This is a genomic window from Dactylosporangium sp. NPDC005572 (assembly GCF_040605515.1).
In the GTDB taxonomy this organism is placed as follows: Bacteria; Actinomycetota; Actinomycetes; order Mycobacteriales; family Micromonosporaceae; genus Dactylosporangium.
In genome coordinates, this window is record NZ_JBEXCY010000080.1 from 1 (window position 1) to 47,627 (window position 47,627).

Annotated in this window: 50 protein-coding genes and 2 tRNA genes; 25 read left to right on the forward strand and 27 right to left on the reverse strand. The window is 72.3% G+C overall.

From position 1 onward, the window contains the following. Positions 1-642, reverse strand: a 642-nt coding sequence (locus tag ABZS66_RS31590; protein ID WP_354764048.1) for a hypothetical protein, incomplete at its 3' end; no start/stop codon positions are given. A gap of 53 nt (positions 643-695) precedes the next feature. Further along, complete coding sequence (locus tag ABZS66_RS31595; protein ID WP_354764050.1) at positions 696-986, reverse strand: hypothetical protein; 291 nt, start codon at positions 984-986, stop codon at positions 696-698. Between the two features lie 68 nt (positions 987-1,054). Between ABZS66_RS31595 and ABZS66_RS31600 the strand changes: the two genes are divergently transcribed. Next, entirely contained in the window at positions 1,055-2,080 is a 1,026-nt protein-coding gene (locus tag ABZS66_RS31600; protein ID WP_354764052.1) for a helix-turn-helix transcriptional regulator, read from the forward strand. A gap of 3 nt (positions 2,081-2,083) precedes the next feature. On the opposite strand, the gene ABZS66_RS31605 is transcribed toward ABZS66_RS31600, so the two are convergent. Continuing rightward, entirely contained in the window at positions 2,084-2,722 is a 639-nt protein-coding gene (locus ABZS66_RS31605; RefSeq protein ID WP_354764142.1) for an HAD family phosphatase, read from the reverse strand. A 131-nt stretch (positions 2,723-2,853) separates the two neighbouring features. After that, positions 2,854-3,807: a 2-dehydropantoate 2-reductase N-terminal domain-containing protein gene (locus tag ABZS66_RS31610; protein WP_354764054.1), complete on the reverse strand. Its 954-nt coding sequence runs from the start codon at positions 3,805-3,807 to the stop codon at positions 2,854-2,856. 96 nt (positions 3,808-3,903) lie between these two features. On the opposite strand from ABZS66_RS31610, the gene ABZS66_RS31615 reads away from it, so the two are divergent. Next, a complete protein-coding gene (locus ABZS66_RS31615) occupies positions 3,904-4,314 on the forward strand; it encodes a universal stress protein (protein WP_354764056.1) in 411 nt (136 codons plus the stop codon). 48 nt (positions 4,315-4,362) lie between these two features. Here the strand turns inward: ABZS66_RS31615 and ABZS66_RS31620 are convergent, their stop codons facing one another. From ABZS66_RS31620 to ABZS66_RS31630, 3 genes are all read right to left on the reverse strand, one after another. Then, a complete protein-coding gene (locus tag ABZS66_RS31620; RefSeq protein ID WP_354764058.1) occupies positions 4,363-4,902 on the reverse strand; it encodes a hypothetical protein in 540 nt (179 codons plus the stop codon). Positions 4,903-5,002: 100 nt separating this feature from the next. Then, the gene (locus tag ABZS66_RS31625; RefSeq protein ID WP_354764060.1) at positions 5,003-6,205 is read right to left on the reverse strand and encodes a DUF4241 domain-containing protein; all 1,203 of its coding nucleotides are present in this window, start codon (positions 6,203-6,205) and stop codon (positions 5,003-5,005) included. Between the two features lie 92 nt (positions 6,206-6,297). Then, on the reverse strand, positions 6,298-6,990 hold the full coding sequence (locus ABZS66_RS31630; RefSeq protein WP_354764062.1) for an LCCL domain-containing protein: 693 nt from the start codon (positions 6,988-6,990) through the stop codon (positions 6,298-6,300). A 297-nt stretch (positions 6,991-7,287) separates the two neighbouring features. Between ABZS66_RS31630 and ABZS66_RS31635 the strand changes: the two genes are divergently transcribed. From ABZS66_RS31635 to ABZS66_RS31670, 8 genes are all read left to right on the forward strand, one after another. Further along, entirely contained in the window at positions 7,288-7,434 is a 147-nt protein-coding gene (locus ABZS66_RS31635) for a hypothetical protein (RefSeq protein ID WP_354764064.1), read from the forward strand. A gap of 48 nt (positions 7,435-7,482) precedes the next feature. After that, entirely contained in the window at positions 7,483-7,953 is a 471-nt protein-coding gene (locus ABZS66_RS31640; RefSeq protein WP_354764066.1) for a hypothetical protein, read from the forward strand. Positions 7,954-8,104: 151 nt separating this feature from the next. Next, positions 8,105-8,803, forward strand: coding sequence for a class I SAM-dependent methyltransferase (locus ABZS66_RS31645; protein WP_354764068.1), 699 nt, complete (start codon positions 8,105-8,107; stop codon positions 8,801-8,803). 111 nt (positions 8,804-8,914) lie between these two features. Next, positions 8,915-9,469: an RNA polymerase sigma factor gene (locus ABZS66_RS31650; protein WP_354764070.1), complete on the forward strand. Its 555-nt coding sequence runs from the start codon at positions 8,915-8,917 to the stop codon at positions 9,467-9,469. Further along, positions 9,466-10,296, forward strand: coding sequence for a zf-HC2 domain-containing protein (locus ABZS66_RS31655; protein WP_354764072.1), 831 nt, complete (start codon positions 9,466-9,468; stop codon positions 10,294-10,296). Before ABZS66_RS31650 ends, ABZS66_RS31655 begins: the two co-directional genes overlap by 4 nt. Then, complete coding sequence (locus ABZS66_RS31660) at positions 10,293-11,147, forward strand: ATP-binding cassette domain-containing protein (protein ID WP_354764074.1); 855 nt, start codon at positions 10,293-10,295, stop codon at positions 11,145-11,147. The genes ABZS66_RS31655 and ABZS66_RS31660 overlap by 4 nt, the downstream gene beginning before the upstream one ends. Beyond that, the gene (locus ABZS66_RS31665) at positions 11,144-12,043 is read left to right on the forward strand and encodes a hypothetical protein (protein ID WP_354764076.1); all 900 of its coding nucleotides are present in this window, start codon (positions 11,144-11,146) and stop codon (positions 12,041-12,043) included. Before ABZS66_RS31660 ends, ABZS66_RS31665 begins: the two co-directional genes overlap by 4 nt. Then, positions 12,043-12,750, forward strand: a complete 708-nt coding sequence (locus ABZS66_RS31670; protein WP_354764078.1) for a hypothetical protein — start codon at positions 12,043-12,045, stop codon at positions 12,748-12,750. The genes ABZS66_RS31665 and ABZS66_RS31670 overlap by 1 nt, the downstream gene beginning before the upstream one ends. 176 nt (positions 12,751-12,926) lie before the next feature. Here the strand turns inward: ABZS66_RS31670 and ABZS66_RS31675 are convergent, their stop codons facing one another. From ABZS66_RS31675 to ABZS66_RS31715, 9 genes are all read right to left on the reverse strand, one after another. Then, on the reverse strand, positions 12,927-13,559 hold the full coding sequence (locus tag ABZS66_RS31675) for a hypothetical protein (RefSeq protein WP_354764080.1): 633 nt from the start codon (positions 13,557-13,559) through the stop codon (positions 12,927-12,929). 96 nt (positions 13,560-13,655) lie between these two features. Then, positions 13,656-14,894 (reverse strand): MFS transporter, encoded by a 1,239-nt coding sequence (locus ABZS66_RS31680; protein WP_354764082.1) that lies wholly within the window; start codon positions 14,892-14,894, stop codon positions 13,656-13,658. A gap of 51 nt (positions 14,895-14,945) precedes the next feature. Continuing rightward, on the reverse strand, positions 14,946-15,683 hold the full coding sequence (locus tag ABZS66_RS31685) for a hypothetical protein (RefSeq protein ID WP_354764084.1): 738 nt from the start codon (positions 15,681-15,683) through the stop codon (positions 14,946-14,948). A gap of 86 nt (positions 15,684-15,769) precedes the next feature. Continuing rightward, positions 15,770-16,783: a helix-turn-helix domain-containing protein gene (locus tag ABZS66_RS31690; protein ID WP_354764086.1), complete on the reverse strand. Its 1,014-nt coding sequence runs from the start codon at positions 16,781-16,783 to the stop codon at positions 15,770-15,772. A gap of 68 nt (positions 16,784-16,851) precedes the next feature. Continuing rightward, positions 16,852-17,856: an alpha/beta hydrolase gene (locus tag ABZS66_RS31695; protein WP_354764088.1), complete on the reverse strand. Its 1,005-nt coding sequence runs from the start codon at positions 17,854-17,856 to the stop codon at positions 16,852-16,854. Between the two features lie 113 nt (positions 17,857-17,969). Further along, positions 17,970-18,257: a hypothetical protein gene (locus ABZS66_RS31700; RefSeq protein WP_354764090.1), complete on the reverse strand. Its 288-nt coding sequence runs from the start codon at positions 18,255-18,257 to the stop codon at positions 17,970-17,972. Then, positions 18,250-18,537, reverse strand: coding sequence for a hypothetical protein (locus ABZS66_RS31705; protein ID WP_354764091.1), 288 nt, complete (start codon positions 18,535-18,537; stop codon positions 18,250-18,252). Before ABZS66_RS31705 ends, ABZS66_RS31700 begins: the two co-directional genes overlap by 8 nt. A gap of 759 nt (positions 18,538-19,296) precedes the next feature. Continuing rightward, positions 19,297-22,812 (reverse strand): methionine synthase, encoded by a 3,516-nt coding sequence (metH, locus tag ABZS66_RS31710; RefSeq protein WP_354764093.1) that lies wholly within the window; start codon positions 22,810-22,812, stop codon positions 19,297-19,299. 9 nt (positions 22,813-22,821) lie between these two features. Further along, a complete protein-coding gene (locus tag ABZS66_RS31715) occupies positions 22,822-24,498 on the reverse strand; it encodes a DUF2142 domain-containing protein (protein ID WP_354764095.1) in 1,677 nt (558 codons plus the stop codon). Positions 24,499-24,597: 99 nt separating this feature from the next. Here ABZS66_RS31715 and ABZS66_RS31720 point away from each other — a divergent pair, with 99 nt between their 5' ends. Next, complete coding sequence (locus ABZS66_RS31720) at positions 24,598-25,479, forward strand: PAC2 family protein (RefSeq protein WP_354764097.1); 882 nt, start codon at positions 24,598-24,600, stop codon at positions 25,477-25,479. A gap of 28 nt (positions 25,480-25,507) precedes the next feature. Here ABZS66_RS31720 and ABZS66_RS31725 read toward each other — a convergent pair whose 3' ends face one another. After that, positions 25,508-26,722 carry a pyridoxal phosphate-dependent aminotransferase gene (locus ABZS66_RS31725; protein ID WP_354764099.1) on the reverse strand — a complete coding sequence of 405 codons (1,215 nt, stop codon included), beginning with the start codon at positions 26,720-26,722 and terminating at the stop codon, positions 25,508-25,510. A gap of 99 nt (positions 26,723-26,821) precedes the next feature. On the opposite strand from ABZS66_RS31725, the gene ABZS66_RS31730 reads away from it, so the two are divergent. The 5 genes from ABZS66_RS31730 (at position 26,822) to ABZS66_RS31750 (ending at position 31,082) form a co-directional block, all read left to right on the forward strand. Further along, positions 26,822-26,897 (forward strand) — tRNA-Glu (locus ABZS66_RS31730). 68 nt (positions 26,898-26,965) lie between these two features. Further along, positions 26,966-28,585, forward strand: coding sequence for an ankyrin repeat domain-containing protein (locus ABZS66_RS31735; RefSeq protein ID WP_354764144.1), 1,620 nt, complete (start codon positions 26,966-26,968; stop codon positions 28,583-28,585). Positions 28,586-28,766: 181 nt separating this feature from the next. After that, entirely contained in the window at positions 28,767-29,561 is a 795-nt protein-coding gene (locus ABZS66_RS31740; RefSeq protein WP_354764101.1) for a GntR family transcriptional regulator, read from the forward strand. 83 nt (positions 29,562-29,644) lie between these two features. Further along, a complete protein-coding gene (locus ABZS66_RS31745) occupies positions 29,645-30,208 on the forward strand; it encodes a helix-turn-helix domain-containing protein (RefSeq protein WP_354764103.1) in 564 nt (187 codons plus the stop codon). Next, positions 30,195-31,082 (forward strand): SRPBCC domain-containing protein, encoded by an 888-nt coding sequence (locus ABZS66_RS31750; protein ID WP_354764105.1) that lies wholly within the window; start codon positions 30,195-30,197, stop codon positions 31,080-31,082. Before ABZS66_RS31745 ends, ABZS66_RS31750 begins: the two co-directional genes overlap by 14 nt. 51 nt (positions 31,083-31,133) lie before the next feature. Here ABZS66_RS31750 and mctP read toward each other — a convergent pair whose 3' ends face one another. The 3 genes from mctP to ABZS66_RS31765 form a co-directional block, all read right to left on the reverse strand. Then, positions 31,134-32,783 carry a monocarboxylate uptake permease MctP gene (mctP, locus tag ABZS66_RS31755; protein WP_354764107.1) on the reverse strand — a complete coding sequence of 550 codons (1,650 nt, stop codon included), beginning with the start codon at positions 32,781-32,783 and terminating at the stop codon, positions 31,134-31,136. Between the two features lie 6 nt (positions 32,784-32,789). Further along, positions 32,790-33,011 (reverse strand): DUF3311 domain-containing protein, encoded by a 222-nt coding sequence (locus ABZS66_RS31760; protein ID WP_354764109.1) that lies wholly within the window; start codon positions 33,009-33,011, stop codon positions 32,790-32,792. A 154-nt stretch (positions 33,012-33,165) separates the two neighbouring features. Continuing rightward, positions 33,166-34,092, reverse strand: coding sequence for a pyridoxal-phosphate dependent enzyme (locus ABZS66_RS31765; protein WP_354764111.1), 927 nt, complete (start codon positions 34,090-34,092; stop codon positions 33,166-33,168). Positions 34,093-34,167: 75 nt separating this feature from the next. Here ABZS66_RS31765 and ABZS66_RS31770 point away from each other — a divergent pair, with 75 nt between their 5' ends. Next, entirely contained in the window at positions 34,168-35,196 is a 1,029-nt protein-coding gene (locus tag ABZS66_RS31770) for a LysR family transcriptional regulator (RefSeq protein WP_354764113.1), read from the forward strand. A gap of 98 nt (positions 35,197-35,294) precedes the next feature. Here the strand turns inward: ABZS66_RS31770 and mshC are convergent, their stop codons facing one another. Genes mshC through ABZS66_RS31795 form a run of 5 tightly spaced genes read right to left on the reverse strand, consistent with a single transcriptional unit; the run spans position 35,295 to position 39,777 of the window. Beyond that, positions 35,295-36,545 carry a cysteine--1-D-myo-inosityl 2-amino-2-deoxy-alpha-D-glucopyranoside ligase gene (gene mshC, locus ABZS66_RS31775; RefSeq protein ID WP_354764115.1) on the reverse strand — a complete coding sequence of 417 codons (1,251 nt, stop codon included), beginning with the start codon at positions 36,543-36,545 and terminating at the stop codon, positions 35,295-35,297. A 54-nt stretch (positions 36,546-36,599) separates the two neighbouring features. Further along, on the reverse strand, positions 36,600-37,403 hold the full coding sequence (locus tag ABZS66_RS31780; RefSeq protein WP_354764117.1) for an SCO1664 family protein: 804 nt from the start codon (positions 37,401-37,403) through the stop codon (positions 36,600-36,602). Between the two features lie 7 nt (positions 37,404-37,410). After that, on the reverse strand, positions 37,411-37,974 hold the full coding sequence (locus ABZS66_RS31785) for a DUF3090 domain-containing protein (RefSeq protein ID WP_354764119.1): 564 nt from the start codon (positions 37,972-37,974) through the stop codon (positions 37,411-37,413). A 52-nt stretch (positions 37,975-38,026) separates the two neighbouring features. Further along, the gene (locus ABZS66_RS31790) at positions 38,027-38,731 is read right to left on the reverse strand and encodes a histidine phosphatase family protein (RefSeq protein WP_354764121.1); all 705 of its coding nucleotides are present in this window, start codon (positions 38,729-38,731) and stop codon (positions 38,027-38,029) included. Positions 38,732-38,733: 2 nt separating this feature from the next. Further along, positions 38,734-39,777 carry an LLM class F420-dependent oxidoreductase gene (locus ABZS66_RS31795; RefSeq protein ID WP_354764123.1) on the reverse strand — a complete coding sequence of 348 codons (1,044 nt, stop codon included), beginning with the start codon at positions 39,775-39,777 and terminating at the stop codon, positions 38,734-38,736. Positions 39,778-39,882: 105 nt separating this feature from the next. Between ABZS66_RS31795 and ABZS66_RS31800 the strand changes: the two genes are divergently transcribed. The 3 genes from ABZS66_RS31800 to ABZS66_RS31810 all read left to right on the forward strand — a co-directional run bounded on the left by ABZS66_RS31800 (position 39,883) and on the right by ABZS66_RS31810 (position 42,058). Continuing rightward, positions 39,883-40,854 (forward strand): aldo/keto reductase, encoded by a 972-nt coding sequence (locus tag ABZS66_RS31800; RefSeq protein WP_354764125.1) that lies wholly within the window; start codon positions 39,883-39,885, stop codon positions 40,852-40,854. Positions 40,855-40,972: 118 nt separating this feature from the next. Next, positions 40,973-41,854 carry a hypothetical protein gene (locus ABZS66_RS31805; RefSeq protein WP_354764127.1) on the forward strand — a complete coding sequence of 294 codons (882 nt, stop codon included), beginning with the start codon at positions 40,973-40,975 and terminating at the stop codon, positions 41,852-41,854. Between the two features lie 12 nt (positions 41,855-41,866). After that, the gene (locus ABZS66_RS31810) at positions 41,867-42,058 is read left to right on the forward strand and encodes a DUF5703 family protein (RefSeq protein WP_354764129.1); all 192 of its coding nucleotides are present in this window, start codon (positions 41,867-41,869) and stop codon (positions 42,056-42,058) included. 657 nt (positions 42,059-42,715) lie between these two features. Here ABZS66_RS31810 and ABZS66_RS31815 read toward each other — a convergent pair. After that, positions 42,716-43,444, reverse strand: a complete 729-nt coding sequence (locus tag ABZS66_RS31815; RefSeq protein WP_354764130.1) for a hypothetical protein — start codon at positions 43,442-43,444, stop codon at positions 42,716-42,718. 73 nt (positions 43,445-43,517) lie between these two features. Next, a complete protein-coding gene (locus tag ABZS66_RS31820; RefSeq protein ID WP_354764132.1) occupies positions 43,518-44,831 on the reverse strand; it encodes a M20/M25/M40 family metallo-hydrolase in 1,314 nt (437 codons plus the stop codon). Between the two features lie 101 nt (positions 44,832-44,932). Between ABZS66_RS31820 and ABZS66_RS31825 the strand changes: the two genes are divergently transcribed. The 5 genes from ABZS66_RS31825 to ABZS66_RS31845 all read left to right on the forward strand — a co-directional run bounded on the left by ABZS66_RS31825 (position 44,933) and on the right by ABZS66_RS31845 (position 47,562). Continuing rightward, positions 44,933-45,529: a hemerythrin domain-containing protein gene (locus ABZS66_RS31825; RefSeq protein WP_354764134.1), complete on the forward strand. Its 597-nt coding sequence runs from the start codon at positions 44,933-44,935 to the stop codon at positions 45,527-45,529. A 42-nt stretch (positions 45,530-45,571) separates the two neighbouring features. Then, a complete protein-coding gene (locus ABZS66_RS31830) occupies positions 45,572-45,718 on the forward strand; it encodes a GPGG-motif small membrane protein (protein ID WP_354764136.1) in 147 nt (48 codons plus the stop codon). 145 nt (positions 45,719-45,863) lie between these two features. After that, positions 45,864-45,949 (forward strand) — tRNA-Leu (locus ABZS66_RS31835). A 249-nt stretch (positions 45,950-46,198) separates the two neighbouring features. Then, positions 46,199-46,537, forward strand: coding sequence for an AbrB/MazE/SpoVT family DNA-binding domain-containing protein (locus tag ABZS66_RS31840; RefSeq protein WP_354764138.1), 339 nt, complete (start codon positions 46,199-46,201; stop codon positions 46,535-46,537). Beyond that, a complete protein-coding gene (locus tag ABZS66_RS31845; protein WP_354764140.1) occupies positions 46,534-47,562 on the forward strand; it encodes a site-specific integrase in 1,029 nt (342 codons plus the stop codon). The genes ABZS66_RS31840 and ABZS66_RS31845 overlap by 4 nt, the downstream gene beginning before the upstream one ends. Positions 47,563-47,627: the final 65 nt, after the last annotated feature.

Genomic DNA, 47,627 nt, shown 5'->3' on the forward strand with positions numbered 1-47,627 from the left:
GCGGCGGGCGTCGGCCGCGGCGAGCGCGGCGCGGATCGCCTCCTGCTGCCCGGGCTGCCACGGTCCGGACGCGGCGAGCGGGATCTCGGTCATGAACCGCCGCTCGTCCGGCGGGATCAGCGCGGCAACCCGGTCGGGATCGGTGGCCGCGGCCGCGTACAGGTCCGGGCCGTCGGCGTAGAACAGGTCGGCGACGACGAGCCGGCCGTCCGCGGCGCGCATGACGTTGGCCGGGTTGTGGTCGAGCGGCCCGCACCACGGCAGCTCGCGCCGGGCCTGCTCGTGGACCCGGCGCACGACGTCGACCAGGTCGGCGACCTCCGGCGCCCGCTCGGCGATCGCCCGGTGCATCGCCTCGGCCTCGGCCTCGGGGACCGGCCGCAGCCACTCCAGCACCTGCAGGTCGCCACCGCCGGCCAGGCGCCGGTGCGCGAACAGCGCCGGCACCTGGCGGGTGTGTGCGGCCTGCAGGTACAGCGCCGCGGTGTACGGCCCGGTGGGGTCGAACGGACTGATCCGCGCGGCCGCCGCGCCGTCCGGTGAGCGCAGGGCGATCGCCCAGTCCCCGGCGCCGCACGGGGTCCACCCCGCCGCGCGCAGCTCCTGCTCCACGTCCCGATGGTCCGCCGTCGCCTTCGTCACGCCGTCGAGCGTGGCAGGCCGGGACGCGCCGGGCACGCCCATTACGGCCGCGGTCAGCCGGCGTCGCCGGCCGGGGCAAGGATCCGGGCCGTCGGCGTGCCGGCCAGGGCCGGGGCCCGGCCGGGGTCGGACCACACCGTCGTGCGCAGGAACGTGCGGAAGGCCTCGGCGGCCTCGGCGGTCGCGAAGTCGAGGTCGACGCAGATGTACCGGTCGTCGTCCACGGGACGCAGGACGCGGTACCGCTGGACGCCGGCGCGGGTGCGGGCCTCCGCGAACGAGTCGAACGCGGTGCGCCAGGTCGCGTAGTCGGTGATCGCGTGCTCGATGCGTAGCGTTGTCATGCGGCCGACGCTACGCAGCCGCGGGGCGCCTGCCGTATCCCAGAGATCTGGGGTTCTACGGTGAGGCTGTGGTCTTCGCGGCGGCACTGCAGCGGGTCCGGCGGATCGGCGAGGCCGCGACGGACTCGCGGGCGCTGCGGGCCGCCGTGCTCGGCGAGATCGGGCGCGTCGTGCCGTTCGCGGCCCACGTCTGGGCGCTCACCGACCCCGAGACGTCGGTCGGGACGGCGCCGCTGGCCGCGGTACCGCCGCAGCTCATGCCCGACCTGCCGCGCCTCATCCGGCTCAAGTACCTCACCCGGGTCAACCGCTGGACGGGCCTGACGGCCGCCGCACGCCTGACGGTGCCGGCCGACAGCCTGGTGTGGCGGGAGCTGCTGCACGCCCACGGCGTCACCGACGTGGCGTCGGTGGTCTTCCGCGACCGGTACGGGTGCTGGGCGTTCCTCGACCTGTGGCGCTGCGGCGGCACGTTCGACCGGGACGAGCTGGCGTTCCTCGACGACGTGGCGGCGGCGCTGACCGGGCACCTGCGGCGCTGCGAGGCCGCCTCCTTCACCACCGCCGGCGCGCCCCGCGACCCCGCGCCCGTCGTGCTGCTGCTCGACGCCGGCCTGCGCGTGCTCGGCCAGACGTCGCCGACGCGCGAGTACCTGACCCGGCTGCTGCCGCCGCCCGCGGACCTGGAACCCGTCCCGGCCGTGGCCTACAACGTGGCCGCGCAGCTCGTCGCGGTCGAGGAGGGCGTCGACGACCAGCCGCCGCTGGCCCGCCTGCACCTCGCCGCCGGCCGCTGGCTCACGCTGCGGGCGGCCCGGATCGGCCCCGGTGAACGCCCGGACGCCCAGATCGCCGTCACGGTCGAGGACTGCTCCCCCGCCGAGCGCACCGCGGTGTTCGCCCGCGCCTGCGGCCTCGCGGCGCGCGAGGCCGAACTGCTGCAGCACCTGACGACGGGCGCGGACACCCGCACGGTCGCGGCCCGCATGTTCCTGAGCGAGAACACGGTCCAGGACCACCTGAAGTCCATCTTCACCAAGACCGGCACCCGCAACCGCCGGGTGCTGCTGTCCCGCGCGACCGGCACCGCCTGAGCGCTACGGGACGAGCTTGCGCAGGTAGTCGACGTCGACGTCGAGGAGGGAGTCGACGAGCGTCACGCCCTGCGGGTCGAGCTCCACCTCGCACGGGACGGCCAGGACGGCGCAGCCCGCCGCCCGCGCGCTCTTCAGGCCGTTCGGGGAGTCCTCCACCGCCACGCACGACGCCGGGTCGGCGCCGACCAGCGACGCGGCCGTCAGGTACGGCATCGGGTGGGGCTTCGTCAGGTCGACCTCGTCGCCGGCGACCACCGCGTCGAAGTTGGCCGCGCCGATCGTCAGCAGCGCCACGTCCACCAGGTGGCGGTGGGTGGCCGTGACCAGCGCCAGGGGTACACCTGCCGCCCGAAGGTCAGCCAGCAGCTCCTGGGCCCCGGGCCGCCACACCAGGCCGTCGCGGAAGAGGAACTTCACCCGGTCCTCGAGCCACACCACCGAGGCGTCCGTCTCGGCGCGGCCCGTCGGGAGGCCCAGGTCGGTGTGCAGGATGCGCATCGAGTCGGTCATGTTGGTGCCGACCATCGCCTTGCGGGCCGGCTCGGACAGCTCGCCGCCGTAGTGGGCGGCCAGCTCGGTCAGGCCGACCGACCAGACCTTCTCGCTGTCGACCAGGGTTCCGTCCATGTCGAAGAGCACCGCCTGCAGACCCACACCACGGATCCTGCCAAGGGGCGCGCCGGATCCCGGCACCTTCGTGCGCAAGGTCACGACTTCCCGGCCGACGACCTGGCCCACGACCTGGCCGTCGACCACCTGGAGGGCGGCGATCAGCCGGCGGCTTCGCGCACGGCCTCCAGGAACCGCGCGGGTGTGAGGCTTCCCGGAGGTGTACCGCGGCGCGCCGCGTCGACCACCAGGCGGCGCGCCGTCTCGTTCGCCGGGGTCGGCACGCCGTGCAGCCGGCCCAGGAGCACGATCTCGCCGTTGAGGTAGTCGGCCTCGACGGTGCCGGTGCCGCGGGCCAGGCTCTGCCACGACGAGCCGCCGTCGCGCTGCAGCCGCAGCTGGAGGATGTCGCCGCGGCGCTCGGCGTCCTCGGCGGCCGACGCGAACGGGATCCCGGCCGCGCGCAGCACGGCCTCGCCCTCCTCCCGCAGGGGCCGGGCCGCGTCCTCGAGGCCGTCGGCGTGCCCGCACAGCGCCTCGACGGCGTTGCCGAGGTTCATGAGGAGTTTCCGGTACTTCCACCGCATCACGTCGGGCCTGAGCTCCGAGTGGAAGCCGGCCTTGCGCAGGCCCTCCGACAGGGACGCGGCGGTGTCGTCGACCCCGTGCGGGTACCGCCCCAGGTCGAGGATGCCCGGCACCGGCGCGCACTGCGCCTCCACCACCCCGGGCGCGAGGTGGGCGGCCGGCAGCATGACGCACACGCTGTACACCCGGGGGAAACGCCGCAAAGCGAGGCGCTCGTTGACGACGCCGTTCTGCAGGCAGACGACCGGGGCGTCGACCTCCAGCCGGCGCAGCGCGTCCTCGGTGTCCATGCTCTTCATCCCGAGCACCACGACGTCGCCCGGCCGCCACTCGATCTCGGCGGGGTCGCCGTAACTTTCCAGCCGGTGCACGCTGTCGCCGCCGAGCTGGCGCAGGGTGAGCCCGTCACGGCGGATCGCCGCGAGGTGCGCCCCGCGCGCGACGACGGCGACCTCCTGCCCCGACCCGGCCAGCCGCCCGGCCACCACGCCCCCGACGGCCCCGGGCCCGTAGATGATCCATCGCACACCCCGACCGTAACGCACGGCACGCTATTTCTATTGACATCGATGCCGTCCGCCACGGACCGTTGCCTGAATGCGTTTAGCCGGGGGAAAACGTTGATGCTGTACACCACTGTGGTCGTCGGGACCGACGGCTCCACATCCTCGCTCGCCGCCGTCGACCGGGCCGTCGCGCAGTTGGCGGACACGCCGGACGCGCAGCTGATCGTGGTCTGTGCCTACAGTCCGGCCGGGTCGGAGTACGACGGCACGCTGAGCATGCGGGCCGCGCAGGAGGCGGTGCGGGCGGCGGTCGCGCGGGTCGTGGCCGCGGGGGCGCCCGAGCCGCAGGCCGAGCTGGTCGAGGGCACGCCGTACCAGGCGCTGCTGTCGGTGGCGGAGGCCCAGTCGGCCGACCTGATCGTCGTGGCCAGGCACGGCCTGGGGCCCGCCGCGGGACCGGGCCTGGGCTCGGTCCCGTCGGTCGTCACCCACCGCGCCGGCTGCGACGTCCTGGTCGTCAACGGCTGACGCGGTGCCCGGCAACGCCGGCTCCACCGGCAACTCGGCCGCGGTCGCTCAATGCCCCGGGCGGTAGTAGATGACGCCGTCGAGCCTGTCATCGTCGTAGGCGTTGGCGTTGGTCAGGTGGCCGTTGTACGGGCCGACCTTGCTGACCTCACGACCGTCGCGGAACACGATCTGCAGCCCGTGCTCGGGTTCCCAGTCACACTCGCACTCCAGCGAGATGTAGACGCGCCGGTCGCCGTACGGGTCACGGCTGACCGTCGGTTCGTCGCCGAACCGGACGTGGTCGAGCACGTCGTGCGGACCTTCGATCTCGACGTACCAGTCGTCGTCGCCGGCCGCCACGACATCCTCCATGACATGCCGGTAGTAGGCGAAGATCGACGGCGTGGCCGCGGTCAGCGCGGCGGGGTCAAGCGTCAGGAACGTCCGGATGGCAGCGTGGATGTCCTCCTGGGCCGGGTCGTCGTCATAGCCCTCGACAATGATGCGGCGCGGTGCGCCACCCAGCGCCCGTACCGGTATCGGTGCGCTGACGTATCCACCTAGGTCGGCATCCTCGACGACGGCACCGAGACCGGGAATCTGCATACCGCCACCCTAGGTGTACCGCCGCCGTCGCTGAGACCTCCAGTTCGCCAGCCTGCGTCTGCTCACAACAGGCGCCACAGGCGAGCGGGCTGACCCTCTGCTACCCGCGATCCGCGCGCTGGTCTTCGTCTTCGTGTTCGTCTTCGTCGGTGGAGAACAGCAGCATGTCCGCGACGAAGCAGGTCGGGGCGCCGGTCGCGTCGTAGCCGATCCAGGTGGGGTAGACGCCGTCGCCCCACCCGCTGGACCAGGCGACCATGTCCCCCGAACCGACCGTACGGTAGCGGGGCTTGACCAGGCCGTCGAGCCTACGCCAGACGTCCTTCATACGGTCGATGGAGTCAGCGTCGACGAAACAGGCCATGCCGGCGTCTACTCCGAAGCCGAAGAACTCGCGGTGGCCCAGGTCGAGCGGTTCCTGGCCGTCTCGGAGCGCCAGCTCCCATCGCATGGCCGGTCGGTCGCAGACGTCGAGGCGGGCGGCGGTGACCCGGCTGTGGTGGGGGTCGTCGACGAAGGTCGCGAGGCTGACCGAGACCGGATACGACCCGGGCGGCACGGTGACGCTGAACGGCTTGGCGCCGAGGTCCAACGAGGAGGGATCAGCGGCGACCGGGCGGCCGGAGGGCAGGTGCAGGTGCCCGGGGGCGTGGACCGACAGGCGAAGCTTCCGGCCGGAGCACTCGACCTGTGCACCGGGGGTGAACAGGACCTCGATGCCGTCGGGCTGCAACGGCCGGGGCGGCCGCCACGGCGGTCGGGTTGCGGTACGTACCGGCAACGGATGCCGGATCGCGTCGACGATCGCAGCTGGCCCGTCCCCGGCGAGACCCAGCAGGTCCTGCCATCGGCCGAAGCCTGGAAGCGGCAGCCGAGGCGGTGGCTGTACCGAGCGGGACTCATGCCGTCGACCCAGGTCGCCTCGCGGCTCGATGACGTCGGTGCGCTCCCCGGACAGGCGGTACGTGGTGGACGTCCGGGCCGCGACGTGCGGATACTCGTGCTCGCCAACATCGGGCGGGCCGTCCCAGGCGGCGGCCTGGCGCAAGAACAGGTCACCGTCGGCAGCGCCGCGTAACACATGCCTGGACACCTGTCGGCCGGCAGCGTCGAAGCGCGACACGCAGCAGTACCCATCGACCCAGGAAAGATCCAGCACCGCATGCCGCCGACCGTCGATCAACAGTACGACGGTGTACGGCTCGCCAGCCGCGTCACGGGCCTGCGCGATGGATGGGGTCAGCGGGTTGACCACACCGCCGTCCCACCCGTCGCAGTACACCGCCTCGAACGTCGGCACCACGGCGACGACCATACAGCCCGTCGCCGGCTGCCAGGCCGACCTTGACGACGTTGCCGATCTCAGCCGAGGAGACGCCGGCTGCCCGGGTCGCCTCAGCTGAACGTGAACGCCGGGGCGGGGCTGGGCCAGGAGTAGCTCGTCACGCCGTTGCGGACCGTGCCTGTGTAGGACGACAGGCCGCTGCTGGGTGTGACGGTGACGGTGCCGCCGCCGGCGTACGTGATCCGGCCCGCGTGGACCGCGGCCGTGCAGATGCGGGAGTCGTCGGTGTACGTGTCGGTGCCGTAAATGCTGTAGTAGCCGCCGCCTGCCTGGCAGACGAACGTGAAGCTCTGGTTCCTCCCACGGAACTCCGTCGCGCTGCGGGCCCAGTCGATCTCGCCGGGTGCTGTCGTCGCCCCGGCGATCGTGAACCCGGCGTTGGGGTTGGTGGGCCAGGAGAAGGTCGACACCCCGTACCGGATGGTGCCGACGTAGAACGCCGTGCCCGCCGTCGGCGTGATGCTCACCGGCCCGCCGGCGGCGTAGGTGATCACGCCCGCGTGGACGGCGGCGGTGCAGATGTAGGAGTCGTCGGTGTACGTGCCGGTGCCGTAGACGTTCCAGTAGGCGCCGCCCGCGGGGCACACGAGCGCGATCGGGCCGGTCTGCCCGCGGTACGCCACCGCGGTGGTGCCCCAGGTGATCGTCTGCGCCGCGTAGGCGGGTGGCGCCGCGACGGCGACCGCCGTCGTGGCGAACGCCAGCGTGAGGATCGCGAGGATGTGCCGTGGACGTTTCGACATGGAACTCCCCCTTGCTCGGCCCGGAAGGTCGTGGCAACCGGGCCGAGCGTAGGGCGCGGGCGTCCCGGACTGGGCCACCGGAACCGCTGCCGAGGATGCGCCATTCGCGATTTCCCGACCCGGAATCAACGCACGGTGCCGGTGACCTCGAGTGGTGGGCCAGGTCGGCGACCAACTCGGCGTACGCGGGGTCGCCCGGTTTCCGGTGGGGCGCCGGCGACTCGGACAGCATCACCGGAGTCGCTGCCCGTGGGGCCGGATCGGCGGGGCGTGCAACAGCATCCGACGGTCGGTCCAGTGAGCGTCGTCGTCGGAGTGGGCGATCGTCCAGAGGATCAGGGCGACGGCAGCGCGGATCTCGACAATGACTCGCTGATCGTCACGCCCCGTCGCCGCGAGTCAGACACGCCGGCGCGCTCGTACCCAGTTGCGCGCACAGACTGAGCTGGCCCGGGCGCCCTCGGAGCCGCGGTACGAGGCACGCTGAGGACTGTGAGCGACACCTACATCCGATTGATACCGACTGATCGAGATTGGCAGCCCGCGCCGGCGACCGCCGCATCGGCCGCGGCTTACATGACGGGCCTGCTCTCGGGTCCAGGCGACGCCGTCGAGCGGGTGGAGAACAGGTTCTATCACCGGGTGACCCTGATCGACGCCGGCATGTACACCACCCGAATCATCTGCCCGTGCTGCGACGGTGACATTGCCATGGACTGGCTGGGCAGCCTGGTCAGACAGAACGGCGGCGTGAGCTTTGATCACCTGGACGTGACAGTCCCCTGCTGCAGAGCCGTCATCGAACTGGACAGCCTGCGCTATGAGGAACCGATCGGCTTCGCCCGGTTCGAAATCAGTGCCATGAACCCCACTCAAGCCCGGGATGAACTCGACGCCGGCGAACTCGCCCGAGTGGCTGATCTCCTCGGCCACCCGGTCGCACAGATCATCGCTCACTACTGATCCGCTGCGGTTGCGATCATCGCATTCCCCAGAACTCGTGCACGCTCATAACCGCGATCCGCGCGGCTGAGCGGGAAGCGTTCAGCCGTTGCCACCGTGGTCGTGGTCCCGATAGGTTAGCAAGACGTACGTACGGTTTGCTGGAGGCATCGTGACGACCGATCATCGGGCGCAGGCCCGGGCGCTCGCCGGCGACGGCGAGTCGACCGCGTGGTTCGAGACGTTGTACGCGCGGGCCGAGACCGGGGGCGCGACCGTGCCCTGGGCAGATCTGACGGCGAACCCGCTGCTGACCGCCTGGGCCGCGCGCAGATCGGTCACCGGACCGGGACGGGCCGCCGTGGTGGGCTGCGGCTACGGCGACGACGCGGAGTTCCTGGCGACGCTGGGGTTCGACGTCACCGCCTTCGACATCGCACCCACCGCGGTGGAGCGGGCAAGCCGCCGGTTTCCCGGCTCGGCGGTGTCCTACGTGGCCGCGGATCTCCTCGACCCGCCGCGGGCCTGGAGCGGGGCCTTCGACCTCGTGGTGGAGATCTACACCGTCCAGGTGCTGCAAGGGCCGGCCCGAACCGCCGCGATCGAGCAGGCCACCGCACTCGTTGCGCCGGGCGGGACCCTGCTGGTCCTGGCCCGTGCCCGCGATGACGACGATCACCCGGGCCGCATGCCGTGGCCGCTGACCCGCGCCGAGATCGGCCTGTTCGCGACCGGCACTTCGAACCGGGGCGGCCTGCGCGAGGTCGCCGTGGAACGGATCGACGACGGCGAGGAGCCGCCTGTGCCGCGCTGGGTCGCGGAGTTCCAGCGCTCCAGAACCGGGTCGCCGCGCGCGGTACCCGCGAGCTGAGCGTCCCCCCGAACGATCGGCTGGCAGTCCCCATCCAGCCGCGATCTGCAGCCGAAAAGTTTGCCGCTTCGGCGGTGATCCGATCGGGCCGTCAGTCGCGACAGTGAGGTCATGGGGACGCCACCGCTGAGCGACGCCGACCTGCTGGCGCAGGTCGCGGTCGGCGACGAGAGCGCGCTGCGGGCGCTGGTGGAGCGGCACTCGGCCTGGGTACTGCTCCGGCTGCGGCGGCGCACATCCGACGAGGAGCTGGCCGCCTCGGCGGTGCAGGACACGTTCGTCGCGGTGTGGCACAACGCCCGCCGCTACCGCGGCGACGGTGACGTCGGCGCCTGGCTGTGGGGCATCGCCATCAAGCAGCTCGTATCGCGGCTGCGGGCGCGGCGGCAGCCGACGCCGGTCAGTCAACAGGTGATCTCCGCATTGTCGCCGAGCCTGCGCAGCGCCGAGGACGAGCTGCTGATCGCGGTTGAGCACGGTGATCTCGGGGCCGGCCTCCGCGGCCTGTCACCGGAGTTGCGGCAGGCGTTGCAGGTGACGGTCCTCGACGGCCTCAGCACGAAGGAGGCGGCGCTCCTGCTCGGCGTGCCCCAGGGCACGGTGAAGAGCCGGGTGCGGCTGGCCAAGGCACGGCTGCGGCAGCAGCTGATGGAGGGACTGGCATGAGCTGGCACATCGACGAGACGACCTGGCGCGCGTACGCCGCTGGCCGGCTGGACGCGGTGGCCGAATCGGCCGTGGAGGAGCATGTGACGTCGTGTCCCGGCTGCCGCGACGGGGCGCGCATGGTCGTCGGGGACGTGGAGCCGCTCTGGCACGCGGTCCACCACCAGATCACCGCCCAGCTCACCGCGCCCGCGCAGTCCCGGGTGCTGCGCCTGCTCGCCCGCCTCAAGGTGCCCGGCGCCGACCTGGTCGTCGTCGGCGCCGCCCGCGACCTGCTGACGTCCTGGTCCGTCGCCGTCGGCGCCGCCGTGTGCTGCGCGCTGCTCACCGGCCTGGTCCCGGTCCACCTGCCCGGTGGGCCGCCGGCGCTGTTCCTCGTCATCGCGCCCCTGATCCCGGTGCTGGCCGTGGTGGCGGCGTACGACGCCACGGACCCGCTCCGCGAGATCACCGAGACCACGCCGTTCTCCAAGCTCCGGCTCGCCCTGCTCCGCGCCGCCGCCGCCCTCACCGCGGCGGTCCCGCTGACCGTGGCGGTCGCCCTGGCCGTGCCCGCCCTGCGCGGCTACTTCGCCACCTGGCTGCTGCCCGGGCTGGCCCTCACCGTGACCGCGCTCATCCTGCTGACCTGGCTCACCGCGTGGATCGCCTGCGCGGTGGTGGGCGGCGGCTGGCTCGCCGCGGCCCTGGCAGCCGCCGCGGCCGACCGCATCGACGGCGCCGCGACGGGGCCCGGCCAGGCGGCGTTCGCCCTCGTCGTGGTCGTCCTCGGCGTCGTGCTCGTCCACGTCACCACCACCCAACACACCCGGGGAGTCGCCCCATGACCGTCACCCTCGACAACGTCACCAAGAGCTACGGCCGTACGGTCGCGCTGCACCCGACCACGATCCGGTTCGACCACGGCGTGATCGGCCTGCTCGGCCCCAACGGCGCGGGCAAGACCACGATGCTGCGGGTCCTGTCCAGCGCGTTGTCGCCGAGCGCCGGCACGGTCACCGTCGCCGGGCACGAGGTCACCGGCTCGCACGCCGAGCGCACCGAGGCCCGCCGGCGGATCGGCTACCTGCCCCAGGAGGTCGTCTTCCCCCGCGGCATGACCGCGTTCGGGTTCCTCGACTACATCGCCGTGCTCAAGGAGTGGGGCGACACCACGGGCCGTCACGATGAGGTCCGCCGGGTGCTCGCGCTCGTCGATCTGGCCGAGCGCGCCACCGTCAAGGTGAAGGCGCTCTCCGGCGGGCAGCGGCGGCGCCTCGCGATCGCCCAGGCGCTGCTCGGTGACCCCGCCCTGCTGCTCCTCGACGAGCCCACCACCGGGCTGGACCCGGAGCAGCGGGCTTCGCTGCGCGGCCTGCTCTCCGGCCGGCCCGGCACGGTGCTGATCTCCACCCACCAGACCGAGGACGTCTCGGCGCTGTGCGACCGGGTCGTCGTGCTCGACGCCGGCCGGGTCTGCTTCGACGGCACCGTGCCGGACCTGCTGGCCACCGCCGCGGGCCGCGTGCACCAGGGCCCGTCCGCCAACCCCGGTGCGGTCCAGACCTGGCGTACGGGAACGGGACTCATCCGGTCGGTCGGCGGCCGGCCCGCCCCCGACTCCTCGGCCGTCGAGCCGACCGTCGAGGACGCCTACCTCCTGCTCAGAAGCGCCACACCCGAAGGGGCTCCGGCATGACCACGACCGCCACCACCACCGCACCCATGCTCCGCGTCCTGGCCCGCCGGGAGATCCGTCATTACCTCGGCGCCAAGCTCTACTGGTTCGGAACGGCCCTGCTCGTCGCCGTCACGGTGGCCGGGTTCGTCGGTTCGGCCACGCGGGGCGCCGCGGACCACCAGCCGTCCGCGGCGATGGACATGATCGCCCCGGCCGCACTGCTCGGTGTCCTGGGCCTCATCGTCATGGCCGGGCTGACCAGGCGGTCCGATCGCGCCGCGGCGGCAGCCGGCACCGTCGCCGTCCCGGAGCGAACCCGGACGGCGGCGCTCGCGGCGGCAACAGTCGTGCCCGTCGCCACCGCTGTGCTGTGGTACGCGGCGGCAGTGGTCACCTATCTGGTCTACCCGCCGACGCCGGACACGGTACCGTTCCCGCCGTTCGGCGACGGCTACGTCCTCACCGTGATGTTCGCCCTCGGCGTGGTCCCGGCACTCGGCGGCCCGATCCTCGGCCTGCTGCTGGCCCGCTGGCTTCCCCGCCGCGGCGTCACCCCGCTGGCGGTCGTCCTGGTCGTGCTGGTCACGATCATCCTGCAGGGCAACTTCGAGGCGACCTGGCGGTGGCGGGTCGCCTGGCCGTGGACGTACTGGTACGGCCCGTTCGGCTGGAACTCCGGCACCGGGCACTGGCTGGCGCTGCCCGGCTCCCCCCACCTGTGGGTCGCCTACCTGCTGGCGCTGTGCGCGCTCGGCGTGCTCGTCGCGATCTACCACGACCCGGAGTCCGATCGCGCCCGGCTCCGCCTGCTGATCGGCGCGACCGCCGGCGTCGCCGCGGTGGCCCTGGTCCTCACCATGCTGCTGGGGCTGCCCGAGGCGACCTGGAACCCGATCACCGGTCCCATCTCCTGATGCTGCGCTCGTCGATGCTGCACCACGCGGCCAGGGCGGTGCCCTGGCCGCTGGTGGCCGCGGCCTCCCTGCTGATCACCGGGTTGCTCGCAGCGGTCCGGTACGACAGCTGGACGCTCTGGCCGCTGCAAGGCACCGCGGTCGGGCTCCTCGCCGGCGCGGTCGGCTGGTGTCTCGACGAGCCGGCTGCCGCGGTGGTCGACCCCGCCCCACGAGGACTGGCCTGGCGGACCCTCGCCCGTACCGCCGGCATCGCCCCGCTGCTCGCCGCGTGGTGCGCCGCCGTCTGGTGGGCCCGCGCGGACCTCTACGGCCACCCGTGGGCCGTACTCGTCCAGGGTTTCGCGGCGGCGACAGTCGCGACCGCCTGGGTCACCCGGCGCCGGGCAGCCGGCGAGGCCACCCCGGGCCAGCGCTGGGCGATCGTCGTCGTTCCGGTGACCACCGCGTGGGCCCTCGTCCGGCCGGTCGAGGAGCACCTGCCGGTCTTTCCCTATGGGTACGGCGATGCCTTCGGCGACTGGACGATCAGCAGCGCCGGCTGGGCCGTCACCGGCCTGACCGCCGCCCTGATGCTCGCCGCGACCCTGATCCGCGACGGCCGTCCCTGGTACCGGCCGCGCGCCGGCAGGCCCAGTGGGATCAGCGGCTCAGGCCACCGCGATCAGCGCCGCGATCAGCCCGTACTCGATCGCGGTGGCGGCTGACGCAGCGGCCTGCCAGGCAATGACCACGGCGCCGGCCGCGGTGAGCGTGATCGCAAAACGAAGCACGGTACGCATGGGGTCTCCCTTGGGTTGTCGGCCGGTCGGCTCCTACCTCTCCATTCGTCGCCGCCGTGACGGTGGATGGCTCTGACCCGGGCGGACACCCCGGCCCGCGCTCAGTCCACGGCGGCCGGGATCGGGTCGAACGACGTCCCGTCCGCCGGGCCCACCTCGTGCAACCGCCCGTCCCGCACCAGGTACACGAAATTGTGCCGGGTTCGCGCGGCGAAGTCGGCCCGCTGCTCGTCGGTCCAGTCGTCGCGGTGGGTGCGGGGGTACTCGGAGTGGTCCGGTTCGGTCCACAACCGCACCACGTAGACGGCGTTGGCGCGCACCTCGATGCGCCAGCGGTCGTCGGGCCACTCACCCTCGGCCTCGATGACGCCGTCGACGACGTGGTTGAAGGTGAACCTGTCCAACGCGGGCGGATACACCCGGCCGGGCAGCGGATCGACCCGCTCCCGCGCGACGGTGGCGTCCGGCTGCAGGAACGTGTGCACCAGGTACCCCATCCAGAGATCGGCGTCGTAGAACTTCTCGTGCTCGTTCCAGGCGATCGCGGTGCCGTCGGCGGTCGGCGCCCACTTGCACCAGTACCCGGGCTTGCCCGGGTCCGGATCCCCGGTGCCGTCGAGCTCGTCGCCGTAGCCGAGCGCGTAGGGGCCGGTGGACCGAGGCTCGTGCCTGGTCTCGCCGAACGCCAACAGGTAGCCGATCTCATGCTGGTTCAGCGCGGGAGTGATCGTCACAGCGCCGGTGAACCTGGTTTCGTACCCCACGGTGGTCCCCCTCCACGAAGCGTCGCATGTGTATACCAAGGCAGCGGGGTCGTCCTCCCACCCACGTCATCGGCGGGCCTGGGCCGGCGTTGCGACCATCTCCGCCGGGAGCGTGCGCAGGGTGCGGATCGGGGAGCAGAGCAGGGCGAGCAGTCCCACGGCGACCGGCAGTACCATCGCCAGCAGCGCCGCCCGGGTGCCCCACGTCTCGGCCAGCGCACCGGCCAGGAACGCGCCGAACGGGGTGCCTCCCCAGGCCATCATGCGGCCGGTCGTGTTGACCCGGCCCTGCAGTTCGTCGGGGGTCAGCTCCTGGCGGACCAGGATGCCGTTCGTCGTGGCCACCGTCACCGCCAGCTGCCAGACCAGCCAGATCAGCAGCGCCGGGACGAAGGCGCCGGTGAGCGCGAACGCCGACAGGGTCGCGGTGAACAGGGCGTAGCCGAGGATCGAGACCGGGCCGGGGCCGAGGCGGCGGCGCAGCGCGGGGAACAGTGCGGCGGCCAGCAGGGCGCCGACCGCGCCGGCCGTGTACAGCAGGCCGAGCCGGCTGTCGGGGACCCGCAGGCCCAGGCCCTCGTGGGCGTGGACGACGAGCAGGCCGACCGCGCCGCCGGTGGACGCCGACAGGAGGAACCCCGTCAGGCTGAGGGTGCGGATCGTGGGCTGGCGCCAGAGGTACCGGATGCCCTCCCGGATGCTGGTCGGCTGGCCGCTGGCCGGGTCGAGGTCGCCGCGGAGGGCGGTGAGGAGCGCGGCGGAGACCAGGTAGGTCGCGGCGTTCGCGGCGAGGACCACCGCCGGGTGGGTCAGGGTCGCCAGCAGGCCGGCGGCGGCCGGGATCGTGATCTGCAGGACGGTCTGGGCGGAGATGATGAGGCTGCTGGCCCTGGCCAGCCGGTCGCGGCCGGCGATTCGGGCCAGGGCGCCCCAGGCCGCCGCGTCGAACCAGCAGAAGCCGAGCCCGACCGCGAACGCGACCGCGAGCACGTGCGGCACGGTGAGGACACCCGCCGCGTGCGCCACCGGGACGGTGGCCGTGGCGAGGGCGCACCAGAGATCGGCGCCGATCATCATGGCCCGGCGGCGCATCCGGTCGGCGGCCGCCCCGGCGAACAGGCCGATGAGCAGGTACGGCAGCGACTCCAGCGCGGCCACGGTCGCGGTGACGCGGGCGGACTCCGTCAGCTGGTACGCGAGCAGCGGCAGCGCCACGGTGGCGGCCATGGCACCGGCGTAGCTGACGGCCCGCGAGAGGTACCAGATCCGGAAGCCGGGGTCGCGCAGCAGCCGCCGTTCCTCCACGGCGGACACACTAGCCGCCAGGAATCGCGTCGGAAATTTCCCGTCCCGCGGTCAGCGCACGGTGCCGGGGACCTCGGAGTGGTGGGCCAGGTCGGCGGCGAACTCGGCGTACGCGGGGTCGCCCGGGCCGACGATCCAGCGGGACCGGCCGGTCGGGTCGCGCAGGTCGCGGTAGGCCTCGGCGGGCGGGGCCATGACGTCCCACAGGACGCACGGGCCGGGCACCCGCGTGGAGATCTCGCGGCCGTGGGCGGTCACGACGATCCTGTACCGCTCCTCGACGTCGAGCAGGCACAGCGGCGCGTCGGCGAGCCCGGCGAAGGCCCGCCGGATCGACGGGGAGGCGAGGAACAGGCGGCTCTGTTCGCTCGTGGCCGGCGTGAAGTCGAACAGCCAGTGGCCGGGCAGCAGGCTGCCGGCGTCGAACACGAAGAGGTACGTGAGCGCCACCGCGACCCTCGTGGTGCCGTCCGGGAAGGTGTGGGTGGTGCGGTCGTCGGCGTAGCCGAGCAGCGGATCGTCCGGTGCGAAGGACGGCGCGGAGGACGGCTCGAAGCACGGCGCGAGGTCGAACGTGGCCGCCGGCCGGCCGGCGACGGCGTCGGCGAGCACGACGGTGCGACCGGCCTCGAAGCGGTACGTCCCCGGCAGCCGCACCGTCGCGCCGTCGGGCAGCACGACGTCGGTGTGCTCGTCCCTGCCGGGGACACACCACGCGGCGACCTCGCGCAGCAGCCGCCCGGCGTCGCGCCGGTGGACGTAGACCCGGTAGCTGTAGTCGATCCCCACGGCGGCCGATGCTCCGGCGTCACGGCCGCTGCCGCAAACCGTTTCCGGCAGCGCCCGCGGCCACCGGAGTCGCTGCCCGCTTGGCTTCAGTGGCCGTCGTCGTCGGAGTGGGCGATCGTCCAGAGGATCAGGGCGACGGCCGCGCGCCGGCGGCCGGCCGGGTCGGTCGGGGTGTATCCGAGCCGGGCGGGAAGCCAGGCCAGCCGGTCGTGCAGGGTCGAGTGGTGGACGTGCAGCTGGGCCGCCGCCTGGCGCAGGCTGGTGTGGTGCAGGACGGCCTGGAGCGTCTCCACGACCCACGGGTGGTTGGTGAGGAGACGGTCGAGCTGCTGGACGTCCTCGACGGCGGCGGCCTCCTGCCGGGTGAAGCGTTCGGCGACGGCGGCGATGGCGCCCAGTTGGTCGTGGAACACCAGCGAGGGTCCGATCCCCCTCGGGTGGTCGGCCAGGCGGAGCGCCACGCGGGCCCGGGCGAGGGCGGCCGGGAGCTGGTCGGGATGCTCGGCGGTCGCCGCGCCGGCCCGTACGTCGTGGGGCAGCACCGGTGTCCCGGGCAGCAGGGTCACCAGGTGGCGGCCGATCTCCGCGCTGCGGGGCGACGGCGGTGTGCCGGACGCCCGGACGACGACGGTGACCGCTCCGGCCAGCCCCAGTCGGGTGGTGGCGTCGCGGCGGTCCGCCGCGGTGGCGTCGGGGTCGCAGGCGATCCTGACCGCCGCCGCGGCGGAGCTGTGCATGAGGGTGGCGGTCAGGGCCTGGATGCTGCGGGACAGTCGTTCGAGGATGAGTGCGTCCAGCGGACCGGCGGGGCCGGCCCGTTCCAGCCACACCGATGAGCCGGTGCCGCCGGGCACCGCGACGCGTGGCCAGGTGTGGTCGTCGTCCTCGGGCAGGGTCCGCCCGTCCGGCAGGAACCGGCGGGTCAGCCCGCGGTCGGCGAGGTGTGCGCCGGCGGGGCAGGCGGCGAGTGCGGCGGCGGCCCGGATGAACGCGCCGACCGGGGCCCGTTCGTCGACGAGGTGGTCGAAGTGGTCGATGACCCGCAGCGCGGTGGCCGCGTCGTCGTTCCCGACTTCGAGCCGGCCGATCAGGTCCCGCACGTGCACCTCCACCCCGACTATGCCGCACCGGCCGGCCGGGCACCAGTTCCGGCAGGTCAGCCGCGATGTCAGCCCTCGATTGCCCGCCGCAGGTACTCGTCGCGGGTGGCTCGCGAGGCCTGGGAGACCGCGGCGTGGGGTGCCATCATGTCGAACCCGTGGAAGCCGCCGCCCCACACGTGCAGGTCGACGAGGACGCCCGCCTGCGATAGCCGGGTGGCGTAGGTGACGGCCTCGTCGCGGAACGACTCGGCCGACCCGGTGTCGATGTACGTGCGGGGCAGCCCGGTGAGGTCCTCGGCGCGGGCGGGCGCCGCGTACGGCGAGACGGCCGGTCCCCCGCGTCGCTCGCCCAGCAGCGCGGTCCAGCCGTACAGGTTGTCGTTGCGGTCCCAGACCCCCTCGCCGTCGAGCATGCGGCTGCTGTGGGTCTCCAGCCGGTCGTCGAGCATCGGGCAGATCAGCACCTGATGGCTGAGCGTGGGGAAACCGCGGTCGCGGGCGAGCAGCGCCGTTCCCGCCGCCAGTCCGCCGCCGGCGCTCCCGCCGACGATGATCAGCCGCTGCGGGTCGATGCCCAGTTCGGTGGCGTTGTCCGCGGTCCACACCAGCCCGGCGTAGCAGTCCTCGACCGGTGCGGGGTCGGGATGCTCGGGGGCGAGGCGGTACTCCACCGACACGACGACGGCTTTGCCCTCGGCGACGAGGGGCACGAACATGTCCGCCCCGGCCTTCCGGTCGCCGACGACCATGCCGCCGCCGTGGGTGTGGTAGATCCCGGCGACGGGTCCCGTCGGGTTCGCCGGCCGCAGGATGAGCACGGTGATGTCCGGCTCGCCCGCCGGCCCGGGAACCGTGCGCTCCTCGAGCGTGACGAGACCGCCCGCGGTGAGGTCGGACTGCTCCATCCCCGGGATGCCGTCGATCATCGCCTGCCGCAGGAGCGGCAGGTTCTCGGTGCTGAACGGCATCAGCGTTTCCCGCGCCGCCTCCAGGGCGGGCGCGAGTTCGGCGTCGAAAGCGGGTCGGATCGGCGTGTCGGCGGCGACAGTGGTGGCGTGCAGGTCCGGCATGGGTTGGCCCCTTCCCTGTGAGCTGGCTCACTCACTCTCGGCCAACGTGGAACCTGCCGGGAACCGGTCCATGGCGGGAACTGGCGCGTCTACCCCCGCCATATGGCGGGGGTTCAGGCGGCCGTGCCGAAGTGACGTTCGCGGTACTCCTGGAGCGCCCGGCGGACAATGCCCGACTTCCCCTCGCGGTCGCGGCCCGCCGCCTGCTCCAGCCACTCGATCATCGACGGCGGCAACCGGAACGTGGCCGGCCGCATGATCGGGGCCTCATGCTCGTCGACCTGCACCATCGGCTCGGCGGCCGGCTGGGCCGCCGCGATCAGCGCACTGGTGTCGTTGGTCAGGAACCAGTCGCCGATCTCTTCCTTGGTCATGGTGCTGAAGTCCGGCAGCTCACTCATCACGGTTCCTCCCGAGCCAGGTCTCGAACTCGACGCCGCTCATCGGCTTTGCTCGCGCGACCCGCCACACAAAGGAGTCGTCCTGCCGGTACAGCAGGACGCCGATGGCCCGGTGGTCCGCGGTCACGGAGTAAACCGCGAGCACATCCTTGTCGATTCGGACGCGTAACTGGTCGTGCAGCGGAGCCTCCAACGCTTCGGCCACCTCGGCGATGCTCACGTCGAGGAGCTTCGCGGGCGGCTCGTCAGGCGCTGGCATCCGCAACAGCAAGACCGTCACGACGCCGAGCGTATGACACGTATTACGTTGCCGTCAGCCAACCTGATCGCGGAGACATTCGGGATGGACATCGCCGAAGTCACCGAGCATCTTCGGCGCGGAGGCCCGGCGAGGCGGAGCCGGTGACCGTGACCATACCCTCTGTTCACGTGAGGTCAGGCGCAGCTGCCGCGAATTGCCGGAGTCGGACGTCCGTTTGATGACGACGGCCCGGCAATCGACACGCACCAGCCATCGCTAGCGGCGGCACGAAGGACGAACCCGGAGAGCTCGCCGCAGCTGCCACACCGGCACCCAGCACCGTCTACGTGACGGTCACCGCTGCCGCGCCAGCCGCCACGACCGCCTCACCAACGCCCGCGGCCACAACGTCCCCGCCGCCCCTCCGCCACCGCCGGCGGCCACCATCGATGACGGCACCTGGACCGTCGGCGAGGACATCCCCGCCGGCAACTACAAGGTCGTCGGGGCCGGCTCGAACTGCTACTGGGCGATCTACAAGTCAGGCACCAACGGCTCTGACATCATCGACAACCACATCGGCGGCGGGAACCTGAGGGTCACGCTGAAGGCGGGACAAGACTTCGAGACGGCCCGGTGCGGAGTCTGGACGAAGACAGGTTGATGGCGTAGCCATGGGCTCGCTCGACCGGGCCGCGATCGATGACGTATTCGCGCCGCCTGTGCCCCGGATGCAGCCCCGCGGAAGTATCTTCAGCGTAAGGGCGCAGGTCACAGGCGGCGCGAAAGCCCAAGATCCTACTTGGCGTTGAAGTAGGACGCGTCCGGGTGGTGGATGATGATCGCGTCCGTGGCCTGCTCGGGGACCAACTGGAACTCCTCCGACAGGGAGACGCCGATGCGGTCCGGGCGCAGCATGGCCACCGTCTTGGCGCGGTCCTCCAGGTCCGGGCAGGCCGGGTAGCCGAAGCTGTAGCGGCAGCCGCGGAACTCGGTGCGCAGCAGGCCGTCCAGGTCGGCGGGGTCCTCGGCGGCGAGCGGGCGGCCGTCGGGCAGGACGAGCTCCTCGCGGACGCGCTTGTGCCAGTACTCGGCCAGGGCCTCGGTCAGCTGGACCGACAGGCCGTGTACCTCGAGGTAGTCGCGGTACGCGTTCTCGGCGAACAGCTTCGCGGTGTAGTCCGAGACCGGCTGGCCGACCGTCACCAGCTGCATGCCGATGACGTCCAGCTCGCCCGACGAGCGGGGCTTGAAGAAGTCGGCGATGCACAGGCGGCGGTCGCGGCGCTGGCGGGGGAAGGAGAAGCGGGCCCGTTCGCTGTGGCCGTTCTCGTCCAGGACGACGAGGTCGTTGCCCTCGGAGTAGCAGGGGAAGTAGCCGTAGACGACGGCCGCCTCCAGGACCCGGTCCGAGGCGAGGCGGTCCAGCCAGTACCGCAGCCTCGGCCGGCCCTCGGTCTCGACGAGCTCCTCGTAGGAGGGGCCGGTGCCGCCGCGGGCGCCGCGCAGGCCCCACTGGCCGAGGAACGTGGCCCGCTCGTCGAGCATCGCCGCGTAGTCGGCCAGGGGGATGCCCTTGACGACGCGCGTGCCGAAGAACGGCGCGGCCGGGACGGCGAAGTCCTCGGTGATGTCCGAACGCACCGAGGCGTCATCCAGAGCCGGCAGGTCGTCGCGGTCGGCAACGGTGCGGGCCCGGCGCTCGCGGCGGGCGGCCAGGGCCGCCTCGCGCGCCTCGTCGACGACCGGCGCGCCGCCGCGCTTCGCCGTCATCACCCGGTCCATGAGTGACAGGCCCTCGAAGGCGTCCCGGGCGTAGTGGACCTGGCCCTGGTACACGGCCGACAGGTCGTCCTCGACGTAGGCGCGGGTCAGCGCCGCCCCGCCCAGCAGCACCGGCCAGCGGCCGGCGACGCCGCGGGCGTTCATCTCCTCCAGGTTCTCCTTCATGATCACCGTGGACTTGACGAGGAGGCCGGACATGCCGATCGCGTCGGCGTCCTTGGCCTCGGCCTGCTCCAGGATCGCCGAGATCGGCTGCTTGATGCCGATGTTGATGACCTCGTAGCCGTTGTTGGACAGGATGATGTCGACGAGGTTCTTGCCGATGTCGTGGACGTCGCCCTTGACCGTGGCGAGCACGATGCGGCCCTTGCCGGCGTCGTCGTCGGCCTTCTCCATGTGCGGTTCGAGGTACGCGACGGCGGCCTTCATGACCTCGGCCGACTGCAGCACGAACGGCAGCTGCATCTGGCCGGAGCCGAACAGCTCGCCGACGGTCTTCATGCCGTCGAGCAGCACGTCGTTGATGATCTCGAGGGCGGGCCGGCCGGCCAGGGCCGTGTCGAGGTCGGCCTCCAGGCCGTTGCGCTCGCCGTCGATGATGCGCCGCTTGAGCCGCTCGTCGAGGGGCAGCGCGGCGAGCTCCTCGGCGCGCGACGCCCGGGCCGAGGCGACGTCGACGCCCTCGAACAGCGTGATGAACGCCTGCAGCGGGTCGTAGCCCTCGGCGCGGCGGTCGTAGACGAGGTCCAGCGCGACCGTGCGCTGCTCCTCGGGGATCTTGTTCATCGGCAGGATCTTCGACGCGTGCACGATCGCGCTGGTGAGCCCGGCCTGCTGGCACTCGTGCAGGAAGACCGAGTTGAGCACCTGGCGGGCGGCCGGGTTGATGCCGAAGGAGACGTTGGAGATACCCAGGGTGAAGTTGATCCCGGGGTACAACTGGGAAATCTCGCGGATCGCCCCGATCGTCTCGATGCCGTCGCGGCGGACCTCCTCCTGCCCCGTCGTGATCGGGAACGTCAGGCAGTCGACCAGGATGTCCTCGACGGCCATCCCCCACTGGCCGGTGAGGTCGTCGATGAGGCGGCTCGCCACCCGGACCTTCCACTCGGCGGTGCGGGCCTGGCCCTCCTCGTCGATGGTGAGCGCCACGACCGCGGCGCCGTGCTCCTTGACCAGCGGCATCATCCGCGCGAACCGGGAGCCGGGGCCGTCGCCGTCCTCGTAGTTGACCGAGTTGACGATGCACCGGCCGCCGAGCATCTCCAGGCCGGCCTCGATGACCTCGGGCTCGGTCGAGTCGAGCATGATCGGCAGGGTCGAGGCGGTGGCGAACCGGCCGGCCAGCTCGCGCATGTCGGCTGCGCCGTCGCGGCCCACGTAGTCGATGTTGAGGTCCAGCATGTGGGAACCGTCGCGGGCCTGCTGGCGGGCGATCTCCAGGCAGGTCTGGTAGTCGGCGGCGAGCATCGCCTCGCGGAACGCCTTCGAGCCGTTGGCGTTGGTCCGCTCGCCGACCATGAGGATGCTGGCGTCCTGCTGGAACGGCACGTGGTGGTAGATGCTCGCCACGCCCGGCTCGGCCTGCGGGACCCGCGCGTGCGGCGCCTGCGCGCCGAGCCGCTGCGCGACCGCCGCGATGTGCTCGGGCGTGGTGCCGCAGCAGCCGCCGACGAGCCCCGCCCCGTAGTCGACGACGAAGCGCTCCAGGGCCTCGGCCAGCTCGTCCGGGGACAGCGGGTAGTACGCGCCCTGCGCCGTGAGCTGCGGCAGGCCCGCGTTCGGCATGACGGAGACGGGCACCTTCGCGTGCTGGGCGAGGTACCGCAGATGCTCGCTCATCTCGGCGGGCCCGGTCGCGCAGTTGAGCCCGATGAGGTCGACCCCGAGCGGCTCGAGGGCGGTGAGCGCCGCGCCGATCTCCGAGCCGAGCAGCATCGTCCCGGTCGTCTCGACCGTCACGTGGCAGATGATCGGCACGACCCGGCCGGTCGAGGCCATGGCCCGCTGCGAGCCGATGATCGCCGACTTGGTCTGCAGCAGGTCCTGGCACGTCTCGATGATCAGCGCGTCGGCGCCGCCCTCGATGAGGCCGGCCGCGTTGTCGAAGTACGCGTCGCGCAGCGACCGGAACGGCGCGTGGCCGAGCGTCGGCAGCTTGGTGCCGGGGCCGATCGACCCGAGCACGAACCGCGGCCGGCCGGGGGTGCTGTGCGCGTCGGCGGCGGCCCGGGCCAGCCGCGCGCCGGCCTCGGACAGCTCGCGGATCCGCGACTCGATGCCGTACTCACCGAGGTTGGCGAGGTTGGCGCCGAACGTGTTGGTCTCCACCGCGTCCGAGCCGGCCGCGAAGTACGCCTCGTGCACCCCGCGCACCACGTCGGGGCGGGTCACGTTGAGCACCTCGTTGCAGCCTTCATGCCCCTCGAAGTCGTCGAGGGTCAGGTCCGCGGCCTGCAGCATGGTGCCCATCGCGCCGTCAGCGAGCAGCACCCGCTCGCGCAGCGTCGTCAGAAACGTGTCCGCCATACCCAAAGGCTATCGGGACGGCGATGTTCCGTCGGCCTCGGGCAGGGACGACCCGACCCGATCCGGGTTTACCCCACCCTGTCGGAGAATAGGTGGACCATCCCGATCTGCCCGGTAGTACGGGACGTGCGCCGATTCGCCGCTGCCGGGCTCGTCCTGCCCGGGCAGCCGCTCGTCGTGCGGGACCTGCAGGAACACCCACCCGGTCCAGACCAGGCCGGCCACCATGAGCACCAGCGGCAGCACCGAGCCGGTCGGCGGGTGCCAGTCGCCGACGAACGGGTTGAACCGGCCCAGGCCCGCGTTCGGCGACAGGCCCCGCTGCCAGCGGACCATCGCGAAGACCAGCAGCGCCAGGTGGATCGGCACCAGCAGCAGCACGTAGGCGCGGGTGAGGCTGCGGGTGCGCCGCGCGTCGAACAGCTCCGGCCGGCCGCGGTGCTCCCGCTCCAGCATCCACGCGGCCAGCAGCGGCAGACCGGCCAGCAGCGGCATCATGTACCGCCCGAGGGTGATGAAGCCCACCAGGTTCGCCTGGCTGACCTGCAGATAGCCGGGCAGCACCACGCCACCGGCGAAGAACACCGCGTAGCGCCAGCGGGTCACCCAGTCGGTGAAGATCGCGCCGAAGGCGACGAGGCCGCCGACCACCGCGATCCACACCAGGTAGAACGGCGTCCACAGGAACGTGTCGAACCAGCCGGCGACGCCGATCATGCCGATCACGTACTCCCACCAGTTGTCGGTGTAGAGCGCGATCGCCTCACCGACCCTCAGGTTGTACGTGCCGGGCGGCGGGACGACCAGCTCACCGGTCTTCATGCCGACGATCCACGCGACCGACGACAGGCCGGCGACGGACACGCCGACGATCCACCACCTGGTGCGGGTGAGCGAGCACCACTCCCGCAGCCACGCCCAGCGCACCGGCACCAGCAGCGCGAACAGGCCGAACGCCAGCCACGCCGGTCCGGCCGAGCGCAGGCTCAGCAGCAGTACCGCGGAAATCCCCATCAAGGTGATGTGCCCGCGCTTGCGGAAGTCGGGCGGGTCGAGCAGCAGCGGAATGCCGGCGGCGAAGAACGCGATGCCGGCCGAGATCTCCACCGAGTTCGGGTTGATGCCGCCGGCCAGGTGGGCGAGCATCGGCGTGGTGACGGTCAGCAGGGTGGCGGCCGGCAGGCCGAACCGCGACCAGCGCACCAGGCACACGAACGCCGAGGCCAGCAGCGCCGCGCACACCGCCGAACTGATCAGCCGGGCCGCGACCAGCCCGCCCCAGTTCGGGAACCAGCGCAGCGGCGGACCGACGATGAAGTAGTACAGCGGGTTGTAGCGCCCGGCGCTCGTGGACACCTCGCCGATCGGGCCGCCCCGGATGCCCGGCGAGCAGGCGGCGGAGACCTTCTGGTGGTTGCCGAAGCAGGTGGCGTGCTCGTTCATGCCGACGGGAACGCGCTGGTAGGCCCCCATGCCGGGCTTGCCGAAGGCGTCCGGGACGACCCGCGGCCGGGCGAAGATCTGGCCCGGGTCGAAGGACGCCACGCCGGCCGCGCGGATGCTGTGCTGCACCTCGTCGGGCGGCGCGTCGTAGGGCATCGCGAAGGCCCAGGCACCGAACGTCAGGAAGAAGGCGAGAAAGGAAATCAGCCAGGCCCAGGGTCCAGCACGGAGTCCACTGCGCACTTCCGGATCGTACATAAGGATCATATGTGGGCGCAGTCGACTCGGACGGACCCGCGCGGCCGGCAAGCCATCCGGCGGCGGCCCACGTAGGCTGGGACCGTGACCGAGTTCGACGGCCTGCCCGTGCTGCGCTCCCCTGTCGCGATCGCCGCGTTCGAAGGGTGGAACGACGCTGCCGACGCGTCGACCGCCGTCGTCGAGCATCTCGAGCAGGAGTGGGGCGCCGATCCGATCGCCGCGCTCGACCCGGAGGACTTCTACGACTTCCAGGTCAACCGGCCGACGGTGCTGATGTCGGAGGGCGAGACCCGGCGCATCGAGTGGCCGACCACGCGGTTCTCGGTGGCCACCCCGCCGAACGCGGAGCGTGACATCGTCCTGATCCGCGGCATCGAGCCCAGCATGCGCTGGCGCACGTTCTGCGAGGAGATCCTCGAGGTCTGCCACAGCCTCGAGGTGAGCCGGATCGTGCTGCTCGGCGCGCTGCTCGCCGACGTGCCCTACACCCGCGCGCTGCCGGTGAGCGGTTCCGCCCCGTCGCGCACGTCGAGCGAGGCGGCCGAGCGCCTCGGCCTCACCCCGACCCGCTACGAGGGGCCGACCGGCATCGTCGGCGTGCTGCACGACGCCTGCGCGCGCGCCGACCTGGAGGCGATCTCGTTCTGGGTGCACGTGCCGCACTACGCGAACAACCCGCCCTGCCCGAAGGCGACCCTGGCCCTGCTGCACCGGGTCGAGGAGGTCCTGGACCTGCCGGTGCCGACCGGCGACCTGGCCAAGCAGTCCGCGGAGTGGGAGGAGCGGCTCAAGCAGGCCGCCGAGCAGGACGCGGAGCTCGCGGAGTACGTCCGTGAGCTGGAGGAACGCGCCGGCGACGCGGGCCTGCAGCCGCTGTCCGGCGACGAGATCGCCCAGGAGTTCGAGAAGTACCTGCGCCGCCGCGGCGGCCAGGCCGGGCCCTCCGCGACGGGCGCCTGGTAGGGGCCGGCTCCGCAGAGCCGGCCCGCTGTCACACCTGCCGGTACGTGGACAGGAAGCGGCCGATCCGGCCGACCGCGTCCGTGAGGTCGGCGACCCGCGGCAGGGTCACGATGCGGAAATGGTCGGGATTGTGCCAGTTGAAGCCGGTGCCCTGCACGACCATGAGCTTCTCCTGCCGCAGCAGGTCCAGCGCGAACTGCAGGTCGTCCTTGATCGGGTGTACCTCGGGGTCGATGCGCGGGAACATGTACAGCGCGCCCTTGGGCTTCACGCAGCTCACGCCCGGGATCTCGTTCAGTAGCTTCCAGGCGGTGTCGCGCTGGGCGAGCAGGCGGCCACCGGGCAGGATCAGGTCGTTGATGCTCTGGTACCCCCCGAGGGCCGTCTGCACGGCGTGCTGGGTCGGCACGTTCGGGCACAGCCGCATGTTGGCCAGGATGTCCAGGCCCTCGATGTAGCTGCTGGCATGCTTCTTCGGCCCGGCGAGCACCATCCAGCCGGTGCGGAAGCCGGCCACCCGGTAGGCCTTCGACAGGCCGTTGAAGGTGATCGTCAGCAGGTCGGGGGCGACGGCCGCGGTCGAGACGTGGACCGTGTCGTCGTAGAGGATCTTGTCGTAGATCTCGTCGGAGAAGACCAGCAGGTTGTGCCGGCGGGCGACCTCGGTGATCCGCTCGACCATCTCCCGCGAGTAGACCGCACCCGTCGGGTTGTTCGGGTTGATGATGACGATCGCCCGGGTGCGGGCCGTCACCTTCGCCTCGATGTCGTCGGGGTCGGGCAGCCAGTCGTTGGTCTCGTCGCACACGTAGTGCACGGCCTTGCCGCCGCACAGGCTCACCGACGCGGTCCACAGCGGGTAGTCCGGCGACGGGATCAGCACCTCGTCGCCGTTGTCGAGCAGGGCCTGCAGGGCCATGACGATGAGCTCGGAGACGCCGTTGCCGAGGTACACGTCCTCGATGTCGACGCCGTAGACCTTCTTCTGCTGGTAGTACTGCACGACCGCGCGGCGGGCGGACAGCAGGCCCTTCGAGTCGCCGTACCCGTGGGCGGACGGCAGGTTGAGGATGACGTCCTGGAGAATCTCCTCCGGCGCGTCGAACCCGAACGGGGCGGGGTTGCCGATGTTGAGCTTCAGGATGTGGTGGCCTTCGGCCTCCATCTGCTTCGCGGCGGCCATGACCGGTCCGCGGATGTCGTAACAGACGTTGGCCAGCTTCGCGGACTGAGTCACCTGCATGGCGCCCACATTACGAGCCGGTGTCCCATGCCTCCGTAGCCACTTCCCAGAATGTGGCGCACTTGTTCCCGATTCGCGCTGTGTATATTCGGCCGCGGCGAAGCTGTAGCGCAGAGGTCGTCGCGCCGTCTCTTCAGGATGGAGGACGCCGGTTCGATTCCGGCCGGCTTCGCCACCTGGCCCCGCGCCGCCTCCTGCTCGTCCTCCTCCGAAGCTCGCTAGCGTGTCCCGGTGATCCTCAGCATGTCGGCGCTGCGCGGCTGGCGCACGGTGCGGCGGTACGCGGTGCCACCCACGATGATCCGCCAGGCCACCGAACGCCGCCTCGCCGGTGACTGGCGGGGTGCCTGCGCCGCCGCAGGTATGGCGGCGGACGTCGACCTCGCCGCGGTGGCCGGCCGGTACGGCGCGGACGTCGCCGCCCGGGTCGAGAACGACGTGCGGTGTCTCGCCCCGGACCTCCTGCGCTGGCACCTGCCGCGGCGGCCCTCGACCGGCAAGACCGCGCTGTCGCCGCGGCGGCTGTCGGTGCTGGCCCGCTACGGCGGCGACGGGCCGGTGCTCTACGCCGGCAGCCCCCGCACCGGGTACGCCCGGCAGCGGCTGTCGCTGTTCGTCGACGACCACGACGTCGCCGACCGCGCGCGCCCCCACGGGGTCGGGTCCTGGTACGCGCCGGACGACCTGTCCGGGCAGCGGCACCTGTGGGACGCGAACCGCGCCGGTGAGCTGCTGACCTGGTACGGCCTGGACCAGGTGCCCGGCTTCGACCCGACCGGCCGCCGCGTCGAGCCGTCGGTAACCGCGACGGACACGCTGGTCCAGCACCTGCAGGACGCAGGCTTCCTGAGCGAGGCGTGGGACCTGGTCGGCGTCGACGTCCCCGACGTGCCCCCGCCTTACGGGGCACGGCTCGAGGTGCTGACGGCGGGCTTCTGGTGCCGGCTGCCGGACCTGGTTCGCGAGGTCCGCCGGATCGGCGCGGACTCCGGCGGCGACCGGGTGTGGGCCGGGTTCGCCGGTACGACGATCCTGGCGTTCGAGCAGGTCACGGCCGAACGCATGCGGTTGAAGGTCCCCGTGTGGCACCCCGACGACGGCGGAGGGCCGTACGTGGCGCTGGACCGGCTCGGCCTGCCCATCGACGCCCTGCTGTTGCGGCTCGGCCTGCTGACCCCGGGCGAACTGCACCCGCTGGTGCACGCCGCGTTCTTCCCCACAGCCGGCCGGCGGCCGGCCGGCGCCCCCGGGCCGGTGCCGCCCGAGCCGGTCCGCGTGCGCTGCCGGGGCGAGTGGCACGAGGTCCGCATGGATGGCGGCGCGACGCGAATCCCGCACGGCGACGACGAGCAGCGGCGCGAGGCCGCCCTGCAGGCCCTGGGCGGCACCGCCGACGGCTGCTTCGCGGTCGCGGCACGGTGGCGCTCCGGCACCGGCCGGCTCCCCCGGCGTCTGCGGGAGCTGCGCCGGGAGCTGATGCAGCGGGCCCTGCACGGCGACACCGAGGGCGTGACGGCGCTGCTCAACGCGGGGCTCGACCCGCACGTCCGCGACGACGGGGGTCGCACGCTGCTGCACCTGGCGGCGCACCTGGACGACCCCGGCCTGGTCCGCCGCCTGCTGGCCGCCGGCCTGGACGTGGACGCCCGGGACGCCCACGGCATCACTCCGCTGTTCGCCGCCGTCCACGGGATGGGCAGCGTTGCGGTGATCCGCGTGCTGGTCGAGGCGGGGGCGCGGACCGACACGACCGACGAGTCCTCGGCGGGGTGGGGCGAGCCGGCCCTGTCCGTCGCGGATTGGGCGGTACGGGCCCGGCAGGCGGACCTGGAGGCCCTCCGCCCGCTGCTCGGGATCGCCTGAGCACTGCGGATGTCACCAAGCACGTCGTGAAGGTCGGCGATCGGTACGTCACCAAGCCGAAGCAGACGCGGACCGGTTCGGCGCAGGGCGGTCGCGGCCTGCGGTGCCGGGCTCGCGCGGCTGAGCCCGATTGCCGCAGAGCACGTTGCGTAGAGCATCCTAGGAGGCTAGTTTGGGCCCCATGACCGTGAATCCGGGGGCCGCCGAGTTCCCGCACCGGCAGATCGCCGCGCAGCTGCGGGCCCGTATCCATCGGGGTGACTGGGCGCCCGGGGAGCGGCTGCCGTCGATCCCGATGCTCGCCACGCAGTTCGGGGTGGCCAAGCAGACCGTGCAGCGGACCATCGACCAGCTGCGCATCGAGGGGCTGCTCATCACCCGGCCCGGGTCGGGCACGTTCGTGCGCGGGACCAAGCGGCGGATGAACCGGCTCTCCCGCGGCCGTTACGGGTCCGAGCGTGGCTACCACGCGGAGCTCGCGGCGCGGTACCGCCAACATCTCATGATCGTCGCCCAGCTGCCCGCGCCCGCGGACGTGGCCGAGGCGTTCGGTGTCGATCCCGGGACCCCGCTGCTGGTGCGGCGGCACCTGGTCAGCACCGGCGAGTCGCCGGTCGAGGTCGGGGCGTCCTGGTTCAAGCCGAACGACGTGCGCGGCACCTCGATCGAGCGGCCCGACGTCTTCGGGCGGCCGCTGTACCAGGAGGTCGAGGACGAGCTCGGCCGGCGGTACACCAGCGCCAAGGACCAGGTCAGCGCGCGGCTGCCGAGCCGGGAGGAGGCGGAGCTGCTGCAGATCCGGCCGGACACGCCCGTGCTCGTGCTGCTGCACGTCGCCTACGACGAGGAGCACCGGCCCATCGAGGTCGCCCAGGCCGCCTGGCCCGGGCCGATGACGTCGCTGACCGAGGAGTACCGCATCCCCGCCCCGCGGCCGGGCCTGCCGGACGACGAGCCGGACGTCGCGCTGGGCTGAGGCGCGGCGTCGCCGCCGGGCGGCACGAACGGTAGCGGGGCCCATTGACAAAAAATTCTTTTACGTAAAGACTTGTTTTCGCTATGAGAGACGTCGTCTACCTCGACCAGATCGAGCAGGCCGAGGCCCTGCTCAAGCCGCAGCGGATCGAAGTGCTGCGGTTGCTCGCCGAGCCCCGGTCGTGCACCGAGGTGTCGGTCGAGCTCGACCAGACCCCGCAGCGGGTCTACTACCACGTGAAGCGCCTGCTGGAGGCCGGCCTGGTCCGCCAGGTGGCCGAGCGCCGGGTGCGCGGCATCCACGAGGGGATCTACCAGGCGGCCGGCCGGTCCTACTGGCTGTCCCCGGGCCTCGTGGGCCGGATCGGGCTGCGCCAGACCCGCGACCGGCTCAGCCTGGGCTACCTGGTCGACCTGATGGAGGACGTGCAGGCGGACGTCGCCGCGCTCGACCTCACCCGGCCCGACCTGCCGTCGATCGGCGTGTCCGGGGACATCCGGGTGCGCCCGGAGCAGCGCACGGCGTTCCTCGACGAGCTGCAGCGGACGCTGCAGGACCTGTTCACCCGCTACGGCGGCGCCGAGGGCGACGCGTTCCGGCTGGCCGTCGCCTGCTATCCGAAAGGAGATCCCGATGACCGAGCCTGACCTGCGCCTCCGCGCGGTCGTTCCGGCCCCGTTGAAGGTCACGTACGAGGCGCTGACCGACCCGGCCGCGCTGCGCGTCTGGCTGGCCGAGCACGCCGAGGTCGACCTGCCCGGCCGGTACGAGTTCTGGGGCCGCTGCACGCCGGACGGCGCCGAGCCGCACCAGCGCGTGCTGCACGTGGACGAGCGCACCATCCGGTTCGCCTGGACCCTGGACGGGGTGGAGACCACGGCGCAGTTCGAGGTGGCCGAGGACGAGGACGGCACGCTGGTCACGCTGAGCCAGACCGACCTGCCCAGCTTCGAGGCGGTCCTGTCCGACACCGCCGGTCCCCGCGGCGCGCTGCAGACCTTCTGGGCGCTGGCGATCGCCAACCTGGCCGACTATCTGGCCGGCCGCGAGCTGACCCCGAAGTGCGACTTCACGTCGAGCGAGCTGCACGCCTCGATCGTCATCGACGCGGCACCGGAGCAGGTGTTCGCGTCGATGACCCAGCCGGCGGTGTTCCGCCGGTGGTTCGGCGCCAACGTGGACATCGAGCCCCATGTGGGCGGCCGCTTCGCAATGGGCGGGTTCGACCTGGACCCCGGCGGGGCCAGGTTCGTCGAGTTCGAGCCGGGCCGCAAGGCGACGCTGCGGTACGCCGACGGCATGATCGACAGCTGGGAGCTCGAGGGTTCGGACGGCAGGACCCGGCTCACCGTGGTGCAGAGCGGGTTCGACCCCGCCAACCCGCCGTACCCGGGCTGGGCCGGCTGGCTGGGCGGCATCGCCGCGCTGCGGCGCTACCACGAGCTGCCGCGCTGGCGCTCGATCTGGCGCCAGGTCGAGGTCGCCGGCGTCCCCACGGGCATGCTGGCGATCGACGAGTGAGGTTGAGCGCCCCGGAACGCGTTCCGGGGCGCTCACCGAGGACACAGCGGGTCAGGTGATCGGGTCCGGGGCGGCGACGGAGCGCTCCGGGGTGGCGTCCACGCGCGGGTCGCCCTCGTCGGCGAAGTAGTCGGCGTACGTGGTGCCGTCGCCGCCGTCCTGCACGCGGGTGGCCCGCAGGAGCACCGTGAGCAGGGCCGCGACGGCCAGGTTCACCGCGACCGCGACGAACCCGACGTAGATCGTCTTCGTGCTGTCGAAGCCGAACTCGCTCAGCGGGAACGCCGAGCCGCCGAAGTGTGCGCGCTTCGTCGCCGCGTTCGGGATCTGGTACAGCATCCACATCCCCAGGCCCATCCCGGCGACCCATCCGGCGATGAGCGCGCCGCGGTGGAACCAGCGGGTGAACAGGCCCAGCGCCACGGCCGGCAGGGTCTGCAGGATGATGACCCCGCCGATGAGCTGCAGGTCGATCGAGAACTGCGGGTCGACGAAGACCACGAAGACCAGCGCGCCGAACTTCACCAGCAGCGACATCAGCTTCGACGCCGTGGCCTCCTGGGCCGGTGTCGCGTCGCGCTTGAGGTACTCCTTGTAGATGTTGCGGGTGAAGAGGTTCGCCGCGGCGATGGACATGATGGCCGCCGGCACCAGCGCGCCGATGCCGATGGCGGCGTAGGCGACCCCGGCGAACCAGTCCGGGAACAGCTTGTCGAACAGCAGCGGCACGACGGTGTTGTTGTCGTTGGTGCCGTTGGGGTTCTTCAGCGGCGTGACGCCCGCCGCGATCGCCGCGTAGCCGAGCAGCGCGATCAGCCCGAGCAGCAGCGAGTACGCCGGCAGCGCGGACATGTTGCGCTTGATGACGTCGCGGTTGCGGCTGGCCAGCACGCCGGTGATGCTGTGCGGGTAGAGGAACAGCGCCAGCGCCGAGCCGAGGGCGAGGGTGATGTACTGCAGCTGGTTGTTCGCGTTGAGCAGGATGCCGTCGCCGGGCGCCGGTGAGGCGTCGAACTTCTTGTCGGCGGCGTCGAAGATCGCGCCCCACCCGCCGAGCTTGTACGGCAGGTAGAAGATCGCGACCAGGATCACGATGTAGATGAGCGTGTCCTTGACGAACGCGATGAGCGCCGGGGCGCGCAGGCCGCTGCTGTAGGTGTAGGCGGCCAGGATCGCGAACGCGATGATGATCGGCAGGTGCCGCGCGATCGTGCCCTCGCCGGTGACGCCCATCGTCTTGAGCACGGCCTCGATGCCGACGAGCTGCAGCGCGATGTACGGCATCGTGGCGACGATCCCGGTGATCGCGATGAGCAGCGCGAGGGTCGGCGACTGGAACCGCGAGCGCACGAAGTCGGCCGGGGTGACGAACCCGTGCCGGTGCGAGACCGACCACATCCGCACCAGGACCAGGAACACGAGCGGATAGATGATGACGGTGTACGGCACGGCGAAGAAACCGGCCGCCCCGGAGGCGAACAGCAGCGCCGGTACCGCGACGAAGGTGTAGGCGGTGTAGAGGTCACCGCCGACGAGGAACCAGGTGATCCAGGCGCCGAAGTTGCGCCCGCCGAGTCCCCACTCGTCGAGGTGCAGCAGGTTGTCGGGCCGGCGCCAGCGGGCGGCGACGAAGCCCAGGGCGCTCACGCCGACGAACAGGATGACGAAGACGGCGATCTCGAGCTGATGGTCACGCCACACGGCCGGTCACCGCCGCTTCGTCATCTGGTAGACGAGCGTGGTGGTGCCCACGCCGACGGCGATGATCGCGAGCTGCATCCAGTAGAAGCGCGGGAAGCCCAGGATGCGCGGGCTGTCGGCGTTGTACCAGACGGTGATCAGCGGCAGCACGATCGGGACGAACAGCAGCCAGTTCCAGGGGCTCTTGTCGCCCACCTTGGGGGTGTCTGGCTCTTCGGGGACGGTCACGAGGACCTCCTTCAGTGGAGCTGGGGGCGGGGTTGCCGGAGGTGGCGGCTCTCCGGCGCAATCGACGTAACCCGATCTCTGCCCACCCCGCTGACCGATTCGTCCACCAATCGGTGAACGGTCGGTATCCAGCGCCCGGCGGCCGGCCCTTGACCTATCCGGCCAGCTCGTCCTCGGTCGCGTTGCCGCCGGTCGCGATCACTGCCACGTGGGTTCCCATCAGCGCCGGATGCTGCAGTACCGCGGCGAGCGCGGCGGCACCGGCGCCCTCGGCCTGGGTGTGGGCGCGCCGGGCGAGCAGCCTGCGGGCGCCGTCGATGTCGTCGTCGGTCACCACGACGAAGTCGTGCAGGCGCTGGCGGAGGATCGTCTGCGGCCCGTCGAACCCGCGGCCCGTGGCGAGGCCGTCGATGCGGGTCGTGTTCGGCCGCTGCAGGCACCGGCCTGCGTGCCAGGAGTCGTGCGCGGCCGGGGCCCTGTCCGACTGCACAGCGATGACCTTCGTCGCAGGCGAGACCGCGTTCGCCACGATGCAGGCCGCGGCCGCGCCGGTGCCGGAGCCGACCGGCACGACCACCGTGTCGAGGCCCGGGTGCTGCTCGAACAGCTCCAGGTAGGCGGTGGCGACCCCGGCGACCAGGGCCGGCTCGTCGCCGGGGCTCACCAGGCGGGCTTCCAGCTCGCGCGCGAGGTCCTTCGCACGGGCCTCGGCCTCGCCCATGTCGTCGCCGTACAGGTCGACCCGCGCGCCGAGCGCCTCGACGGCGCGGACCTTGAACTCCGCCGCCTTGACCGGCATCACGATCGTTGCCTCCCGGCGGGCCGCGCGGGCGGCGTACGCGATGGCCCGCGCGTGGTTGCCGGTCGAGTAGGTGACGATCGGCGCGGCGCTGCCGTCGGTCAGCAGCAGGTTGAGCGCGCCGCGGACCTTGAACGCGCCGGTCGGCTGGGTGTTCTCGTGCTTGACCACCAGGGTGCGCCCGGCGGCCTCGTCGAGCAGCGGGTACGACCAGGCGGGCGTCGGCGGCAGGTGCGGCGCGAGCAGCCGCCGCGCGCGCAGGACGTCGGTCATCGTCAGCATGCCGTCCACGCTGCCGCTCCCGCTCGCATCAATCAAATGCCGGTTGTTGTGGTTTTCCATCGGTACCGTCGATGCATGCTCGACGTGACCCGCCTGCGGGTGCTCGTGGCGCTCGCCCGCCACGGCTCGGTGACGGCCGCCGCGGCCGCCCTGCACTACGCCCAGCCGTCGGTCAGCCACCACCTGTCCCGCCTGGAGGCGGAGACCGGCACGCAACTGCTGCAGCGGGCGGGCCGGGGCGTGCGGCTGACCCCGGCGGGACGGCTCCTGGCCGAGCGGGCCGAGGAGATCCTGGGCCGCCTCGACGCCGCCGAGGCGGAGCTGGCCGAACACGCCGGCCTGCGCGCGGGCCGGGTCCGGCTGGCCGCGTTCCCGTCGGCGCTCGGTTCGTTCGTGCCGCTGGCCGCGGCCCGGTTCGCCGCGGACTTCCCGGCGGTGACGCTGACCCTGGTCGAGGCGGAGCCGCCGGAGGCGCTGTCGCTGCTGCGGTCAGGGGAGGTGGACGTGGCGGTCGTCTTCGACTACCCGCCCGCAACGTCCACGGAAGCGGCGGCCACCGGCACGGCGGTCGCGGACGGGGCGGTCGCGGACGCGGCAGTCATCGGAACGGCGGTCACCGGCATTGCGGCCTCGGGTCCGGCCGTCGCGACGGCCGGCACCGCCGCGACGGGAGCCGCTGTGTCCGGGGTCCGGTTCGTGCCGCTGTTCGCCGAACCGCTGCACCTGGTGACGCCGTCCTCCGTGGACGCCGACCTGCCGTCGCTGGCGCAGGCGCGGTGGATCGCCGGGTGCGACCGCTGCCGCAGCAGCCTGCTCCAGCGGTGCGCGGACGCCGGGTTCGAGCCGGACATATCCTTCACGACGGACGACTACGTCGCCGTGCAGGCCCTGGTGGCGGCCGGCCTGGGCGTGACGATCCTGCCCGACCTGGCCCTGCGCGCCCACCGCTCCCCCGCCGTGCGTACGGTCCCGCTGGCCGGCGGCGAGCGCCACGTGAGCGCGGCGGTCTACGGCGCCCCGCCCGATCCCCCGGCCACCGCCCGGCTGCTGGAGGCGCTCCGGCTGTCGATGGAGGCCGCGCCCGGCAGCCGCGGCGCGCGGTAGCCGCCCCGCCATCGACGCTGGCCACCGTCCGACCAGAGGCCAGCGTCGATGTTTCCGGGGGGATGCGGCACCGGCCGGGAGGCCGGCGCCGGTGGGGGCTACAGCTTGATGCCCAGCAGGGCGTCGACAGCGGCGGTCATGAGGGCCGGGGCCTCGCGGTCGTCGCCTGCGTCGGCGAGGGTGGCGTCGACCCAGGCGTCGACCGCGGCCAGGGCGCCGGGTGAGTCGAGGTCGTCGGCCAGCCGCTCGCGCAGCTGCGCGAGGAGCTCGACGCCGGACGGGCCGATGCCGGCGCGGGCCGCCTCGCGCCAGCGGGACAGGCGCTGCTGGCCGGTCTTGAGCACGTCGTCGGTCCACTGGCGGTCGTTGCGGTAGTGGTCGGCGAGCAGCGCCAGGCGTACCGCCATCGGGTCCACGCCGTCGCCGCGCAGGCGGGAGACGAAGACCAGGTTGCCCTTGCTCTTCGACATCTTGTCGCCGTCGAGGCCGATCATGCCGGCGTGCACGTAGTGGCTGGCGAACGGGGCCTTGCCGCTGAGCGCCTCGGCGTGCGCGGCCGAACACTCGTGGTGCGGGAACAGCAGGTCGTTGCCGCCGCCCTGCACGTCGATGGTGTCGCCGAGGAGGCTCTGGGCGATCACGGCGCACTCGATGTGCCAGCCGGGGCGGCCGGGGCCGAGGTCGCCGCCGTCCCAGGCGGGCTCGCCCTCGCGCAGGCCGCGCCAGAGCAGCGGGTCGAGCGGGTCGCGCTTGCCCGCGCGCTGCGGGTCGCCGCCGCGCTCGGCGGCGAGGCGGAGCATCTCGGTGCGCGACAGGTTCGACTCGGTACCGAACCCGGGCGCGGTGGCGACCGAGAAGTACACGTCGCCGGTGCCGTCCTCGAGCGGGTACGCGTGGCCGGAGGTGAGCAGCGCGGAGACCTTGCGGGCGATCTGCGGGATGGACTCGACGGCGCCGACGTAGCGCTTCGGCGGGACGATCCGCAGCGCCTCCATGTCCTCGCGGAACAGCGCGGTCTCGCGCATGGCGAGCACGACCCAGTCCTCGCCGTCGCGGGCGGCGCGCTCCAGCAGCGGGTCGTCGACGTCGGTGACGTTCTGGACGTAGTCGACCTCGTGCCCGGCGTCGCGCCAGACCCGGTTGGCCAGGTCGAACGCGATCATGGTGGCGGCGTGGCCGAGGTGGGTCGCGTCGTAGGGCGTGATGCCGCAGACGTACATGGTGGCCGGACGCCCGTCGACGTCGACCGGTGCGGTCTCGCGCCGCGCCGAATCGAACAGTGCGAGGGGGGCAGCACCGGTGCCGGTGCGGGGCAGCGTGGGCACCGCCGGTGCCGTCCAGGACTCCATGGCCCCCAGCCTATCCGTGGATCACACCGCAGCGGGATGTGATGATCCCCGCCGTCAGATGGGCGGCCAGGGGATGGCGTGGCGGTCCTCGTCCGGTTCCGGGAAGCGGCGGGACTGCAGCAGCGCGTTCATCCGGACCGACACCATGGCCACCTCGGCGGGGGTGAGGTGGGCGGAGAGGGTCTCGGCCAGGCCGGACTGGTACTGCGCGCGCAGCTTCTCGAGGACCTCGACCGCCTCGTCGGGCAGCGGCCGGCCGGCCCAGCCCCACAGGACCGTGCGCAGCTTGTCCTCGCTGTGGAAGCAGATGCCGTGGTCGACGCCGTGGACCCGGCCGTCGACGGTGTCGATGACGTGGCCGCCCTTGCGGTCGGCGTTGTTGGCGACCGCGTCGAAGACGGCGAGCCGGGCCAGGCGCGGGTCGTCGGCGTGGGCGAGCACGTAGGCGCGGCCGTGCTCGTCGCGCGCGGACATGATGCGGCGCCAGCCCTTCGGTACCTTGGCCGCCGGAACGAAACCGAGGAGCAGGTCGTCGCTCTGCAGGTCCTCGTCGATCCAGAGCTGGCACATGCCCGGCCCGAGCGGGCCGTCGCGCAGGACGGTCGGCGGGACGATGCCCCAGCCGGTCGCCTCGGAGAGCAGCCAGGCGCTGTACTCGCGGCCGGCGAGGGTGCCGTCGGGGAAGTCCCACAGCGGGCGCTCGCCGGCGACGGGCTTGTAGACGCAGTGGGCGGTGCGGCCGCCGTGGGTGATGACGGCCCGGAGGGTGGCGTTCGAGGCGTCCATGAGGCGGCCCTCGATCTCCAGCTCGCCGTGGTGCAGCAGCTCCAGCGCCTCGTCGTCGGGCAGGGCCGGCACTGGCGCGCTACCTGCGGTAGCCGTTGTGGCGGGGGCAGAGGTGCCCGCGGGCGTCGAGGGGCTGCCCGCACAGCGGGCACGGCGGGCGGCCGGATGCGACGACGCGCTTGGCCCGCTCGATGAACGCCCGGGTCGCGGCCGGGGTGAGCCGGACGCGGAGGCGGTCGCGGTCGGCGGTGGCGAGCTCGTCCTCGTCCTCCTCCTCGGCCTCCTCGACCTCTTCCTCGCCGACGGCGATGGCCTCGATGACCACGGTGGCGGTGTCGACGTCGAACTGCAGGCCGAGCGTGCCGACCCGGAACTCCTCGTCGAGGGGCGTGTCGAGCGGTTCGTTGTCGGCCGTCTCGACGGCCGGCTCCGCGGGCAGCTCGACGCCGAAGCGGCGCTGCGCCTCCTGGAGGAGCTCCTCGAGCTTCTCGGCGAGCAGGGACACCTGGACCTTCTCCAGGGCGACACTGATCAGGCGGCCGCCGCCGCGCGCCTGCAGAAAGAAGGTCCGCTCCCCCGGCGCACCCACGGTCCCCGCCACGAACCGCTCCGGCGGCTCGAACGCGTACACCTGGTGGCTCATGTCCGAAACTCTATCCGCACTTGCGCGCTCGCGTCCCGCGTGGGCGTCAAGATCACACGGAACCGCCCGAACCGCCACCAACCGCGGCATCCGACGACGGTGGCTCCTCCGACGGCGGGGGCGGCTGAAACCCGGACAGATCGCCGCCGGTGTCGTTGAGCCGCAGCACGAACGAGCGCAGCGGCGTGTACCGGATGACGGTGACCGACGCGGGCTCGACCGCGATGCGCTGGAACAGGTCGAGGTGCATGCCGAGCGCGTCGGCGACGATCGCCTTGATGATGTCGCCGTGGCTGCAGGCGAGCCAGACCGCTTCGGGGCCGTGTTCGGCGGTGATCCGCGCGTCCCAGCCGCGGATCGTGGTGATCGCCCGGGCCGACATCTCGGCCATCGACTCACCCTCGGCGCCGGGGAACACGGCCGCTGACGGGTGGGCCTGGACGGTCGCCCAGAGCGGCTCCTTGGCGAGTTCCTTGAGCGGCCGGCCGGTCCAGTCGCCGTAGCGGCACTCGACGATGCCGTCGTCGATCTGGACGCCCTCCCACGTCGGCAGCGCCAGGGACAGGGTCTCCAGGCAGCGCGGCAGCGGGCTGGACACGACCGCCTTGAGCGGTAGTTTCGCCGCGGCGAGCCGCTCGCCGACGGCGACGGCCTGGGCGCGGCCGACCTCGTCGAGGCCGACGGGCTGGTGGCCGGCGAGGATCCCGGTCGCGTTCGTCGTGGTCCGGCCGTGGCGGAGCAGCAGCAGTGTGGTCACCCCTACAGGCCCGCCTTCTCCCACGCTGAGGCGAGCTGGCGCAGCGTCTGGGTGCCGTAGTCGGCGTCACCGAAGATGATCGTGGAAATCTCGGTCACGCCGGCCTCCTTGTAGGCCTGGAGTCGCTCCGCGACCCGCTCGACCGGGCCGAGCAGCGAGGTGCGGTCGATGAACTCGAACGGTACGGCCGCGGCCGCGTCCCGGTGCCGCTTGGCCAGATAGAGGTCCTGTACCTCACGGGCCGCGTCGCCGTAGCCCATGCGGGTGGCGAGGGCGTTGTAGAAGTTCTGCTCGCGGCTGCCCATGCCGCCCACGTACAGCGCGGCGTACTGACGGACCAGCTCGGCGCACATCTGCGGATCGTCGCCGAACACCACCGGTACACTCGCGGCGATCTCGAAACCGTCGAGCGTCTTGCCGGCCTTGGCCCGCCCGGCCGCGATCGACGCGGCGGGCTCGTGCGCGTACTCCGGGGCGAAGAAGATCGCCAGCCAGCCGTCGGCCACCTCGCCCGCGAGCTCGAGGTTCTTGGGGCCGACCGCGGCGAGGTACACCGGCACGTGGTCGCGGACCGGGTGCAGGGTCAGCTTGAGCGGCTTGCCGGGGCCGTCCGGCAGCGGCAGCCGGTAGTGCTCGCCGTCGTACTGCACGACCTTGCGGGTGAGCGCCAGGTTGATGATGTCGATGTACTCCCGGGTCCGCGCGAGCGGCTTGCCGAAGCGCACGCCGTGCCAGCCCTCGGACACCTGGGGTCCCGACACGCCGAGGCCGAGGCGGAACCGGCCGCCCGACAGCTTGTCGATCGTCGCCGCGGTCATGGCCGCCATGGCGGGGGTGCGGGCCGGGATCTGGAAGACGGCGGAGCCCAGCTCGATGCGCTCGGTCTGCCCGGCGATCCACGCGAGCAGCGACGGCGCGTCCGACCCGTACGCCTCGGCGACCCACACGCAGGAGAAACCGAGCCGCTCGGCCTCCTGGGCGATGGCCAGATGGCTCTGCGGGTCGTTCCACGACGACAGGTAGCCGAGGTTCAGTCCGAGTCGCACTTGTGCCTCCCACGGGTACGCCGTGCCACCCTGCACGAGCGGCACCAGGGTAGCCCGGGGCCCGCCTACCCGCCTTCGCCGGGATCCGGCCGTATCGTTCCTTGCATGCAACAGCGACCGCTCGGCCGTAGCGGGCTGGCGGTATCCCGGCTGGCCCTCGGCACCATGACCTGGGGACGCGACACCGACGCCGACGATGCGGCCGCCCAGCTCAAGACGTTCCGCGACGCGGGCGGCACGCTGCTGGACACCGCCGACGTCTACGCCGACGGCGAGGCGGAGTCGGTCATCGGCGCCCTGGTGGGCCGGCTCGTGCCCCGCGACGAGCTGGTCATCGCCACCAAGGCCGGCCTGCGCCCCGGCATGACCCGCCGCCGCGACGGTTCCCGCGGCCACCTGTTGCGCGCGCTCGACACGTCCCTGCAGCGGCTCGACACCGACTACGTCGACCTGTGGCAGGTCCACGGCTACGACCCCGACACCCCCCTCGACGAGACGCTCTCCGCCATCGACACGGCCGTGAGCAGCGGAAAGGCCCGCTACGCGGGCGTTTCGAACTACTCCGGCTGGCAGACCGCCCGCGCCGCCACCTGGCAGGCGGCCTGGCCCGGCCGCACGCCCCTCGTCTCGGCGCAGGTGGAGTACTCGCTGCTGGAGCGCGGGATCGAGCGGGAGGTCGTGCCCGCGTCCACGGCCCTGGGCATCGGGCTGCTGCCGTGGTCGCCGCTCGGCCGGGGGGTGCTCACCGGGAAGTACCGCAGCGGCGTGCCCGCCGACTCCCGCGCCGCGTCGCCGCACTTCGAGCGGTTCGTGGCGCCCTACCTCGACGACCGCTGCGCCGGCATCGTCGAGGCCGTGGCCACCGCCGCCGGCGGGCTCGGGGTGTCGCCCCTGGAGGTCGCCCTGGCCTGGGTCCGGGACCGGCCGGGTGTCGTCGCGCCCATCCTCGGCGCCCGGACCGTCGGGCAGCTGCTCGGCGCGCTGCAGACCGAGGAGATCGCGCTGCCGCGCGAGATCCGGGCCGCGCTCGACGACGTGTCGGCGCCGCCGTCGGGGTATCCCGAGCGCCAGACGTAGCGCCAGACATAATTGGCGGACCATGATCCGGCCTATTACACCTCTGGTTGTTGCTGTTCTTGTGGCGTGCCTCACGGCGTGTGATGCGCCCGCTCCTACCGGTCATCAGGACGCGACGGTGCCCACACCTACGTGGGCTCCCGCGCCGTCGGTGTCCCCGGCCGGGACGACCGCTTCGGCGGGCGCTGCGCCGGCCGCGGTGGCGGTCGAGGCCGGGGGCGCCCGGACCGCGGTCGCGTCGCCCTCGACGGTGAGCGTGTTGTCGGCCTCAGGAGACCTGGTCGAGAAGGTGCCGGTCGACGAGCCGGCGACCGCGGTCGTGGCGTTGCCGCGCGGCGGGTTCCGGGCACTGGCCGGGCGGACGGTGCTGCAGCTCACCGAGTCCGGGGTGCAGCGCTGGTCACTGCCGGGCACGGGCTCCGCGCTGGCCGTCCCTCCCACGGGTGACTGGACGGCGGTCGCACTGCCGGCGACCGGCGAAGTGATCATCCTCTCCCCCACCGGCACCGTCTCCCGCACCATCGCCACCGGCGTCCGCCCCACCGCCCTCGCCGCCGACGAATCCCGGATCGCCGTGGTCGACGCCTCCGAGTCGTCACTGACCGTGTTCGACGCGGCGACCGGCGCCCGGCAGGAGGCCCTCCGCGCCGGCGACGGCGCCGTGACGGTGACGTCCGGCGGCGGTGGCCGCTTCGTGGTCGTGGACGCCCGCGACGGCGAGATCCTCGTGTTCGAGTCGGGCCCGCTGATCCTGCGCCAGCGCCACCCGGTGCCCGGCACGCCCTACGGCGTCGCGTACGACCCGACCCGCCGCACCCTGTGGGTGGCCGTCACCCAGCGTAACGAGGTCGCCGGCTACGACCTCTCGGGCGGCACTCCGCGCGAGGTGGCCCGCCATCCCTCGGTACACCTCCCGGTGGCGGTCGCCGTCGACCCGACCTCGGGTGCTCTTGCCGTCGCGGGCTCCACGGAAGGGCTGGTGCAGCGGATAGTGCCGTAGCAGTATCGGGACATGGACTACGAGTACGTGCCGTTGCGGTTACCGTCGAATGTCGACCGGATGACCGCCAACGCACAACTGACCATCCAGGCCGAGTACGGCGGCTGGGAACTCGCCCGCGTCCGCCTCTACCCCGACGGCAGCCGCCAGGTGATGCTCCGCCGCCGGGTGACCAGCGAGTCCCTGCCGGGCCTGAGCACGTAGCCCAGCCCTGATCGCCACTGGTCCGGCGCACCGAGGAAGCCGCCGGACGGGCTTCTTACGCGCCGCTTTCATGATCAAGGGAAGGTTCTGGCTGCGCTGACAACCAGATGTTTCCCTCGATCATGAAGCCGGTCCCCGGCACTCTGCCGGCCACCTCCGGACACTCCCGCAACCAGCGCCGAACGCTCCCGTGACCAGCTCTGGACGCTCCCGCGGCCGGCTCCCCACGCTCACCACGTGCGAGATCGAAGGCCGCCCCACGGGCCGCCCCAACCGCGCCGCCATCGGGCCCCGCCCCTCGGCTCCGCCCCTCGGCCCGGCCCCTCGGCCCCTGCCACCCGGCCCGCCGGCCCTGCCGCTCGGCCCTGCCGCTCGGCCCTGCCCCTCGGCCTGGCTACCCGACCCGCCGCCGCCCAGGCCCGCCGCCCCAACCGCGCCGCCACCGGGCCCGCCCCTCGGCTCCGCCGCCCAGGCCCGCCGCCCGGCCTGGCCACCCGGTCCAGCCGCGCCGCCCGGTGCCCGCCACGTGCGCTCCATGATCGCGAAGGCTTTCGGCACTCCTGGGTGCGAAAAGCCTTCGCGATCATGGGAGCGCACGTGGAACGGCCCGCCTCCCCGTGCGGTGGGAAGCGGGCCCTCAGGTCAGCGGCGGAAGGTTCAGCGGCGGTCGGCGGACTCGTTGTCGTCGCGGGCCTCGGACAGGCCGGCCGAGATGCCCTCGCCCTCCTCGTCCTCGTCCAGCTCCTCGTCGAGGTCGACGAACGCGTGCTCGTCGAGCCGGTCGACGACCCGCTCGCCCTCGTTGAGGGAGAAGGGGCCGGCGCCGTCGCTGTCCTCGTACGACTCCGGGTCGAGCGGGGAGTCGACCTCCGCCACGACGACCACCCCGTCGAGCGACTCCAGCTCCGGGATGTCCAGCGCGCCGAGCGAGCCGTCGCCAGCCTGCATCAGCTCCAGGACCGCCTCGCCGACCGTCTCGACCGGCGCCGAGTCGCCGTCGCCCGGGTTGGCCCGGCGGGCCGCCTCGGCGAGGCGCAGCAGCGCGGCGACGCTCGGCACCCGGTAGTCGCGGCGCTGGCGGACCGAGATGATCCGCGGGTGGGGGTCCTCGGTCTCGGTGCCGTCGACCCCGCCGATCCCGACGCCGAACTGCCGGTCGGCCTCGTCCGGGTCGATCGCCTCGACGTCCCACGGGGTGACCTCGCCGTAGGCGTCGAGGAGCAGCTCGTCGTAGCTGTTGGAGGCGTTGTTGAGCTCCACGTAGGCGCGCCACACCTCGTCGTCGTCGGCTCGCCCGTCGGCGGCCTTGACCGCGGCAAGATGGTCGCGGGCCGCTGCGATCACGCGCTCGAGCGCGGTGTCGAGCTCCGCGTGCCGGTCGGTCATGATGGGACTCCCCCTGGAATCGTCTGTGCTGCGGCTGATGGACGGAATTGATCAGGAACTGGTCAGGAATTGATCAGGACTGCTGGAGGAACCGGTCGAGCACTCGCACGCCGAACTGTAGTCCCTCGACGGGAACGCGCTCGTCAATGCCGTGGAACAACGCGCCGAAGTTCAGGTCGGCGGGCAGCCGCAGCGGCGAGAACCCGAAGCAGCGGATGCCCAGCTTGTCGAACTGCTTGGCGTCGGTGCCGCCACTGAGCATGTACGGCACCGGGAGGGCGCCCGGGTCCTCGGCCCGCAGCGCCGCCGACATGGCGTCGACCAGCGCGCCGTCGAAGGTGGTCTCCAGGCCGGGCTGGCGGTGGATGTACTCCAGCTCGATGTCCGGTCCGACCAGGTCGCGCAGCTGCTGCTCGAAGATCTCGCTCTGGCCCGGCAGGGTGCGGCAGTCGATTGTGGCGGAGGCGCGCCCGGGGATGACGTTGTCCTTGTACCCCGCGGCGAGGCGGGTCGGGTTGGCCGTGTTGCGCAGCGTCGCGCCGATGATCATCGCGATCGGCCCGATCTTGCCGACGGCCGCCTCGGGGTCGTCGAGGTCGAGCTCGATGCCGAGGATCTGCGACACCTGCTCCAGGAACGCCCGCACGGTGGGCGTCATCACCATCGGGAACCGGTGCCGCCCGATCCGCGCGACCGCCTCCGCGATCGCGGTCACCGCGTTGTCGTCGTTGATCATCGAGCCGTGGCCGGGCCGCCCCTTGGCGTGGATGCGCAGCCAGTCGATGCCCTTCTGCGCCGTCTCGATCAGGTAGAGCCGCTGCTGGCTGCTGACGCTCACCGAGAACCCGCCGACCTCGCCGATCGCCTCGGTCACGCCCTCGAAGTAGTGCGGGAACCGGTCGACCAGGAACTGCGCGCCGTAGGTGCTGCCGGCCTCCTCGTCGGCGACGAACGCGAGCACGACGTCGCGCGGGGGCTTGCGGCCTTCGCGCCGCATCTGCCGTACCAACGCCAGGACCATCGCGTCGAAGTCCTTCATGTCGACGGCACCGCGACCCCAGAGGTAGCCGTCCTTGACCTCGCCGCTGAACGGGTGCACCGACCACTCCGACGCGACGGCGGGCACCACGTCGAGGTGGCCGTGGATCAGCAGCGCGTCCCGCGACGGGTCCTCCCCCTCGAACCGCGCCACCACGCTGGCCCGCCCCGGCGCGCTCTCCTGGATCTCCGGCTGCAGCCCCACCTCGGCCAGCTTCTCCGCCACATACTCCGCGGCCGCCCGCTCGCCCGCGCTGGTGTCCAGATCGCCGGTATTGGTGGTGTCGATGCGCAGCAGGTCGCGGCAGAGCTCAATGACCTCGTCGGTGGCGTTCATGGGAGAAGTCATATCAGGCGGCTGTGACAAATTCCCGGCCCGGTCGGCCGCCGTTTGGACAAACTCCCGCCCGGGTACCCCGCGATCACCACACGTGATCGAGGAGGGTCGACGTGCTCCCCCCACTGCCACCCGTCGCCGACGAGCTCGAGTTCGCCGGCCGCAGCATGCTCGAGCTGCTCGACGAGGACCACCACCTCATCGGCCAGCTGTGCACCCGCCTCGCCGCCGACCCGGCGTCCCGCGACCTGGAGGACGTCCTGGTGGCCACCGTCTCCAGACACATCTCCGCCGAGGAGCAATACCTCTATCCGGCGGTACGCCAGGTGCTGCCCGACGGCGCCCCCATCGTCATGGACGAGGTCGCCGCCGACGAGGCGCTCCTGGTGGCGCTGCGCCACCTGCACACGACCCCGGCCGAGGACGCCGCCCACCGCGAGGCGCTGCGCACGGTGACCGAGCACGCACGCGCGCACGCCCGCCGTACCGCCACGATGTTCCCCCGCCTGCGCAAGGGCTGCAGCGACAACGACCTGGTCCGCCTCGGCAACCGCGTCGAGATCGCCCGCAGCGCCGCACCGACCCGCCCCCACCCCGGCACCCCGGCCACCCCACCGCTCAACAAGATCGTCGACCCCGCCGTAGCGGTCGTCGACAAGCTCCGCGACGCCCTGACCGGCCGCACCACCTGGGCCGAGGACCTGGCGTAGCGGCAACGTTTATCGATCTCACCCCGGAGGTACGAGAAAGCCATGACACTGCTCTTGACGATCATCGCCGTCCTCATCGGCATCGCCGGCGTGGTGGCCCTCCTGCGCCGCCAGATCCTGTGGGGAATCATCCTCATCATCGTCGCGCTGCTGGTCGGCCCGGGCGGCGTCAGCATCTTCAACGCTTAGGCGAGGGCGGCCGGCACCCCCTCCGGCCGCCGACCCGAGGAAGACGGGCCCCGGCGTACCCGCACGCCGGGGCCCGCTCCGCGCCACCCGCCCCCCGATTTCTCAAGATCGGAGAGGGACGTGTACTGTGTTGAAACGCAAGCAGGTCGAAGTGGCGGAATGGCAGACGCGCTAGCTTGAGGTGCTAGTGCCCGCAAGGGCGTGGGGGTTCAAGTCCCCCCTTCGACACCAATGTGTTGCACACCTGCACCACTTGAGTGGTCAGTGCTCGAATACGTTTGAGCACTGTTTCGCAGCATCCCTGCCACCCCTCACCACCCAATCGCGCGGTCGGACGGTGGCGGCATGGCCGAGCTGACCATCGCTCCGGTCGTTCCACCCAGCGAACCCGTCGACTCCAGGCCAGAACCCGCTGGCGCACGGAGCCTCTCTCGTCGGCCACTCCCGCTGGCACCGCTCGCGTCGCAGCACACCAGCGCGATGCGATACGGGCTGGCCACGCTCGACAACCGGGGTCGCGTCGCGGACGGCGCCCTGGTCCGCGCCATGGGTTGGATGCCGGGCACACGCCTGAACATCCGGGAGCAGTCCGGGTTGGTCCTGGTCATCGCCGACGCGCAGGGCGTGTTCGCCATCACCCGCCAGGGCTACGTCCAGTTGCCGGCCACGGTGCGGCACTGGTGCCGGCTGAGCATCGGCGAACGGGTGCTCTTGAGCGCCGACCCTACGAAGAACCTGCTGGTCGTGCACCCGCCCGAGGCACTCGACGCCATGGTGACCCACCTGCACGCCCTCCGAATCGGGGAGGACGAGTCATGACTGCTGTTCCGAATGCTCCGGCGGGACAGGCAGAGCTGGAGGCGGCGCGGTTGCTGCTGGCCCGGCTCGGGGTCTCCCCCGGCGATCTGCTGCAGATGGCTCCATCCCGGCCGCCGGCGCCGACGTTCGCCGAATACGTCCCGGTGGTGGCGGCGGCGGTGAGCGACGGCAGCCGGCGGGCCTACGGCAGCTACTGGAAGCGGGTCTTGGAACACTGGGCGGACCGGCGGTTGGACGAGGTGAAGCCGTCGGACATCGAGCGGCTGGTTGAGCACGTCAAGGCTCATGTGGTGGTGCGCAGCAACGCTCGGGGTGGCCGTAGCGCCGCGGAGAACCTGGTCACGGCGTTGCGGTGTCTGTACCGGCGTGCGGTGGCAGACGGCTATCTGGCCGAGGCGGAGAACCCGGCGTCGAAGGTGGCCAAACCGCAGCGACTGCCGAGCACACGCCGGGCGGTGCCGGACACACGGCTGGCGGAGATCAACCGGGTCGCGGCGAGTACCGGCGACGACCCGGTACTGGACAGTCTGCTGCTGCGGCTGCACACGGAGACAGCCTGCCGTCGTGGTGGCGCGTTGGCGTTGCGGCCTGTTGATCTCGACGAGCAGCAGTGTCTGATCATGCTGCGGGAGAAGGGTGACACGGTGCGGTGGCAGCCGGTGTCACCGACGTTGATGCGGCATCTGCGTCAGCACACCGAGGATCGCCATGCGCCAGCGAACGGGCAGCTGCTGCGGTACCGCGATGGCCAGCCGATCACGCACCGCCGCTACGACCATCTGTGGGAACGGATCGGGCGGCATTTGCCGTGGGTGGCGAAGCAGGAGATCAGCACCCACTGGTTGCGGTACACGACCGTGACGTGGGTGGAGCGGAACTTCGGCTATGCCGTGGCTCGCGCCTACGCCGGCCACGCCGAGGGCGGTGGCGCCGTCGGCACCACAGCGACGTACGTGCGGGCCAGTCTGCAGGAGGTCGCGGCTGCGCTGGCCGCCCTGACCCGCGAACCGCATCCGTTGGCGTAGCAGATCGAGTGCGCCGGCGGCCTTAGGGTTAACTTTGACGCGGGTCCGCCGCCGGTCACCGGGGT

Coding starts and splice junctions, on each gene's coding strand:
- ABZS66_RS31595 (WP_354764050.1), bottom strand. CDS start 986: ATGACAACGCTACGCATCGAGCACGCGATCACCGACTACGCGACCTGG.
- ABZS66_RS31615 (WP_354764056.1), top strand. CDS start 3,904: ATGCTGTACACCACTGTGGTCGTCGGGACCGACGGCTCCACATCCTCG.
- ABZS66_RS31620 (WP_354764058.1), bottom strand. CDS start 4,902: ATGCAGATTCCCGGTCTCGGTGCCGTCGTCGAGGATGCCGACCTAGGT.
- ABZS66_RS31630 (WP_354764062.1), bottom strand. CDS start 6,990: ATGTCGAAACGTCCACGGCACATCCTCGCGATCCTCACGCTGGCGTTC.
- ABZS66_RS31650 (WP_354764070.1), top strand. CDS start 8,915: ATGGGGACGCCACCGCTGAGCGACGCCGACCTGCTGGCGCAGGTCGCG.
- ABZS66_RS31655 (WP_354764072.1), top strand. CDS start 9,466: ATGAGCTGGCACATCGACGAGACGACCTGGCGCGCGTACGCCGCTGGC.
- ABZS66_RS31660 (WP_354764074.1), top strand. CDS start 10,293: ATGACCGTCACCCTCGACAACGTCACCAAGAGCTACGGCCGTACGGTC.
- ABZS66_RS31665 (WP_354764076.1), top strand. CDS start 11,144: ATGACCACGACCGCCACCACCACCGCACCCATGCTCCGCGTCCTGGCC.
- ABZS66_RS31670 (WP_354764078.1), top strand. CDS start 12,043: ATGCTGCGCTCGTCGATGCTGCACCACGCGGCCAGGGCGGTGCCCTGG.
- ABZS66_RS31695 (WP_354764088.1), bottom strand. CDS start 17,856: ATGCCGGACCTGCACGCCACCACTGTCGCCGCCGACACGCCGATCCGA.
- ABZS66_RS31700 (WP_354764090.1), bottom strand. CDS start 18,257: ATGAGTGAGCTGCCGGACTTCAGCACCATGACCAAGGAAGAGATCGGC.
- metH (WP_354764093.1), bottom strand. CDS start 22,812: ATGGCGGACACGTTTCTGACGACGCTGCGCGAGCGGGTGCTGCTCGCT.
- ABZS66_RS31725 (WP_354764099.1), bottom strand. CDS start 26,722: ATGCAGGTGACTCAGTCCGCGAAGCTGGCCAACGTCTGTTACGACATC.
- ABZS66_RS31735 (WP_354764144.1), top strand. CDS start 26,966: ATGTCGGCGCTGCGCGGCTGGCGCACGGTGCGGCGGTACGCGGTGCCA.
- ABZS66_RS31740 (WP_354764101.1), top strand. CDS start 28,767: ATGACCGTGAATCCGGGGGCCGCCGAGTTCCCGCACCGGCAGATCGCC.
- ABZS66_RS31745 (WP_354764103.1), top strand. CDS start 29,645: ATGAGAGACGTCGTCTACCTCGACCAGATCGAGCAGGCCGAGGCCCTG.
- ABZS66_RS31750 (WP_354764105.1), top strand. CDS start 30,195: ATGACCGAGCCTGACCTGCGCCTCCGCGCGGTCGTTCCGGCCCCGTTG.
- ABZS66_RS31765 (WP_354764111.1), bottom strand. CDS start 34,092: ATGCTGACGATGACCGACGTCCTGCGCGCGCGGCGGCTGCTCGCGCCG.
- ABZS66_RS31770 (WP_354764113.1), top strand. CDS start 34,168: ATGCTCGACGTGACCCGCCTGCGGGTGCTCGTGGCGCTCGCCCGCCAC.
- mshC (WP_354764115.1), bottom strand. CDS start 36,545: ATGGAGTCCTGGACGGCACCGGCGGTGCCCACGCTGCCCCGCACCGGC.
- ABZS66_RS31785 (WP_354764119.1), bottom strand. CDS start 37,974: ATGAGCCACCAGGTGTACGCGTTCGAGCCGCCGGAGCGGTTCGTGGCG.
- ABZS66_RS31800 (WP_354764125.1), top strand. CDS start 39,883: ATGCAACAGCGACCGCTCGGCCGTAGCGGGCTGGCGGTATCCCGGCTG.
- ABZS66_RS31810 (WP_354764129.1), top strand. CDS start 41,867: ATGGACTACGAGTACGTGCCGTTGCGGTTACCGTCGAATGTCGACCGG.
- ABZS66_RS31815 (WP_354764130.1), bottom strand. CDS start 43,444: ATGACCGACCGGCACGCGGAGCTCGACACCGCGCTCGAGCGCGTGATC.
- ABZS66_RS31820 (WP_354764132.1), bottom strand. CDS start 44,831: ATGACTTCTCCCATGAACGCCACCGACGAGGTCATTGAGCTCTGCCGC.
- ABZS66_RS31830 (WP_354764136.1), top strand. CDS start 45,572: ATGACACTGCTCTTGACGATCATCGCCGTCCTCATCGGCATCGCCGGC.
- ABZS66_RS31840 (WP_354764138.1), top strand. CDS start 46,199: ATGCGATACGGGCTGGCCACGCTCGACAACCGGGGTCGCGTCGCGGAC.
- ABZS66_RS31845 (WP_354764140.1), top strand. CDS start 46,534: ATGACTGCTGTTCCGAATGCTCCGGCGGGACAGGCAGAGCTGGAGGCG.